The sequence below is a fragment of the Cupriavidus sp. FW305-F7 genome (assembly GCF_058782875.1).
Window position 1 is genome coordinate 52,752 of record NZ_JBYSYC010000030.1, and the last position, 52,221, is coordinate 104,972.

55 protein-coding genes and 2 pseudogenes (1 of these 57 cut by a window edge) are annotated in these 52,221 nt (G+C 66.6%); 29 read left to right on the forward strand and 28 right to left on the reverse strand.

Going from position 1 to position 52,221, the window contains the following annotated elements:
* Positions 1–157, reverse strand: partial view of a hypothetical protein gene (locus AC3WL8_RS25245; RefSeq protein WP_492379062.1) — the 5' portion only. It extends 164 nt beyond the left edge of the window; 157 of the gene's 321 nt are visible here — the first part of the coding sequence; its start codon is at positions 155–157; its stop codon lies beyond the left edge, outside the window.
* Complete coding sequence (locus AC3WL8_RS25250) at positions 154–459, reverse strand: hypothetical protein (protein ID WP_492379063.1); 306 nt, start codon at positions 457–459, stop codon at positions 154–156. Before AC3WL8_RS25250 ends, AC3WL8_RS25245 begins: the two co-directional genes overlap by 4 nt.
* An 83-nt stretch (positions 460–542) precedes the next feature.
* Between AC3WL8_RS25250 and AC3WL8_RS25255 the strand changes: the two genes are divergently transcribed.
* The 16 genes from AC3WL8_RS25255 (at position 543) to AC3WL8_RS25330 (ending at position 9,506) form a co-directional block, all read left to right on the forward strand.
* Positions 543–1,187: a LexA family protein gene (locus AC3WL8_RS25255; RefSeq protein WP_492379064.1), complete on the forward strand. Its 645-nt coding sequence runs from the start codon at positions 543–545 to the stop codon at positions 1,185–1,187.
* A gap of 153 nt (positions 1,188–1,340) precedes the next feature.
* Positions 1,341–1,475, forward strand: a complete 135-nt coding sequence (locus AC3WL8_RS25260) for a hypothetical protein (protein ID WP_492379065.1) — start codon at positions 1,341–1,343, stop codon at positions 1,473–1,475.
* A gap of 10 nt (positions 1,476–1,485) precedes the next feature.
* Complete coding sequence (locus AC3WL8_RS25265) at positions 1,486–2,007, forward strand: hypothetical protein (protein WP_492379066.1); 522 nt, start codon at positions 1,486–1,488, stop codon at positions 2,005–2,007.
* Complete coding sequence (locus AC3WL8_RS25270; RefSeq protein ID WP_371827392.1) at positions 2,004–2,228, forward strand: helix-turn-helix transcriptional regulator; 225 nt, start codon at positions 2,004–2,006, stop codon at positions 2,226–2,228. Before AC3WL8_RS25265 ends, AC3WL8_RS25270 begins: the two co-directional genes overlap by 4 nt.
* Entirely contained in the window at positions 2,225–2,362 is a 138-nt protein-coding gene (locus AC3WL8_RS25275; RefSeq protein ID WP_414214239.1) for a hypothetical protein, read from the forward strand. Before AC3WL8_RS25270 ends, AC3WL8_RS25275 begins: the two co-directional genes overlap by 4 nt.
* 1 nt (position 2,363) lies before the next feature.
* Positions 2,364–2,594 (forward strand): hypothetical protein, encoded by a 231-nt coding sequence (locus AC3WL8_RS25280; RefSeq protein WP_492379067.1) that lies wholly within the window; start codon positions 2,364–2,366, stop codon positions 2,592–2,594.
* A 10-nt stretch (positions 2,595–2,604) separates the two neighbouring features.
* Positions 2,605–2,964: an adenylate kinase family protein gene (locus tag AC3WL8_RS25285; RefSeq protein WP_492379068.1), complete on the forward strand. Its 360-nt coding sequence runs from the start codon at positions 2,605–2,607 to the stop codon at positions 2,962–2,964.
* Positions 2,961–3,314, forward strand: coding sequence for a hypothetical protein (locus AC3WL8_RS25290; RefSeq protein WP_492379069.1), 354 nt, complete (start codon positions 2,961–2,963; stop codon positions 3,312–3,314). The genes AC3WL8_RS25285 and AC3WL8_RS25290 overlap by 4 nt, the downstream gene beginning before the upstream one ends.
* A gap of 22 nt (positions 3,315–3,336) precedes the next feature.
* On the forward strand, positions 3,337–5,385 hold the full coding sequence (locus AC3WL8_RS25295) for an H-NS family nucleoid-associated regulatory protein (protein WP_492379070.1): 2,049 nt from the start codon (positions 3,337–3,339) through the stop codon (positions 5,383–5,385).
* Positions 5,382–5,840: a hypothetical protein gene (locus tag AC3WL8_RS25300; protein ID WP_492379071.1), complete on the forward strand. Its 459-nt coding sequence runs from the start codon at positions 5,382–5,384 to the stop codon at positions 5,838–5,840. The genes AC3WL8_RS25295 and AC3WL8_RS25300 overlap by 4 nt, the downstream gene beginning before the upstream one ends.
* The gene (locus AC3WL8_RS25305; RefSeq protein WP_492379072.1) at positions 5,837–5,974 is read left to right on the forward strand and encodes a hypothetical protein; all 138 of its coding nucleotides are present in this window, start codon (positions 5,837–5,839) and stop codon (positions 5,972–5,974) included. Before AC3WL8_RS25300 ends, AC3WL8_RS25305 begins: the two co-directional genes overlap by 4 nt.
* Positions 5,967–6,659 (forward strand): hypothetical protein, encoded by a 693-nt coding sequence (locus AC3WL8_RS25310; RefSeq protein WP_492379073.1) that lies wholly within the window; start codon positions 5,967–5,969, stop codon positions 6,657–6,659. The genes AC3WL8_RS25305 and AC3WL8_RS25310 overlap by 8 nt, the downstream gene beginning before the upstream one ends.
* The gene (locus AC3WL8_RS25315) at positions 6,656–7,117 is read left to right on the forward strand and encodes a hypothetical protein (RefSeq protein WP_492379074.1); all 462 of its coding nucleotides are present in this window, start codon (positions 6,656–6,658) and stop codon (positions 7,115–7,117) included. Before AC3WL8_RS25310 ends, AC3WL8_RS25315 begins: the two co-directional genes overlap by 4 nt.
* A 473-nt stretch (positions 7,118–7,590) precedes the next feature.
* Positions 7,591–7,887, forward strand: coding sequence for a type II toxin-antitoxin system RelE/ParE family toxin (locus tag AC3WL8_RS25320; protein ID WP_492379075.1), 297 nt, complete (start codon positions 7,591–7,593; stop codon positions 7,885–7,887).
* Between the two features lie 12 nt (positions 7,888–7,899).
* Positions 7,900–9,021, forward strand: a complete 1,122-nt coding sequence (locus AC3WL8_RS25325; protein WP_492379076.1) for a HigA family addiction module antitoxin — start codon at positions 7,900–7,902, stop codon at positions 9,019–9,021.
* A gap of 2 nt (positions 9,022–9,023) precedes the next feature.
* Positions 9,024–9,506 carry a hypothetical protein gene (locus AC3WL8_RS25330; RefSeq protein ID WP_492379077.1) on the forward strand — a complete coding sequence of 161 codons (483 nt, stop codon included), beginning with the start codon at positions 9,024–9,026 and terminating at the stop codon, positions 9,504–9,506.
* Between the two features lie 43 nt (positions 9,507–9,549).
* Here the strand turns inward: AC3WL8_RS25330 and AC3WL8_RS25335 are convergent, their stop codons facing one another.
* Positions 9,550–10,827 carry a tyrosine-type recombinase/integrase gene (locus AC3WL8_RS25335; RefSeq protein WP_492379078.1) on the reverse strand — a complete coding sequence of 426 codons (1,278 nt, stop codon included), beginning with the start codon at positions 10,825–10,827 and terminating at the stop codon, positions 9,550–9,552.
* 244 nt (positions 10,828–11,071) lie between these two features.
* Here AC3WL8_RS25335 and mutS point away from each other — a divergent pair, with 244 nt between their 5' ends.
* Together mutS and AC3WL8_RS25345 are read left to right on the forward strand one after the other, a co-directional pair.
* Positions 11,072–13,702: a DNA mismatch repair protein MutS gene (mutS, locus tag AC3WL8_RS25340; RefSeq protein ID WP_153954419.1), complete on the forward strand. Its 2,631-nt coding sequence runs from the start codon at positions 11,072–11,074 to the stop codon at positions 13,700–13,702.
* A complete protein-coding gene (locus tag AC3WL8_RS25345; RefSeq protein ID WP_211980890.1) occupies positions 13,699–14,748 on the forward strand; it encodes a hypothetical protein in 1,050 nt (349 codons plus the stop codon). The genes mutS and AC3WL8_RS25345 overlap by 4 nt, the downstream gene beginning before the upstream one ends.
* An 81-nt stretch (positions 14,749–14,829) precedes the next feature.
* Here the strand turns inward: AC3WL8_RS25345 and AC3WL8_RS25350 are convergent, their stop codons facing one another.
* On the reverse strand, positions 14,830–15,357 hold the full coding sequence (locus AC3WL8_RS25350; protein WP_041227837.1) for an FKBP-type peptidyl-prolyl cis-trans isomerase: 528 nt from the start codon (positions 15,355–15,357) through the stop codon (positions 14,830–14,832).
* Between the two features lie 11 nt (positions 15,358–15,368).
* On the opposite strand from AC3WL8_RS25350, the gene AC3WL8_RS25355 reads away from it, so the two are divergent.
* Together AC3WL8_RS25355 and AC3WL8_RS25360 are read left to right on the forward strand one after the other, a co-directional pair.
* Positions 15,369–16,574 carry a ribosomal protein uL16 3-hydroxylase gene (locus tag AC3WL8_RS25355; RefSeq protein WP_194946823.1) on the forward strand — a complete coding sequence of 402 codons (1,206 nt, stop codon included), beginning with the start codon at positions 15,369–15,371 and terminating at the stop codon, positions 16,572–16,574.
* A gap of 199 nt (positions 16,575–16,773) precedes the next feature.
* Positions 16,774–17,019: a hypothetical protein gene (locus tag AC3WL8_RS25360; protein ID WP_013956163.1), complete on the forward strand. Its 246-nt coding sequence runs from the start codon at positions 16,774–16,776 to the stop codon at positions 17,017–17,019.
* 93 nt (positions 17,020–17,112) lie between these two features.
* On the opposite strand, the gene AC3WL8_RS25365 is transcribed toward AC3WL8_RS25360, so the two are convergent.
* The 7 genes from AC3WL8_RS25365 to AC3WL8_RS25395 all read right to left on the reverse strand — a co-directional run bounded on the left by AC3WL8_RS25365 (position 17,113) and on the right by AC3WL8_RS25395 (position 23,147).
* Complete coding sequence (locus AC3WL8_RS25365; RefSeq protein WP_153954421.1) at positions 17,113–17,901, reverse strand: MBL fold metallo-hydrolase; 789 nt, start codon at positions 17,899–17,901, stop codon at positions 17,113–17,115.
* Between the two features lie 67 nt (positions 17,902–17,968).
* Complete coding sequence (gene bamC / locus AC3WL8_RS25370; RefSeq protein WP_013956161.1) at positions 17,969–19,201, reverse strand: NlpB/DapX family lipoprotein; 1,233 nt, start codon at positions 19,199–19,201, stop codon at positions 17,969–17,971.
* A 48-nt stretch (positions 19,202–19,249) separates the two neighbouring features.
* On the reverse strand, positions 19,250–20,134 hold the full coding sequence (gene dapA / locus AC3WL8_RS25375; protein ID WP_010808980.1) for a 4-hydroxy-tetrahydrodipicolinate synthase: 885 nt from the start codon (positions 20,132–20,134) through the stop codon (positions 19,250–19,252).
* A 137-nt stretch (positions 20,135–20,271) separates the two neighbouring features.
* A complete protein-coding gene (locus tag AC3WL8_RS25380; protein ID WP_013956159.1) occupies positions 20,272–20,844 on the reverse strand; it encodes a class I SAM-dependent methyltransferase in 573 nt (190 codons plus the stop codon).
* Positions 20,845–20,860: 16 nt separating this feature from the next.
* On the reverse strand, positions 20,861–21,526 hold the full coding sequence (locus tag AC3WL8_RS25385; protein WP_013956158.1) for a site-2 protease family protein: 666 nt from the start codon (positions 21,524–21,526) through the stop codon (positions 20,861–20,863).
* Positions 21,527–21,606: 80 nt separating this feature from the next.
* Positions 21,607–22,230 (reverse strand): L-threonylcarbamoyladenylate synthase, encoded by a 624-nt coding sequence (locus AC3WL8_RS25390; RefSeq protein WP_013956157.1) that lies wholly within the window; start codon positions 22,228–22,230, stop codon positions 21,607–21,609.
* 71 nt (positions 22,231–22,301) lie between these two features.
* Complete coding sequence (locus AC3WL8_RS25395; RefSeq protein ID WP_013956156.1) at positions 22,302–23,147, reverse strand: 3',5'-nucleoside bisphosphate phosphatase; 846 nt, start codon at positions 23,145–23,147, stop codon at positions 22,302–22,304.
* 160 nt (positions 23,148–23,307) lie between these two features.
* Between AC3WL8_RS25395 and AC3WL8_RS25400 the strand changes: the two genes are divergently transcribed.
* A complete protein-coding gene (locus AC3WL8_RS25400) occupies positions 23,308–24,393 on the forward strand; it encodes an NAD(P)/FAD-dependent oxidoreductase (RefSeq protein ID WP_013956155.1) in 1,086 nt (361 codons plus the stop codon).
* A gap of 16 nt (positions 24,394–24,409) precedes the next feature.
* Here AC3WL8_RS25400 and AC3WL8_RS25405 read toward each other — a convergent pair whose 3' ends face one another.
* Entirely contained in the window at positions 24,410–25,309 is a 900-nt protein-coding gene (locus AC3WL8_RS25405) for an alpha/beta fold hydrolase (RefSeq protein ID WP_211980889.1), read from the reverse strand.
* 168 nt (positions 25,310–25,477) lie between these two features.
* Between AC3WL8_RS25405 and AC3WL8_RS25410 the strand changes: the two genes are divergently transcribed.
* Complete coding sequence (locus AC3WL8_RS25410; RefSeq protein WP_013956153.1) at positions 25,478–27,208, forward strand: acetate--CoA ligase; 1,731 nt, start codon at positions 25,478–25,480, stop codon at positions 27,206–27,208.
* A gap of 162 nt (positions 27,209–27,370) precedes the next feature.
* On the opposite strand, the gene AC3WL8_RS25415 is transcribed toward AC3WL8_RS25410, so the two are convergent.
* Positions 27,371–29,458, reverse strand: coding sequence for a hypothetical protein (locus tag AC3WL8_RS25415; protein WP_211980888.1), 2,088 nt, complete (start codon positions 29,456–29,458; stop codon positions 27,371–27,373).
* Between the two features lie 408 nt (positions 29,459–29,866).
* Complete coding sequence (locus tag AC3WL8_RS25420; protein ID WP_013956150.1) at positions 29,867–30,769, reverse strand: LysR family transcriptional regulator; 903 nt, start codon at positions 30,767–30,769, stop codon at positions 29,867–29,869.
* A gap of 115 nt (positions 30,770–30,884) precedes the next feature.
* Between AC3WL8_RS25420 and AC3WL8_RS25425 the strand changes: the two genes are divergently transcribed.
* Positions 30,885–32,081, forward strand: coding sequence for a serine hydrolase domain-containing protein (locus tag AC3WL8_RS25425; protein ID WP_211980887.1), 1,197 nt, complete (start codon positions 30,885–30,887; stop codon positions 32,079–32,081).
* Between the two features lie 39 nt (positions 32,082–32,120).
* Complete coding sequence (locus AC3WL8_RS25430) at positions 32,121–33,326, forward strand: MFS transporter (protein WP_013956148.1); 1,206 nt, start codon at positions 32,121–32,123, stop codon at positions 33,324–33,326.
* A gap of 17 nt (positions 33,327–33,343) precedes the next feature.
* Here AC3WL8_RS25430 and AC3WL8_RS25435 read toward each other — a convergent pair.
* Positions 33,344–34,230, reverse strand: a pseudogene (locus tag AC3WL8_RS25435) (ferritin-like domain-containing protein).
* 137 nt (positions 34,231–34,367) lie between these two features.
* Between AC3WL8_RS25435 and AC3WL8_RS25440 the strand changes: the two are divergent.
* The 3 genes from AC3WL8_RS25440 (at position 34,368) to AC3WL8_RS25450 (ending at position 36,460) form a co-directional block, all read left to right on the forward strand.
* Positions 34,368–34,892 carry a gamma carbonic anhydrase family protein gene (locus AC3WL8_RS25440; RefSeq protein ID WP_010808992.1) on the forward strand — a complete coding sequence of 175 codons (525 nt, stop codon included), beginning with the start codon at positions 34,368–34,370 and terminating at the stop codon, positions 34,890–34,892.
* Positions 34,893–34,931: 39 nt separating this feature from the next.
* Positions 34,932–35,933 (forward strand): Hsp33 family molecular chaperone HslO, encoded by a 1,002-nt coding sequence (gene hslO, locus AC3WL8_RS25445; RefSeq protein WP_013956146.1) that lies wholly within the window; start codon positions 34,932–34,934, stop codon positions 35,931–35,933.
* A gap of 104 nt (positions 35,934–36,037) precedes the next feature.
* Complete coding sequence (locus tag AC3WL8_RS25450) at positions 36,038–36,460, forward strand: hypothetical protein (RefSeq protein WP_211980886.1); 423 nt, start codon at positions 36,038–36,040, stop codon at positions 36,458–36,460.
* Positions 36,461–36,484: 24 nt separating this feature from the next.
* Here AC3WL8_RS25450 and ftsB read toward each other — a convergent pair whose 3' ends face one another.
* From ftsB to edd, 12 genes are all read right to left on the reverse strand, one after another.
* Positions 36,485–36,826 (reverse strand): cell division protein FtsB, encoded by a 342-nt coding sequence (gene ftsB / locus AC3WL8_RS25455; protein ID WP_013956144.1) that lies wholly within the window; start codon positions 36,824–36,826, stop codon positions 36,485–36,487.
* A gap of 168 nt (positions 36,827–36,994) precedes the next feature.
* Positions 36,995–38,284: a phosphopyruvate hydratase gene (gene eno, locus AC3WL8_RS25460; protein WP_013956143.1), complete on the reverse strand. Its 1,290-nt coding sequence runs from the start codon at positions 38,282–38,284 to the stop codon at positions 36,995–36,997.
* A gap of 88 nt (positions 38,285–38,372) precedes the next feature.
* Complete coding sequence (locus AC3WL8_RS25465) at positions 38,373–38,666, reverse strand: DUF1330 domain-containing protein (RefSeq protein ID WP_013956142.1); 294 nt, start codon at positions 38,664–38,666, stop codon at positions 38,373–38,375.
* Between the two features lie 82 nt (positions 38,667–38,748).
* Positions 38,749–39,618, reverse strand: coding sequence for a 3-deoxy-8-phosphooctulonate synthase (gene kdsA, locus AC3WL8_RS25470; protein WP_010808998.1), 870 nt, complete (start codon positions 39,616–39,618; stop codon positions 38,749–38,751).
* 28 nt (positions 39,619–39,646) lie between these two features.
* Positions 39,647–41,299, reverse strand: coding sequence for a CTP synthase (gene pyrG / locus AC3WL8_RS25475; protein ID WP_010808999.1), 1,653 nt, complete (start codon positions 41,297–41,299; stop codon positions 39,647–39,649).
* Between the two features lie 141 nt (positions 41,300–41,440).
* The gene (locus AC3WL8_RS25480; protein ID WP_013956141.1) at positions 41,441–42,247 is read right to left on the reverse strand and encodes an alpha/beta fold hydrolase; all 807 of its coding nucleotides are present in this window, start codon (positions 42,245–42,247) and stop codon (positions 41,441–41,443) included.
* 22 nt (positions 42,248–42,269) lie between these two features.
* Positions 42,270–43,091, reverse strand: coding sequence for a proteasome-type protease (locus tag AC3WL8_RS25485; RefSeq protein WP_114134596.1), 822 nt, complete (start codon positions 43,089–43,091; stop codon positions 42,270–42,272).
* A gap of 115 nt (positions 43,092–43,206) precedes the next feature.
* Positions 43,207–44,046: a transglutaminase family protein gene (locus tag AC3WL8_RS25490; RefSeq protein ID WP_193351049.1), complete on the reverse strand. Its 840-nt coding sequence runs from the start codon at positions 44,044–44,046 to the stop codon at positions 43,207–43,209.
* Between the two features lie 44 nt (positions 44,047–44,090).
* Complete coding sequence (locus AC3WL8_RS25495) at positions 44,091–45,044, reverse strand: alpha-E domain-containing protein (protein WP_013956138.1); 954 nt, start codon at positions 45,042–45,044, stop codon at positions 44,091–44,093.
* A gap of 67 nt (positions 45,045–45,111) precedes the next feature.
* Positions 45,112–46,587, reverse strand: coding sequence for a circularly permuted type 2 ATP-grasp protein (locus tag AC3WL8_RS25500; protein ID WP_153954427.1), 1,476 nt, complete (start codon positions 46,585–46,587; stop codon positions 45,112–45,114).
* Positions 46,588–46,912: 325 nt separating this feature from the next.
* Positions 46,913–47,419, reverse strand: coding sequence for a gluconokinase (locus AC3WL8_RS25505; RefSeq protein ID WP_194946826.1), 507 nt, complete (start codon positions 47,417–47,419; stop codon positions 46,913–46,915).
* A gap of 149 nt (positions 47,420–47,568) precedes the next feature.
* Complete coding sequence (gene edd / locus AC3WL8_RS25510; protein WP_153954429.1) at positions 47,569–49,464, reverse strand: phosphogluconate dehydratase; 1,896 nt, start codon at positions 49,462–49,464, stop codon at positions 47,569–47,571.
* Here edd and AC3WL8_RS25515 point away from each other — a divergent pair.
* Both AC3WL8_RS25515 and AC3WL8_RS25520 read left to right on the forward strand, forming a co-directional pair.
* Positions 49,463–49,675: a hypothetical protein gene (locus AC3WL8_RS25515; RefSeq protein ID WP_211980883.1), complete on the forward strand. Its 213-nt coding sequence runs from the start codon at positions 49,463–49,465 to the stop codon at positions 49,673–49,675. The two genes, edd and AC3WL8_RS25515, sit on opposite strands and share 2 nt — an antisense overlap.
* 43 nt (positions 49,676–49,718) lie before the next feature.
* Positions 49,719–50,657, forward strand: coding sequence for a MurR/RpiR family transcriptional regulator (locus tag AC3WL8_RS25520; RefSeq protein WP_013956134.1), 939 nt, complete (start codon positions 49,719–49,721; stop codon positions 50,655–50,657).
* A 110-nt stretch (positions 50,658–50,767) separates the two neighbouring features.
* On the opposite strand, the pseudogene AC3WL8_RS25525 reads toward AC3WL8_RS25520, so the two are convergent.
* Positions 50,768–52,090: pseudogene (locus tag AC3WL8_RS25525) on the reverse strand (ComEC/Rec2 family competence protein).
* Positions 52,091–52,221: the final 131 nt, after the last annotated feature.

A 52,221-nucleotide genomic window follows, 5' to 3' on the forward strand; every position in this document is an offset into this window, starting at 1 on the left:
CGGCTGCCACCCCGCTCAGTACCTCCACCAACACGATGACGCGGCCGCGGGCATTTGCACCTACGGCAACAGTGACCGCGCCCGATTTATCGCTTTGCACGGTGATGGTTTTGTCGGGCCCAATCATGTTTGGGCGGGCGTCGAGGTGCTCGATCATGGGATTTCTGGCTCCTTCGTTTTGATTGGCTGCGCACAGTTGCACGGGCCTTCCTTCTGGCAGAGTTCGGGCCAGATGAGGTGCCAATCCTCGGGACGCATCGCCTTCCTGGCCACGCGTCCTTCGGTGGCCAGTTCTAACCCCGTGCAATTCTTCGGCGATGGCATGCGACCGGAATAGCGGTGCCGCCACTGTCTGATCTGCGCATCACTTTCGATGGCGTAGCCGAAGGCGTTCATTCGCCGCCGGAGTTCTCCAACGGTCAACGAGTCAGTCGACGAGAGGTATTCATCAAGATGCATGCGCCACATGCTAATAGCATTTGCTACGCAATGCAAGTAGCCAACGCTACCGTAGCGTGCGCTACGCTTTCGGGATGCACAAAATGACCGAAACCCGGACTGCCCGACTGAAGGCAGCTATTGATAAGCTCTGCGCCGGCAACGCAAATGAGTTCGGCCGACGTCTTGGCTACAAAGACGGGGCCTTCATTCGTCAGATGATCGCTGGAAACCGGCCGATTACCGAAAAGACGGTCATCGCTATTGAGGCGCTGCCGGGCCTGCGTGGCTGGTTCTCTGAGGCAGCATTCGACGAGAACGTTTCCCCGGCCCAGATCGGAACCCGCGCTATCCCTCTAATCAACTACGTTCAAGCTGGTCAGCTGACCGATATCGGTGCTGCTTTCACTGGCGAAGCAATGGAATACCTGCTTACAGATTTACGCTTATCAAACCACGCATTTGCACTCGAAATTGAAGGTGACTCGATGCTGCCGGAATTCCGTCCAGGCGATCGCGTCATCATTGACCAGGAGGTCGCCCCGGCTCCCGGGGACTTCGTGGCGGCACGCAATGGTAGCGAACAAGCCACCTTCAAAAAGTACCGGCCGCGCGGCATCAATGAAAACGGAGAAGAGGTTTTTGAACTGGTTCCGCTCAATGACGACTATCCAACCCTGTATAGCAACCGCGAGCGGCTTGGCATCCTTGGAACGATGATCGAGCATCGTCGCTATCGCAGGCGCTAACACTTCACCGCCCTAACCCTATCCGAGCCGCCTTCTAGGCGGCTCTTTTCTTTTGCAGCGCGGCTCAAAAATCCAACGCGTAGCGTTTGCTATTGCATAGTTGCGTAGCGTTTGCTATCTTTCCGCTCATACCAACTCTTCTGGAGTGCGCGGATGCCTCGCAAGCAACTTTCCCTCGGCTGGTTCACTTACCTTGTTCTCCTGGGCAGCGTCATCGTCGCCCACGCCTGCGCGGTCGAATTTGACGAGCAGGCCGCGCCCGCCACCGCCACTGCGCGCCAAGTCTGAGGGGCCGGCCATGCACCTCGAGTACTACGCGCACTACCGCCCGAGCCCGGCCCGCTGGAAGGTCATAGACGACTTCGGCACCGTGCACGACACGCTTTCCCGACATGGAGACTTCGGCGACATATTCGACGCGCCGCATCGCCAGCGTGTGCGCTTCATCGAAAGCCAGCTCGAAGACCCTGACTACTTCCGCCTGGATCAAGCCGAGCCACAATTCCACCGCCTGGACGAGTCGACGGCTTTCGTCACGCCGTTCGGCCTGAGCATCGAGGCCGAGCTGAGCATCGGGTTCCGGCTGATTCCCCACTGGGACGAAGCCCACGGCGAGGCGCACTTCACTCGCGACAAGGGTGCGCGCATTGCCATCGGATGGGCCCGCGTGTACGGCGTGGAGTTCAGCTATGACCCCGTCGCGCTTTCGCAGCCCGAGCTGCTGGAGTACTGCTGGCAATACCTCGATCTGCAGCGTGCGCGGGAGGTGGCCGAGAAAGCTGCTGCCGCAGCAGCACAGATGAGTGGAGCCGCGCAATGATCCGCCCCTTCTATGTCGACCTGCCCACGGTCGCGGCCATTGTGTCGCTCTCCGAGACCAGCGTGCAAAAGCTCGTGCGCGAAGAGCAGTTCCCGAAACCGCGCACCGTTTCGAGCCGTCGGGTTGCCTGGCTCGTTCGCGAGGTAGAGGAATGGGCCGAGGCCCGCCCTGTTTCAGATCTGCTGCCGCCGCCCAACACGTCGAGGAGGAAGCCGCAATGATCGCGTTCCGCATCGTCATCGACGGCCGTCGCGCCTATGTCGGCCTGTTTCGCTGCACCTTCGACGCGATCGAAGACGGGTTCAACCGCGGCGCGCGCACGGTAGCTGCCAAGCGCATCACGCCGCGGGGCTGAAATGGGCCGGCGCCGCGCCCGCTACACCTTTGCCGACCTGGTCGAAGGCTTCCGCTTGATGAACGGCTCCGGCAACGCCGAACAGCGCCTCAGGGACTGGCGCATCGCCATGCAGGTGCGCGCCTTCCTGGAGGCCCGCCGCAAGGCCCAGGTGTCGCGCCACCCTCCCCGCCCCCGCTTCGATCCATCCATCCCAGACCACAAACGCCGCCAGGCAAACGACCTCGACTGAGGAGATACCCATGCTGATCGGACTCACCGGCCGCCCTGGTGTTGGCCAGGACGTTGTCGCCGACTACCTTGCGCGCAGCCACGGATTCACTGTCACCCGACTCATCACCGACAACCTGGTCGACGAGCTGAGCGACCACCACGTTGTGGTAACCCGCATCCGCGATCGCGTCGATGCGGAGCTCCTGTTCGACCGTGGCGGCATCGTGGTGCACCTGCGCGACCCCAACCTGCCCGACTTCGGGCCCGAGAACGGCATCGCGCTGCGTGACATCGATCACCAGGTCACGGTAACCACCGACTTTTTCCGCGCCTTCGACCTGCTCGACCGCGTGATCGGCGAAGCCGAGTTCTCGGGAGCTGCAGCATGAGCAAGCGCACCTACTACGTCGACCTGGTCTGCTTTATCAGCGCACCCAGCGAGACCGGCTACAACCGCCTGATGCGCACGCTGGAGCTGATCACCATCGCCATGGCGGCACAGGGGATCCCGGACTATGACGTGCAACTGAGATCAGCCAAGCGCGCCATGGCTGGCGTTTTCGGGCGCTGGCAGCGCACCGCCCGGATCACCGTGCTGGATCTCGAAGCGCTGACGCTGCGCGCGGCTGCACCCGCCGTCGAGGAAGCGATCGGCCGCACGTGCCTGGACACGTACACCGCCGCGAACACCCTCTCCAAGGCCGCCCTGCAAGCGCAGGGCGAGGCCGTCGAAGTCTGACCCCACCAATCCGGAGCACCACATGAGTACCCCCCAAGCAGGCGATCTTTTGCACGTACGCATCGACCAGCTGGCCATCTCGCCGCGCAACGTCCGCAAGACCCCCTCCTCCACCATCAACGAACTGGCCGCATCGATCCTTGCTCACGGGCTGATGCAGAACCTGACCATCACGGCCACCGCCAGCCGCAAGAAAAGCGCCGCGCCCTATGAGGTCATCGCCGGCGGCCGGCGCCTGCAGGCGCTGCAGCAGCTGGTGGCCGAGCGCAAGCTGCCCAAGGACCACGAGGTGCTTTGCATCCTGCGCGAAGCCTCCGGCGCCGAGGAGGCCAGCATCGCCGAGAACATGCACGAGGCGATGCACCCAGCCGACGAGTTCGAAGCCTTCAAGGGGCTGATCGATGCCGGCAGCTCCATCGACGATGTCGCCGCGCGCTTTGGCGTCACGCCGCTGGTGGTGCGCCGCCGCCTCAAGCTGGCCAACATCTCGCCGCGGCTGATCGGCGAATACCGTGCGGGCAACATCAAGCTGGACCAGCTGACCGCGTTGGCCATTTCCGACAACCACGCCGACCAGGAGCGCGTGTGGGATTCTGCCAAAGGCTGGAATCGCAATCCGCAGGCGCTGCGCGAAGCCCTGGTCGACAAGGCCATCGATGCCTCGCGCGATCGGTTGGCGCGCTTCGTCGGCCTGGATGCCTACGAGGCCGCCGGGGGGCCGGTCACCCGCGACCTGTTCAGCGACGGCGGCGGCTACATCGGCGATGCGCAGTTGCTCAAGCGTCTGGCCATGGAGAAGCTCGAGGCGATCGCCGACCAGGTGCGCGCGGAAAACTGGAGCTGGGTCGAAGCCCGGGAAAAGCTCGACTATAGCGAGGAGCACAGCTTCGGCCGCAGCCAGCCGAAGAAGCGCGACGTCACCGCCGCGGAGGCCGCGCAGCTCGAGCAACTGGAGGCGCGCGCGCGCCAGCTCGACGATCTGCTCCAGGACGATGACTCGACCGAAGAACAGCAAGCCGAGTTCGACCGCGTCGAGGCCGAGATCGCCAATCTCAAGGCAGGCCTGGAAGCCTATAGCGAGCGCCAGAAGTCCCGCGCCGGCGCGATCGTCACCATCGACCACAGCGGCGTCGTCGAGATCCATCGCGGCATGATCAAGCCGGCCAAGGACGGCAAGAAGCCGCGGGATATGCCGGCCGACGACAGCGAAGGCGAGCCGGCAACCCAGACGCCGAAAGAGCCGTCGCTGTCCGCGACGCTAGTGCAAAAGCTCACTGCACACCGCACGGCCGCGCTGCAGGCGCTGGTCGCCGGGTCGCCGGCGGTGGCGCTGGCGGCGCTGCTGTATGCCCTGGTGCCAGACGTTTTCCGGTCGTCGCTGGGCGATCGCTTTCGCTACGACGCCGTGGCGAAGGTGGCGATCACCGATCAGCGCGGCTCGGTTTCCTCGGCCTCGGCCGACATGGAGGCCTCGCCCGCCTGGCAAAGCATGGAAGCCAGCGTCGCCCGCTGGGAAGACCGCATGCCCGGCGAGGAAGAGGATCTGTTCATCTGGTTGCAGGATCTCAGCCAGGCCGATCAGCTCGATCTGCTGGCGGTCTGCGTTGCGCACAGCATCAACACGTTCGAACAGCGAGAGGACTCCGCTGGCCACGTGCGCGCCAATCAGCTCGCCGAGGCAGTGGATCTGGACATGGCCGACTGGTGGCAGCCCACGGCCGGCACCTACCTGGCCAGCGTGGCGGCATCCCGGCGCATCGAAGCCGTGCGCGAGGCCGCCGGCGAGGAAGCTGCCGCAGGCCTGGAAGGCATGAAGAAGGCCGACATGATCGCCGCGGCCGAGGGGCACCTGGACGGCCGCCGCTGGCTGCCCGCGCTGCTGCGCCGCCCGACTCGGCCCACGGCTGCAGCCAAGCCTCCCACCAGGAAGCCTGCCGTGCGCTATCGCGACGAGAAAGGCAACACCTGGACCGGTCGCGGCAAGCGGCCCGGCTGGGTCGAGGCGGCCCTGAAGGACGGCAAGACGCTCGACGAGCTGCTGGCCACGGATGCACAGGAGGTCAACGCGTGAAAGCCAATCGTCAGCCCCGCTCGCCATCACCGAATAGTATCGCGGCGCGGCTCTCGGAAGAGCAAGGCCTGCGCCTGGCCGCAACCTCGCGGCCGGACACCAGCTATCGCGCCCCGCGCCGTGCCACCGCCGGCGACGATCGCGTCGACGAGTTGGCCAGAGCCATGAAGAAGCGCCTGGCCAGCTGCCACCCCAAGAAGGGGGAAGCCTTGGGCAGCCCGCTCGAATTCTCGATCGAGAAGCTCAGCCAGATGCTCGCCGAGGCCGTCTGCAGTGGCGACCCGGTCAGCGTGGCCATCGTCGCCATGTCGCTGCACGTCCGCGGCGGCGATCACCAGGTCATCGCTATGCAAGCCATGCGCGCGCTGCTGCGCGGCAGCCGCGACGATCAGTCGCAACGGATCGCCGAGCTGGAGAAGCAGCTCGCTGCGGCGAAGGAAAGCACCGAACGATGACTGCCTACACCGCCCTACTCATCACGACCACTGCGTGGCTGATCTTTGCCGCGGTCTGCATTTACGCAATGCGCTGCCAGGCCAAGTGGATGGCAGCCCTCCAACCAGATGGCGAGGAGCACCACCATGGCTGACACCATCACCGACTACCCGACACGACGCACCATCCCGGCTGCCGGCGCGCGGGCGCCGCAGGCCTTTCCTGTTGCGAGCGTGTTTCACCTGGGCGCGAGCATGGCCCCGCCGCCCGAGCCCGAGGCCACGCCCGCCGAACCCACGGACGCGCCGGCGCCCGCAGCCCCACCGACGAAGGTCGAGCTCGCCATTGCCTACGTGAAGCAGTACGGCGAGGCCTCGCGCGCCGAGCTGGCCGCCGCCATGGGCTTGGAGTCGGACAGCCACGTGAAGTCGTTCCTCAAGACGCCGCTGGCAGACGGCCGCCTGCACGCCGAGGGGGACCGCTACACAATCGGCACAGGCCAGCCCCAACCTCGCCCGCGCCGCGCACGCAACCCGACCAAGAAGGCCTCGCCGCGGCCGCGCAGCACCGCCAAGCGCCCTGCCCCACCCCTCACCACTGCCGCACAGAAAACCTCACCCTCCCGCTCAGCAGAAGCGACGCCAACGCTAAGCGCCGGCGTGGACATGACGGCAGAAGCCGCGCACATCCTGGTGGGCGGCATCAGCATCAGCGTGCGCAAGGACGGCGGCGTGTCGATCTCCGCCAACGGCGGCACCGTTGATCTGACGCCCGACCAGGCGAACATCATGCGCGCTTTCGAGGCCCTACTCGCCTCCGCACGCGGAGCCGCGGCATGAACGCGCCACGCGAATGGATGGCCGCCATCACCAGCCCGACGCGCGGCGTGATGGACATGGCACCGGGCGCCTGGAGCCACAGCCCAGGCGACATCGAGCGCGTACTTGTGCGCGAGGTAATGGCCGGAGAGCAGCCCGCCGCGATCGCGTCAGCAGCCAGCGGCAGCGTCGACGCGGCCGACGCCATCAATGCCGCCATGACGGATCTCGCGCGCGAGTTGGGCGCCTTCTACAGCGACCTGATCCCGCACAACTCGGGACTTTTCATCCCTGGCGAAGCACGCGCCTGTGCGAACCCGTTCGACGCGATTCGCCGGCTGTTCGCGCACGTGCACGCCGGCGGCCTCATCCACCGGCCCGCGCCGCTGCAGACCGACAAGCCGGCTGCGCGCACCAGCAAGCCCGAGCCCTCCCCTACCGAACATGACCCGCGCCAGGTGGCGCTCTTCGAGGTATGACCATGACCCGCCCCGCTCTCGCTCGCGCCGTAGCCATCCTGTGCAGCAACCCGGACTTCCAGCGGTTTCTCGCCCGCCTCCACCCCGCCCCGTGGAGCCAATACAGCGCCCTTCCCCTTTCCGAGCGCGCGGCAAACGTCGTCCGCGCTGTCTGCGGCATCAAGTCGCGCCGAGAGTTGGACTCCAATGCACAAGCGCGCCACCGGTATGACCGCATGATCGGCCTGCCGTATAGCAGCTGGCGCGCGACTAAAAATCACAGCCGATCTGCTGCGGACACCCAATAAACTCGGCCAACGCCGAACACTTCTGGAGCGCCGTCATGCCTCCGTGACCAGCCCAACGGTTCGGTGCTCTTACCGCACCGCCAGACAACTCCGCAGGCATCACGTGGTCAATGAGGCACATTATCCATCCGATGATCCAGATATGCATCTTTACACCTAGTGTAAAGATGCATATACTCTGTGTGCATGGAAATCGAATTTGACGACCCGACTTACGACAGGCTCGAAACGGACCCAGCGTTCACGGGCGGATTCGCGCTGCCACTAGTCAACCTGTATCGCAGGCGAATCCAGCTCATTCGAGCCGCCACAGACGAACGCGCTTTTTACGCTCTAACGTCGCTGCATTTCGAAAAGCTAAAAGGCACTCGGCAAGGCCAGTATTCAATGCGGCTTAACGCGCAGTGGCGCTTGATCTTGAGACTAGAGCAGCGCAGTAATGGAAAAGTCGTCGCTATCGTCAGCATCGAGGACTACCACTAAATGGAGAGAAGTATGGGCACTCGCATTCCGGCTGAGGTCTTCCCGCCCGGGGAATTCCTAAAGGAAGAGCTCGAGGCTAGGGGATGGACTCAAACAGAGTTCGCAGAAATTATTGATAAGGATACCCGTCTGGTTAGCGAGGTCATCAGCGGTAAGCGTGCTGTGACCCCGGAAACGGCCATTGCGTTCGGTGAAGCCTTTGGAACCGGCCCGGAAATTTGGTTGAATCTTGAGAGTCAGTATCAACTTTCAAAGGTAAGAAATGTCGAGGATGGCATTGCCCGCAAAGCCAAGCTGCATAGCCTCTACCCGATAAGGGAAATGGTAAAACGCGGTTGGCTTGAAGCAACTCGCAACGTCGATGTTCTGCAGCAACAGCTCTTCGGCTTCTTCAATATCTCTGACATCGAAGAGGGCCCGCGCTTCTTGCACTCGGCCAAAAAGACTTCATACGAGCACATAACCACCCATCAACTGGCATGGCTTTTCCGTGCGCGGCGAATTGCTGAAACACAAATCGTGAAGCCATTCTCCGAGGACGCCGTAAAAAAAGCACTTCCCACGCTGCACTCATTCATGACTGCGCCGGAGGAAACTCGCCACGCCGCGCCACTTCTCGCGAACGTGGGAGTTAGGTTAGTGTTCGTTGAAACACTCCCTGGCTCGAAAATCGATGGAGCTTGTTTTTGGCTCGACGCGAAAAAACCTGTCATCGCATTGTCCTTGCGGCATGATCGAATCGACAACTTTTGGTTTGTGCTGCGACACGAGTTGGAGCATGTGCTGCAAGGCCATGGGAAGTCTGACGTTTGCCTAGACCAGGAGATCGATAGCGGAAAGCCTGATGAGCTTCCGGAGGAAGAGCGCATTGCCAATACCGAAGCAGCAAACTTTTGTGTACCGAAGGCGCAACTCGACGATTTCGTTGCTCGAGTAGCACCGTTTTTCTCGGATCAAAAAGTATGTCTTTTTGCGCAGCGAATGCAGGTTCATCCTGGCATTGTCGTGGGTCAATTGCAGCGTCGCATCAATCGATATGACTTGCTAAAAAAACACCAGGTCAAGGTTCGGTCTATCTTAACCGCCTCGGGCGCGGCCGATGGCTGGGGAAATACTTATCCTTTGGAGAATTGAGCATGTCTGCGTATAGCAATCAAGTGAGGGCTTATGTCGAGCGTTATCAAGCAGAAGTCCGACCCGATGGACTTATCGACCCACACGAAGTCGCTGCGTGGGCATACAAGAATGGCCTGCACAAGCCTAACCTCAAAACCGTTATTGACTCCATCGCGACCGATATTGCCCAAGTTTTCCGCGAAGAGTATCGAACTGACCCGTCGGGTCGCCGTTATCGAGCCAAGCATGCGGTCAAGTCCAAAAAGGACAACAAGACCATGGCTCTATGGGCGGATATCGACGATGACAATGCGCCGCGCTCGCACTTTGTCAATTCTTTCGCTCAGCGTCGACAGCAAATCGTCGGCGATTGTTTTCAGCTAAAGACTGACGTTGAAGTGTACAACTCGAAGAGCCCAGATGCGGATCCTATTCAACTCGTACTCGACTTCACGTACGACGTCGAGGAGTTGATGCTGCCCTACAGCCAAAAGGCTGCCTGAACAGACGTCGAGCACTCATGCAAACGGACCCGAGCGCCATGACCTACGGCGTCGCTAAAGCATCCAGCCTCTCGGATAAACGCTGCAGCCATTCTCTCCGCTGACGATCATAGGTATGCCGGTTGTACACACCCTGCACGCCAGGAAGCATATGCCCCAGGATTGACTCAGCCACTTCGTTTGGGCAATCCATGGACGCCAACAGGGTGCGAACCGTCCGACGCAGGTCATGCGGCGCCCAATGCGTGACTGTCAGCCGCGGCCGCTGGTCCTCCGGGCGAGTCTTGGAATACGGCTGATGATAGTGCACAGCCGTTTGAATTACCTTCTGCTCGATGGGCCCGCCCACCCTGGCCGGAAACAAATACCCATCGCCGGCCACCGCCAGACGCCGGCTTACGATCTGCGCGGCCCGGCCAAACAGCGGCACCCGCAGATCCGTCGCGCCCGGCCGGCGGGCATTCTTGGTCTTCTCTTTCGGGATCGTCCACCAAAGGCCATCCTCCTCTTCGGCGATCTCGGCCGCCTCCATGGAAGCAATCTCAGAGCCGCGCGTGCCCGTCCACAGATACATCGCCAGCGCGTCGTCCACGATACGGCTGAAGTTCGGCAACCAGCGAATCAGCTCGCCCACTTCGGCCTCAGAAAGCACACGCTTCGCCTGGCCGACGGCCTTTCCCTCGATCTTCTTCCCATTGCTTCGCAGCCGGCCGCGCATGATCTGGCGCCACCAGTTCGGGGTGTCTTCCCTGAGCCGCCCAGCATCGAGGCCGTAATCCCAGGCGGCCCCCAGTTCAGAACGCAGCCTGCCAGCCTGGACCGGGATGTGCGCGAACGAATTGAGCAGATCGAATGCAATCGCACGGGTGACCGCCTCCGGGAGCATGTCCGCAATTGGCGCAAGCATTGTGTCAAACATACGACGGATCTCTTTCGCCCCCTTGAGTGCGCGATTGCGCTCCACGTGACCCACCAGGTAGTCGGCGCACAGCCGTCGCACCGTGTACGGACCGGCGTGCGGTAAACTTCCGTTTTCGACCGTGCGCGCCTTGGAGCGTGCCTCGCGTTTTTCTGCTGCCACATCGCGTCCACTGTCCCGGGCAGCCCTGAGCTCCTCCCACTGGACAATGGCCGCCGCTGGCGACATCGCCGGCCATGCCCCGATCTTCGTCTGCTTCATGCGGCCGTCGACTGGTGACTTGTAGCGGTAGATCCACGTGCGCCGGGTGGCGGTGCATTCGAGGCGGAGGCCCGGATGGTCTGCGATCGTCATGTGCTCTCCCGACTTGAGGAGCTTGGCAGCGCGCGCGTCGAATTGCATGGCGTAGGATTTCAGTAGCGTAGGTTTTGCCGGAATGGCATGCGCACACCCCGGCGTGGTTTTTTCGGGATGATACGCTAGAAACCTACGCTGACGACAGGAGTGTAGGCGAGTGACGATGAGTGTTGACGAGATGAACGAAAGCCCCCAGATTGGCCTGGAAGCCGCGCCAGCAAAGGGTTCGCGCGGAAAAACCAAAGTAGATCAGGCCACTACGGAATCGCCCGCAGAACGTCACACCCCCATGATGCAACAGTATCTCCGCATCAAGGCAGACCACCCCGACACCCTGCTGTTCTACCGCATGGGTGACTTCTACGAACTCTTCCACGACGATGCCGAAAAAGCCGCGCGCCTGCTCGACATCACGCTGACCGCGCGCGGCGCATCCAACGGAGTGCCGATCCGCATGGCCGGCATCCCCTTCCATTCGGCGGACCAGTACCTGGCGCGCCTGGTGAAGCTGGGCGAATCCGTGGCGATCTGCGAGCAGATCGGCGACCCGGCCACCAGCAAGGGGCCGGTGGAGCGCAAGGTGGTGCGCATCGTCACCCCCGGCACGCTGACCGATGCCGCGCTGCTGCCGGACAAGGCCGATACCTTCCTGATGGCAGTGCACCAGCAGACCACGCGCCGCGGCGTCAGCAAGACCGGGCTGGCGTGGCTGAACCTGGCCAGCGGCGAGCTGCGCCTGATGGAATGCGAAGCGGCGCAACTGGGCCGCGAACTGGAGCGCATCCGCCCGGCCGAGCTGCTGTATGCCGACGGCATCGAGCTGCCCGCGCTGGCGTGCGCGCGTACCCGCCTGCCCGAATGGCATTTCGACCAGGACGCCGGCACGCGCCGGCTGCGCGAGCAGCTGGGCGTGGCCAGCCTGGACCCGTTCGGCTGTGCCGGGCTGGGTGCCGCGCTGGGCGCGGCCGGCGCGCTGCTGAACTACGCCGCCACCACACAGGGCCAGTCGCTGCGCCATGTGCAGGGCGTGAAGGTGGAGCGCGAATCAGAGTACGTCGGCCTGGATTCCGCCACCCGGCGCAACCTGGAGCTGACCGAGACCCTGCGCGGCGGCGAGTCGCCGACGCTGTTCTCGCTGCTGGACACCTGCTGCACGGCCATGGGCAGCCGCGCGCTGCGCCACTGGCTGCACCACCCGCTGCGCGACCCGGCGCTGCCGCAGGCACGCCAGCAGGCCATCGGCGTGCTGATCGACCTGGGCACCGATGCCTTGCGCACGGCGCTGCGCCGGCTGGCGGACGTTGAGCGCATCACCTCGCGGCTGGCGCTGCTCAATGCGCGGCCGCGCGACCTGTCCTCGCTGCGCGACACCTTGCGCGCGCTGCCTGAGGTGCAGGCCTGCATCCGCGACGACCAGGGCAGCACCCTGCTGGCGCAGACCCTGCACGACCTGGCCGTGCCGCAGGACTGCCTGGACCTGCTGGTGCGCGCCGTGGCCGAAGAGCCGGCCACGGTGGTGCGCGACGGCGGCGTGATTGCGCGCGGCTACGATGCCGGCCTGGATGAACTGCGCGACATCTCCGAGAACTGCGGCCAGTTCCTGATCGACCTGGAAACGCGCGAACGCGCCCGCACCGGCATTGCCAACCTGCGCGTCGAGTTCAACCGCGTGCATGGCTTCTATATCGAGGTCACCAACGGCCAGGCCGACAAGGTGCCCGACGACTACCGCCGCCGCCAGACGCTGAAGAATGCCGAGCGCTATATCACGCCTGAGCTGAAGGCCTTCGAAGACAAGGCGCTGTCGGCGCAGGACCGCGCGCTCGCGCGCGAGAAGCAGCTCTACGACGGCCTGCTGCAGGCGCTGCTGCCGCATATCGGCGAGCTCCAGCGGGTGGCGGGCGCGCTGGCGCGCCTGGACGTGCTGACGGCACTGGCCGAGCGCGCGCAGACGCTGGACTGGTCCGCGCCGGAGCGCGTCGCCGAGAACGTGGTCGACATCGTGCAGGGCCGCCATCCGGTGGTCGAAGGCCAGCTCGCGGCGGAGTCGGTGGCGTTCATCGCCAACGACTGCCAGCTCAATGAAGCGCGCAAGCTCTTGCTGATCACCGGCCCGAACATGGGCGGCAAGTCGACCTTCATGCGCCAGACCGCACTGATCGTGCTGCTGGCCTGTGTCGGCGCCTACGTGCCGGCGCGGCGCGCCGTGATCGGGCCGATCGACCGCATCTTTACCCGCATCGGCGCCGCCGATGACCTCGCGGGCGGCCGCTCAACCTTCATGGTGGAGATGACCGAGGCCGCCGGCATCCTGCACCACGCGACCCCGGCTTCGCTGGTGCTGATGGACGAGATCGGACGCGGCACGTCGACCTTCGACGGGCTGGCGCTGGCCTGGGCCATCGCGCGCCACCTGCTGTCGCACAACCGCAGCCATACCCTCTTCGCCACGCATTACTTCGAGCTGACACAGCTGCCGCAAGAGTTCCCGCAGGCAGCCAACGTGCACCTGTCGGCAGTCGAGCATGGCGACGGCATTGTCTTCCTGCACGCGGTGCAGGACGGCCCTGCCAGCCAGAGCTACGGCCTGCAGGTAGCGCAGCTGGCCGGCGTGCCGCAGCCGGTGATCCGCGCCGCGCGCAAGCACCTGGCCTGGCTGGAGCAGCAATCGGCCGACGCCACGCCCACACCGCAGCTGGACCTGTTCGCGGCGCCGCCAACGCCAGAGGACGACGAGGACGACTTCGGCGCCGCCCCGGCGACCGTGTCCGGGCCGCTGGCGCCCGCGCTCGCACCCGAACAGGCCGCGCTGGTCGATGCGCTGGCCGGCCTGGACCCCGACACCCTGACGCCGCGCGCCGCACTGGAGGCGCTGTACCGGCTCAAGGCACTGGCAGGCGAGGCGCTCGACGCCGCATGAACGCTGCGCGCCGTGCCCTGCTTGCCATGCTGCTGCCGCTGCTTTGCACGGCCGGCATGGCATCGGCCGCGCCCGCGGGCCGCAACGCCAAGGCCCCGGCCAGGCCACAGCTGACGCGCATCGCGCTGATCGCCGACCTGCCCCAGTGGCCGGCCGCGGAGGCCAACGCGGCAGCACTGCTCGACTACTTCGGCGAGCGCAAGCTGGACCTGGTCATTCATGCCGGCGGCATCAAGGGCGATACGGAATCGTGCAGCGATGCTGTGCTGGGCAGCCGCCAGCAACTGCTGAACCAGTCGCCGCTACCGCTGGTCTACGTGCCCGGCGAGACCGACTGGTCCGAATGCCGGCTGCCGGTCAACGGCGGCTTTGACGCGGTCGAGCGCCTGAACCGGCTGCGTGAGCTGTTCTTCCCTGAAGACGCCACGCTCGGCCGGCATCCGCGGCCGCTGCTGCGGCAGTCGGACCAGGCGCTGTTCCGCAGTTTCCGCGAGAACATGCGCATGGAGGTGGGCGATATCCTGCTCGTCGGCATGAACCTGCCGGGCGACAACAACCACTACCGCGACGAAGGCGGGCGCAACGGCGAGTTCGAGGACCGGCGCGAGGCCAACCGCCAGTGGCTGGCGCGCGCGTTCTCGGTGGCGCGGCAACGCGACCTGAACGGCATCGTGGTGGTGGTCCACGCCGACCCGCATTTTGCCAACGGCTGGGAGAAGAAAGGCCGCCCGACGCTGCTCGACGGCTTCATGCGCCACCGCACCCGCGATGGCTACCTGGAATTCAAGCGCCAGCTGCGCGAGCTGGCCGGTCGTTTCCGCGGCCAGGTGCTGCTGGTGCATGCTGGCGGAAACGGGGCCAACGGGGCCGACAACGGCTTCGGCATCGACAAGCCGCTGCGCGATGCGGCCGGCAAGGTCATGCAGAACTTCACGCGCGTGTCGCTGCCCACCGACACGGTCGCGCAATGGGCCGAGCTGGTGATCACGCCAGGCGCGGCGTCACCGTTCGCGGTCATGCTCAAGGACGCACCGGTGTTGCACTGAGGCGGCTTGCCGGCCGAAAACGAAAAAGCCGGCTGCGGCCGGCTTTTTCTTGGGGTGCGGAATACGATCCGTGCAGCGCGATCAGTGCAGCGTGCGCGGCGTGTCGTCGTCCTCGTCCTCATCCACGACTTCAACGCCCGAGGCGCCATGGGCGTGGCCGTGCTCGATTTCTTCGGCGGTGGCCTCGCGGACTTCGGAGACCTTCAGCCAGAAGCGCAGCGCCATGCCGGCCAGCGGATGGTTGCCATCCAGCACGACCTTGTCCTCGGCCACGTCGGTCACGGTGTAGATGACGGAGTCCTCTTCGTCGCCGTCCTCGGGCATGCCTTCGAACTGCATGCCGACTTCCAGCGGCTCGGGGAAGCGGTTGCGCGGCTCGACCTTCACCATATCGGCGTCGTAGTCGCCGAACGCGTCTTCCGGCTCCAGCTGCAGCTGGGTCTCGAAGCCCGCGTCATGACCGTCGAGCGCTTCCTCGATCTTGGGGAACGTGCCATCATACCCGCCGTGCAAATAAACCATGGCTTCATCTGACTCCTCGATCAGATTGCCTTGTGTGTCCGATAGCTTGTACATCACGGACACCACAGTATTCTTAGCGATTTTCAATTCTTGACTCCATGAACGATTCCGCATTATACGCGCAGGCCCTGCCCCCTGGCCCCGTCGATCCAGACACTCCGCTCGACCTGCTTGGTGGCATGACGCCTGCTGCATTCATGCGGGATGTCTGGCATCGCAAGCCCCTGGTGATTCGACAGGCAGTACCCGGAATCGTGCCGCCTGTGTCGCGCGAGGCGCTTTTCGACCTGGCCGACAGCGACGACGTCGAATCGCGCCTGGTGACGCACTTCCGCAACCGCTGGAAACTCGCGCATGGCCCATTTGCGCGCGAAAACCTGCCCGGCGTCAAGACCCGCCAGTGGACCCTGCTGGTGCAAGGGGTAAATCTGCACGACGCCGCCGCGGCGGAGCTGATGGGCCGCTTCCGTTTCGTGCCCGATGCGCGCCTAGACGACCTGATGATCAGCTACGCCACCGACGGCGGCGGCGTGGGCCCGCACTTCGATTCCTACGACGTGTTCCTGCTGCAAGTCTCGGGCCGGCGCCGCTGGCGCATTTCGTCGCAGACCAGCCTTGAGCTGATCCCGGACATGCCGCTGAAGATCCTCGCCGACTTCAACGCGGAACAGGAATGGGTGCTCGAACCCGGCGACATGCTCTACCTGCCGCCGCAATATGCGCACGATGGCATTGCCGAGGGCGAATGCATGACCTGCTCGATCGGCTTCCGCGCGCCGGCCTACCGCGAACTGGCCGGGCATTTCCTGGCCTGGCTGTCTGAAACGGTCGAAGACAACGAAGACCTCGGCGGCCGTTATGCCGACGCCGGCGAGCGCGCCGCCACGCGGCCCGCGCAGTTGCCCGCCGGCATGGCCAAGGCAGTTGCCGAGCGGCTCAAGGCGCTGCAATGGAATAGCCAGATGGTGTCTGAATTCCTCGGCAGCCATCTGTCAGAACCCAAGCCTGGCGTGGAATTCGCAGAGATACCTGACATGCCGTTGCGCCGTTATGCGACACTGGCGGCCCGCCATGGCGTCGTCCTGCCATCGGCATCGATTGCGCTTTACGACCGCGCGAATTTCTTCCTCAATGGAGAAGCCTACGAGCCGCCGGCCGAACTGATGCAGTGGCTGAAAAAGTTGGCCGATTATCGGCAACTTAGTGGCGAAGATGTTGCGGCTTGCGCGGATCTACCCGATCTGATGGAAACTTTCCATCACTGGACGCTGGAAGGATGGCTGCAATTGGGACCGCGGCTGTAATAATGCGTAACATTGCGAATCAGTAAATTTCGGCGCTACACAAGCCGGGAAAACGCGGATATAATCGTTGGCTGGCTAGTACTGTGGACCATTGCATTTGTCGGGACCCGGGAGGGCCTCTATTTTGCAGTTCAAGAGCGATAATTACCGGTAATTATTCATCGCCTGTTTTCCGTTATTACAAGTTAAAGGACGAACAATGAAGAAGTCTCTCCTGATCGCATCGCTGCTGGCCGCTGTTGCTCTCGCCGCTTGCGGCAAGAAGGAAGAAGCTGCCGCTCCGGCCGCTGAAACGGCTGCTCCGGCTGCTGCCGCTCCGGCTGCTGAAGCTTCGGCTCCCGCTGCTGCAGCCCCGGCTGCTGCCGCTGCTGACGCTTCGGCTCCCGCTGCTGAAGCCCCGGCTGCTGCCGCTGCTGACGCTTCGGCTCCGGCTGCCAAGCAGTAATCGGTTCCTGACCGATGAAAAAACCGGCCTTCGGGCCGGTTTTTTTATTTGGGCGCCGCTACCGCACTGCGCCCTGCTGCATCCAGGTATCCCTCAGACGCGCACTGCCTGCCAGTCCAGGCCCTCGTCCTGGTCTGCCACCAGCACCTCGGACGGCAGCGCACCCAATGCCACCGCCAGCGCCCCGGTTGCCAGCTCACGCGTATTGTTCTGCTTGCTGAGGTGGGCCGCGACCACGCGGTTCAGGCCGGCATGGGCAACTTGCGCCAGGATGCTGGCCGCCACTTCATTGGCCAGGTGGCCGAAGTCCCCGCCAATGCGCCGCTTCAGCGAAGCCGGATAGACCGAATTGCGCAGCATCTCGCGGTCATGGTTGCATTCCAGCACCAGCGCATCCACGCCTGCCAGGCGCGCCGTCACGTAGGGCGTCTCCATGCCCGCATCGGTCAGCACGCCCAGCCTCGCCTGCCCGTCCGACAAGACGAACTGCACCGGCTCGCGCGCATCGTGCGGCACGGTGTACGGCAGCACCTGCAGTCCGCCGATGGCAAAGGCATGGTCGGCGCAGCAGACGCGCACATCGGCCGCATCGGCGCCACGCAGGTGCGAAGTCGCCAGCCAGGTACCGTGGCTGGTGTAGACCGCCAGGCGATGGCGGGCTGCAAAGGCATAGGCCGAGCCGACGTGGTCGCCATGCTCGTGCGTGACCAGCACGGCGTCGAGCTGGTCCGGCGCGACGCCCAGGCGCTCCAGGCGCCGGGCGGTCTCGCGGATGCCGAAGCCGCAGTCCAGCAGCACGCGCGTGGTGGTGGTGTCTTCGCGGGATTCGATCAGCAGCGAGTTGCCCTCGCTGCCGCTGCCGAGGAAGGCGAAGCGCATCATGGCCGCGCCCTCCCCGCCAGGCACCGGCCAGGAAGGCCGGCTGGCAAGCCAGCAGTCATGCGCCGGCTCAGTGCAGTTGCTCGTCGATCAGCGACAGAATGCGCTTGCCGATTTCGCCGTTCTCAGGCTGGCCGGCATCGTTGAGCACCGTCACCAGCGTGCCGCTGCCCGTGCCCTTGAGCGCCACGCGATACTTCTTGGCGGTCTTGGAATCTTCCGGCTTGGTGAACAGCTTGGAGAAGAAGCCACGGCTGTCGGCAACGGTGCGCGGGTCGACATAGCGCACGTAGTACAGGCCCTGGCCACGGTCGCGGTCTTCCACGGTGAAGTTCACGCGGTCCAGCGACAGGCCGACCGAGCGCCAGGCGCGGTCGAACGGTTCGGGCAGCTGCAGCGCCGGGGCGCCGTTGACCTGGGACAGGTACGACTTGGCCGGCGCGGCGCCATCGGCACCAGCGGCGGCTGCGGTGCCGGCAGCGGCGGCCGTGCCCGCAGCGGCTGCGGCATTGCCCGCCGCCGCCGGGTTCTTGGCCATGCGGTCGGCCTGTTCCTTCTGCACGCCCAGGCGCTGGGCCAGGCGCGACAGGAATTCGGCTTCCAGCTCAGGATCGGCCGGACGCGGGGTCCAGACCGTGCTCGACTTGTCGATGCCGGTCAGCTGCTCCTGCGCGCCGCGGTGGCTGATGAAGACCTCCAGCGTGCCATTCTGCGAGCGCTCGACGCGGGTGCGGAACTTGTCGCGCTCCGAGGTCGAGTACAGGCCGTCGAAGACCTTGCCGATGGTGTTGCGGATGATGTCCTGCGGGATCTTGGCGCGGTTCTCGGCCCAGTCCGTTTCCATGATGCCGGTCTCGGGCGAGTCCTGCACCAGCAGGAATCCGCTTTCCTGCCAGAAGCCGCGCAGCTGCTGCCACAGCTGGTCGCCGCGCATGCCGTTGCTGATCACCAGCCAGCGCTGGTTGCCATCACGCTCCATGCGGATGCCCTGGGCGGAGGGCAGCACGTTCTCGCTCGGGGATTGCTCGCGCACCTTGGTGGCCTGGCTGTACGTCGACAGCGTCGAGGTGCCGTTCGCATCGGGCACCGAATAGCGGCGATCGCCCTCCAGCTTGGTCAGGTCGGGCGGGATATCCAGCGTAGGCGTGCGCTTCGAGGCCGACGACTTGTAGTCGATCTTGTCCGGCTGCATCGCTTCGTTGATGCTGCTGCAGCCGGTGATCACGCCAGCGGCGAGCACGGGCACAACCAGGGCGGCGCGGCGGACTTGCGTCGCGCCGCGGCGGTTAAGCTTCAGTTTCATTGACACGCAATCCTAGTAGGTGAGGCGACAGCAGGACGCCGCGAAAGATCAGGCCAGCAGGCCGGCGGCGGCCAGTGCCTTGCGTACATAGTCGTGGTTGGCCTCGGACAGAGGGGTCAGCGGCAGGCGGATACCGCCTTCCATCCTGCCCATCTGCTGGAGCGCCCACTTGACCGGGATCGGGTTGGCCTCGATGAACATGGCCTTGTTCAGCCCGATCAGTTCCATGTGCAGGCGGCGCGCGGTGACGACGTCGCCCTTGAGCGCCGCGACGCACATCTCGTGCATCTTGCGCGGTGCCACGTTGGCGGTGACCGAGATATTACCGTGGCCGCCCAGCAGGATCAGCGCCACCGCGGTGGGGTCATCGCCGCTGTAGATGGCAAAGCCTTCCGGCGCGTCCTTGATCAGCTGCGCGGCGCGGTCGATATTGCCCGTCGCTTCCTTGACGCCGACGATGCCCGGCACCTGCGCCAGGCGCAGGATGGTCTCGTTGTTCATGTCCGCGACCGTACGGCCCGGCACGTTGTACAGCAGCACCGGCAGCTCCACCGCTTCGGCGATGGTGCGGAAATGCCGGTACATGCCTTCCTGGGTCGGCTTGTTGTAGTACGGCACGACCTGCAGCGACGCATCGGCGCCCACCTTCTTGGCGAAGGCGGTCAGCTCGATGGCCTCCTTGGTGGAGTTGCCGCCGGTGCCCGCGATGATCGGAATGCGCTTGCCGGCCTGTTCCACGGCAACGCGGATCAGTTCGCAGTGCTCCTCGACGGAAACCGTCGGGGACTCGCCGGTGGTGCCCACGATCACGATGCCGTCGGTGCCTTCGGCCACGTGCCAGTCGACCAATGCGCGCAGGGCCGGGAAGTCCAGGCTGCCGTCTTCATGCATCGGGGTAACGATGGCGACGATGCTGCCGGTAATCTGTGTCATAACGTTAAGGAATTCGGGATGCGAATAACGGGATTGTACCGGAACCGCAGGCCGCTTCGACCGCCGCCCGGACAGGGGTTGATACCAACTGTTTCAACGTGTGCAGCGGCATTCTCGCCGACAGCGCCATGGCTGGCTCAGGCGTCGAGCCGGTAGCGTGCCGGCGCGGGCGCATCGGCGCCCGCAGCCGCCTCGCGCACCGCACATATCCGCTGCATGAAGGCTGTTTTCGGCACTTCGACCAGGCCATCCTCATAGGCGACCACGCGCAGGCCATACTGGCGCGCCACTTCGAGCAATTCGCCCGGCCGCAGCAGGAAATCCGGCCGCGACGGCTTGCCGACGGTTTCATTGCCGGCAGCAAAAGTTTCGTAGATCCACACGCCGCCGGGCGCCAGCGCCGCCGCCAAGTGCGGCCACAGCGGCCGGTGCAGGTAATTGGTGACGACGATGGCGTCGAACGGCGCCTCGCCGGCCAGCGGCCAGGCGCCCTGCTCCAGGTCGGCCACCCGGCCGGTCACGCCGGCCGGCAGGCCGGCGATGGCCTCGGCGTCGCGGTCGACGGCCAGCACCGCATGGCCGCGCGCCGCCAGCCAGGCGGCATGGCGGCCGCTGCCGCAGGCCAGGTCCAGCACCCGCGCGCCGGGGCGCAGCAGGTGGGCCCAGCGGGCAACCCAGGGGGACGGGGCAGAAATCCCAGTATGCATCATGGCGTTCCCCGGCACGTCAATGCAGCAGCATCACGATCGGGCGCAGCAGCAGCTCGATCAGCGACATCAGCACATTGACCACCGGCGTCATCCAGACCGTGGTGATCACCCCCGCGGCCACCAGCGCCAGCACCACGAAGATGCCGTACGGCTCGATGCGCGACACCGCGCGGGCAATGCCCTGCGGCAGCAGCGCGGTCAGCACGCGGCCGCCGTCCAGCGGCGGCACCGGAAACAGGTTGAAGGCCGCCACCACCAGGTTGACGCGCACGCCCGCCAGCGCCATCTCGCCGAAAAACGGCTCGCGCACGCCGCCCCAGGTCAGGCCGATGGCCAGCAGCACCCAGACGAAGGCCTGCACCACATTGCTGGCCGGCCCCGCCAGCGCCACCCACATGCCGTGCCAGCGCGGGTTGCGCAGGCGCTCGAACGCCACCGGCACCGGCTTGGCGTAGCCGAACACGAACTGGCCGCTGGTCATGATGTAGAGCAGCAGCGGCACCGCGATGGTGCCGATCGGATCGATATGGCGGATCGGGTTCAGGCTGACGCGCCCGAGCGCATAGGCCGTGTCGTCGCCGAAAAGCTTGGCCACGTAGCCGTGCGAGGCCTCATGCAGCGTGATGGCGAACAGCACCGGCAGGGCATAGACCGCGAAGGTCTGGATAAGGGAGGAATCCATGGTCCCTATTGTAACGGCCCGGCGCCGCCCGGGCGCACGCTTGTGCACCCGCCAGGCGGGGTGGCAGCGCCCGGGGGAACTCAGAGCCCGAAGCGCTCGACGTCGCCGCGGCCCGCGCGGATCAGCTCGGGCTCGCCGCTGGTCAGGTCGATCACCGTGGTCGGCTGCGCCGGCGCCGGGCCGCCGCACACCACCAGGTCAAGCTGCTTCTCCAGCCGCGCGCGGATTTCCGCCGGGTCGTTGAGCGGCGCTTCGTCGCCCGGCATCTGCAGCGTGGCCGAGATCAGCGGCTCGCCGGTTTCGCCCAGCAGCGCCAGCGGAATCGCGTGTTCGGGCACGCGCACGCCGATGGTCTTGCGCGCCGGGTGCGACAGCCGCCGCGGCACTTCCTTGGTCGCCTCCAGGATGAACACGTAGGGGCCCGGCGTGGCGCCCTTGAGCCAGCGGTACTGCCGGTTGTCGACGCGGGCAAAGTTGCCGAGCTCGGACAGGTCGCGGCACATCAGCGTCAGGTGGTGGCGGTCATCGATGCCGCGCAGCCGGCGCAGGCGCTCGACGGCGCCCTTGTCGTCGAGCCGGCAGGCCAGCGCATAGCTGGAATCGGTCGGCAGCGCAATCAGGCCGCCCTTCTGCAGGATCTGGGCGGCCTGCTTGACCAGGCGCGACTGCGGATTGAGCGGATGGATCTCGAAGTACTGTGACATGGACCAGGGAGGCGGATTCGGACGGATCGGAGCGGAATCTGGGGGGTACCCCGGCCAGGCCGGGCTTGCGCCTACCAGTCGTGCCAGACCGGCGTCACCGTCGGCGGCAGCGGCGGCAGCTTGCCCAGCTCGACGCGCCCTTCGCCGGGGCCGTGGAAGTCCGTGCCGCGCGAGGCCAGCAGCCCGTAGTGGCGGGCCACCTCGGCATAGCGGCGGTACTGGTCGGGCGTGTGGCTGCCGGTCACGACCTCGACGGCGCCACCGCCCAGCGCAGTGAACTCATCGAACAGCGCGTCGTGCTGGGTATCGGTGTAATGGTAGCGGCCCGGGTGCGCCATCACCGCGATGCCGCCGGCGGCGCGGATCCAGCCGACTGCGTCGGCCAGGCTGGCCCAGCGGTGGCCGACATAGCCGGGGCGGCCTTCCGACAGGTACTCGCTGAAGACCTCGCCCACGGTGGCGCAACGGCCCTGGTCGACCAGCCAGCGCGCAAAGTGCGTGCGCGAGATCAGGTCCGGGTTGCCCACGTGCTGCAGCGCCCCTTCATAGGCGCCGGTGATGCCCACCTTTGCCAGCGCGTCAGCGATATCGCGCGCGCGGCGCGCGCGGCCCGAGCGGGTATCGGTCAGGCCGTCGATCAGTTCCGGGCAGTGCGGGTCGATCTGCAGCCCGACGATATGCACGGTCTGCCCGGCCCAGGTCACCGAGATCTCCACGCCAGGCACATAGCGCATGCCGAATTCCTCGGCCGCGGCACGCGCCTCGGCCTGCCCGCCCAGTTCGTCGTGGTCGGTCAGCGCCCAGAATGCGACCCCCGCGTCGCGGGCGATCTCGGCGATGGCGCGCGGCGCCAGCGTGCCGTCGGACACGGTGGAATGGCAATGCAGGTCGGCATTGATGGCGTGGGCGTTTTGCATGGAGCCATTCTACTCCCGTCGCCCCCTGCATGCGTGACGCCGGCGCACCCTGGAAAGCCCTGCCGGCAACGCTGGCGTCGGCGGAAACGGGCGATGTGCGGGGTATAGTCGGGCCTTGCACCGTCCTTTTTGCGGGCACCTGGCGTGCCCGCCACGCCCAATGCCCACCGCTACCCCCCTCACACCAGCCCCCGTCACCACCACCGATGTCCTGATCGTGGGCGCCGGCCCGGTCGGGCTCTTTGCCGCGTTCCAGGCCGGCGTGCTCGGCCTCAGATGCGAGCTGATCGATGTGCTCGACCGCGCCGGCGGCCAGTGCACCGAGCTCTACCCCGAAAAACCGATCTACGACATCCCCGCCGTGCCGGGCTGCCTGGCGCAGGACCTGGTCGACCGGCTGCTGGAGCAGTGCGCGCCGTTCGACTTCCCGATGCACTTCGGCCAGCGCGCGGAAAGCTTGTCCGAAATCCCGCGGCAGCCGGCACCTGACGGGCATGCTGCCCATGAGCGCCTGCTGGTCACCACCGACAGCGGCAAGCGCTTCGATGTGGCCGCGGTGCTGGTCTGCTCCGGCGCGGGCGCATTCGCGCCGCAGCGCGTGGCGCTGCCCGAAGCACCGGCGCTGGAAGGCCGCCACGTGCACTACGCCGTGCGCGATGTGTCGCGCTTTGCCGGCAAGCGCGTGGTGGTGGCCGGCGGCGGCGACTCGGCGCTGGACTGGGCGCTGGCGCTGCGCAAGGTGGCCGCGCGCGTGACGCTGGTGCACCGGCGCGAAGGCTTCCGCGCGGCCGACGGCACCGTCGCGGAAATGCGCGAGGCGGCGGCGGCCGGCGAGATGGATTTCGTGGTCGGCATGCTCGGCGCCCTGCGCACCGAAGGCCAGGACGGCCCGCTGACCGAGGTCGAGGTGCGCACCCGCGACGGCAGCACGGTGCTGCCCGCCGATGAACTGGTGGCGCTGTACGGCCTGGTGTCCGAGCCGGGCCCGATCGCGCAGTGGGACATGGACATGCGCGCCGGCCGCATCCTGGTCGATACCACCACCTATGAAAGCTCGCGCCGCGGCATCTTTGCCGCGGGCGATATCGCCTACTACACCAACAAGCAGAAGCTGATCCTGTCAGGCTTCCACGAGGCCGCGCTGGCATTGCGCCGCGCCTACCACTACGCCTTCCCGGAAAAGGCGCTGGTGCATGTGCACACCAGCAACAACGCCGCGCTGAAGGAAAAGCTGACGCACGCCTGAGCGGCGGCGCCGGCGCTCACACCGCGCCGCAGAACGATTCCACCAGCGCCGCCACGGCGGCGGGCTGGTCGTGATGCAGCATGTGGCCGGCATCATCGACCACCGCTTCACGGAAGTCACGGAAGGCGCGGAAGCGCTCCTTGAATTCGTCGATGGCCTGCTTGTGGGCGATATTGCGCAGCGTCTCCGAATCGCGCGCTTCCACATGCAGCACGGGCGAGCTGACCTGCTCCCAGATCGCCATCACCTCATCGAGCCGGTACAGCATCGGGTTGACCAGCTTGTGCGCCGGGTCTCCCAGGATCTCCCAGCGGCCCTCGGCATTGCGGCGCGACCAGTGCTCGGCCAGGAAGGCGGCGCGGTCGTCGGGCAGGCGCGGGTTGGTCTTCTGCAGCCGGGCGGCGACGCCGTCCACGCTGTCATACGTCTTCAGCTCCGAGCCGGTGCGCAGTTCGTCGAGCCAGCGCGCATAGCGCTTCGGCGCATGCACCGGCCGCGTCGCCGTCATGCCGAAGCCCTCCAGGTCCACCACGCGGCGCACGCGCTGCGGGCGGATGCCGGCATACAGGCAGATCACGTTGGCGCCCATGCTGTGGCCGACCAGGTCGACCTGGCCGTCGGGCTCGTAATGGTCGAGCAAGGCCTCCAGGTCGGCGATATAGTCCGCGAACCAGTACGACTGCGTGCCCGGGTAGCGCGTGGGCCAGTCGGTCTCGCCAAACCCGCGCCAGTCGGGCGCAATCACATGCCAGTCGCCGCGCAGGTGATCGACCAGGAACTGGAACGACGCGGCCACATCCATCCAGCCATGCAGCATGAACAGCTTGCGCGCGCCGGGCTTGCCCCAGTGGCGCACGTGGTAGCGCAGCCCGCGCAACGTGATAAATTCAGACCGCGAGGTTTCCTTGATTGTCATTGTCTCCACCCTGGCGCGTGGGTCTTCCTGCCGCCGGGCGCGGCGCCACGGGGGCTGGCGAGGGAAGCCCACACAAAATAGAACGATCGTTCGCTTGAGCGCATTATAGCGGCCGCCGCCATCTCGGGGGCCGCCATTGCCGCGATCCGAACCTACCGGAGACCCTGGATGGCCGCAGCTGCCTTGCCGGCAAGCCGGCGCGACGACTATCGCGCCCTGTATGAATCCTTCCGCTGGGAAATTCCCCCGCATTTCAATATCGCCGAGGCCTGCTGCGGGCGCTGGGCGCGCGACCCGGCCACGATGGACCGCATCGCGGTCTATACCGAGCACGAGGACGGCCGCCGCAACGCGCATGCCTTTGCCCATATCCAGGCCGAAGCCAACCGCCTGTCGGCGGCGCTGCGCGCACTGGGCGTGGCGCGCGGCGACCGCGTGGCAATCGTGATGCCGCAGCGGATCGAGACCGTGATCGCGCATATGGCGATCTACCAGCTCGGCGCCATCGCCATGCCGCTGTCGATGCTGTTCGGGCCCGAGGCGCTGGCCTACCGCATCGCACACAGCGAAGCCAACGTGGCGATCGCCGACGAGACTTCCATCGACAATGTGCTGGCCGCGCGCCCGGAATGCCCGACGCTGGCCACCGTGATTGCCGCCGGCGGCGCGCATGGCCGCGGCGACCACGACTGGGACGTGCTGCTGGCCGCGCAGTTGCCCGTCTTTACCGCCGAGCAGACCAAGGCTGACGAAGCCGCCGTGCTGATCTACACCAGCGGCACCACCGGTCCGCCCAAGGGCGCGCTGATCCCGCACCGCGCGCTGATCGGCAACCTGACCGGCTTTGTCTGCTCGCAGAACTGGTATCCGCGGGACGACGACGTGTTCTGGAGCCCCGCTGACTGGGCCTGGACCGGCGGCCTGTGGGATGCGCTGATGCCGGCGCTGTATTTCGGCAAACCCATCGTCGGCTACCAGGGACGCTTCTCCGCCGAGCGCGCCTTCGAGCTGCTGGAGCGCTACGCCGTCACCAACACCTTCCTGTTCCCGACCGCGCTCAAGCAGATGATGAAGGCCTGCCCCGAGCCGCGGCAGCGCTACGACATCAGGCTGCGTGCGCTGATGAGCGCCGGCGAGGCCGTGGGCGAGACCGTGTTCGGCTGGTGCCGCGATGCGCTGGGCGTGATCGTCAACGAGATGTTCGGCCAGACCGAGATCAACTACATCGTCGGCAACTGCACCGCGCAGAACGACGACAACCAGCTGGGCTGGCCGGCACGGCCGGGCTCGATGGGGCGCCCCTATCCGGGCCACCGCGTGCAGGTGATCGACGACGAAGGCCACCCCTGCCCGCCCGGCGAAGACGGCGAGGTGGCGGTGTGCGCCACCGACAGCGCCGGGCATCCGGACCCGGTGTTCTTCCTCGGCTACTGGAAGAACGAGGCCGCCACCGCGGGCAAGTACACCGAGCGCGACGGCCTGCGCTGGTGTCGCACCGGCGACCTGGCGCGCGTCGATGCCGATGGCTACCTGTGGTACCAGGGGCGTGCCGACGATGTGTTCAAGTCCTCGGGCTACCGCATCGGGCCGAGCGAGATCGAGAACTGCCTGCTCAAGCATCCGGCAGTGTCCAACTGCGCCGTGGTGCCCTCGCCCGACCCCGAGCGCGGCGCCGTGGTCAAGGCCTTCGTGGTGCTGACGCCGTCGGTGGCGCGCTCGTTCGACGGCGACGCAGCGCTGGTCACAGAGCTGCAGGCGCATGTGCGCGGCCAGCTGGCGCCGTATGAATACCCGAAGGCAATTGAGTTCATCGACCAGTTGCCGATGACCACCACCGGCAAGATCCAGCGGCGCGTGCTGCGCCTGCTGGAGGAAGAGCGCGCGGGCAAGCGCGCCTAGCCCCTACCGTTGCGCTTGAAGCGCCAGCCTCACCAATTCCACCGCGCGGCTTCAGTTCATCTTTGTCTTCAGGCTTGCTTCCAAAAAAAAACCCGCCGGCTTTGGGGCTGGCGGGGTCCGGAAATCAGCGATCCTTGCGCAAGGGTCGCTGATAACACCAGGTCAGTTATAGGTGTACACCGCGGTCTTGTTGCTGTTGTTCAGCATCCGGTAGCCGAACAGCACCGCACGAACCGATGTCGGCGTCATGGCTGGAACCGGGGCATCCACTACGAGAGACGTGGAGCCCTTCGGAGCCTGCTGGGACGCGCCATAGGTGCCGTTCGTGTCCACAGTCACCGAAACACCGCCGATCTGCTCGGCAGCAATATTCTGGATCCAGTCGGCCTTGGTCGACGTCTGCGCGCCGGCAAGGCTGCCATTCGGATCCAGGAATGCCAACGTTGCGCTGCCCGGCGTGTTCCACGGCAAGTTGCCAGCCTGGGTGGCGACGATCATGTCGCTCAACAGGGTCTTGTGGTACGTGTAAGTCGCCGTCGTGTTGCTGCCGTAGAACAGCTCGATCTTGTAGCGCTGGCCCTTCGCAGGGAAGGTCGTATCGAGATTGTCGGCATTCTGCGCCCACACCAGCCCCCCCTGATTGTTGGCGAAGGTCGTAGCGGCCGTGCCAGTCAAGCCGGCGGTCCGGCCGATCCAGAAGTTCGGGCAGTTGTAGAACCGCGGGCCAGTGTTCGCGGCATTGTCGCTGCAGCGCGTGGTAGTGCCGACCGTCCCGGTCTTGTTGGTGACATCCATATAGTTCTGGCCGACTTCCTCAGGGACCGGAGCAATATAGACCAGGCCTGCCTTGGGCAGCATCGGGCCGGTAATGCGGGCATAGGCCAGGTTGCCGTTCGCTGTGACACTGCCCGGCCCCTTCGCGTTCACCTGGAATTGCAGGCCGGTCTGGAAGTGGCTGAAGGCCTGGGTATTGGCAGGGTTGAGTTGCTCAACCCTGCGGACCAACGGCCGCACACTGACGTCGACCGGCTGCTGGTTGCCGACCAGCCACCAGGGGCTCGGGTGCGATTGCGTGGCACCGCCGGCGATGTTGCGCGCGACGGTGATCAGGTTGCCGGGATTGCCTCCCGCATCCAGGTACTTGATGTTCAGCACGGCTTCGTCCTTGCCCGACGCGGTGCTGCTTGCGCCGTAGAAAGCCATCACCTCAGGAACGCTGAACTGCGCACCGGTCATCGTATCGCTGGTGAGCGTGTTGTACAGATACTGGCCGGCCTCGTAACCATTGTGCAGGAACTCGACGCCTGCCGCGTTGTCGCTGGCGCCCGCGATATCCTGGCACTGCGGCGCCGCGGACGTCACCGTCGGGCCGCCCTGGGATTGCGGCACGGTGGTGTCGGTGGCCAGCACGCGCTGGGACGTTGGCAGCGCAAAGCAGGCAGTCAGGGATTTGGCGACGAGTTGCGCGGCCTTGGGCAGATCAGCCACGCCGGCGTCCGGCGCGGGCAGCGCCGTGCCGCTGCTGTCTGCGGTGGCCAGGGGCACCGGCGTCGGATTGTCGACGGTGGCGATTGCCGGTTTGCCGCTCGCGGGATCGGTCGTTACCTTGACGATATCCAGAAGCTGGTCAGCGGTGTTGCCCGAGCTGGAAGCCGTGGCCGCGGAAATAGAGGTGCTGAACGGGTTGTAGTCCGCGGGTGCGCCGATCGACGTCAACACGCTCGCAAGCTGCGTCAAGACGTTAGCGGTGACCTTTTGCAACGCGGCCGTATCCACGGTCTTGCTGCTGACCACGGAAAGCGCGTTACCGTCTGAAGCAAGCTGTGCCACGATGGCCGTGGTCAGCGGGGTGGCGTTGACCGTCAGCGCGGCGCCCGCGGCGGGGGTGGTGGTGGCCACGCTCACCAGCGGGGCACTGTTGCCGGTCGGGTCGGTCACCACGACAAAGAAGGGCGCCGTCTCTCCGCTCTTGAGGGTGCACGTGTAGGTGCCCAGGGCTGTCGTCGTGATCGACGATTCCTCGCAAGGCGAGTTGCCACTGCTGTTGGTGATGGTGACGTTGGCATTGGCCAGGGCCGCACCGGTTGCCGCGGTCCCGCTCATCACGGCTTTGGCTGCCGGCGCCGTCGTCGCAGGCGGCGGGGTCGTGGTGTTGCTGCTGGCGCTGTCTCCACCGCCTCCGCAACCGGCAAGCGTTACCAGTGCGGCGCCGGCCATGGCGAGGCCAAGTTTGGAGCGATTGCTCTTCATGCGGTACTTCCTCCCGGTCTTTTATGGGGTTCCTGTGTTGCGCGGGAGTGCCACGAACGGCGTGAAGTTGCAGTTCTCTCTTTGGGCTATGACGACCGCTGACTTCTCATCCGCGCACGTCAATGTATGGGGCCATGCGGGCTGGCGAATACCACCCCAAGGAAGGATGTATCAAATTGCCTCACTAACCAATTCTGGTGATGCGCATCGCTTCGGATTCTGCGGGGCAGTTGGGCGCCAGGCCCTGCGCGGCAATGCGGTAGCGATGGCCGTTGACTTCCCGTTCGAGGATGCGCATCATTTTTTCATGCAGCATCTCCGAGCCAAAGAATCAAGCGAAATCCAGTATCTACGCGGCATTCCGACTCGATGCCGCCGCGGAACAACACCGAGCTTGCGAAGGTAGGGCTAGGAGCGCGCCTCGTCTGCAGGAAAGACCCGCGCGCACAGAAAGTCGACCAACGCCCTCACCTTGGGCGAGGGATGCCTGCTCGCCGGCCAGAGCACGTGAAAGGCCTTGGCCGGCCCCACATGGCCCGACAGCACCTGGCACAGGCTGCCATCGGCCAGTTGCTCGCGGATGGCGAAATCCGGCAGGCAGGCAATGCCCAGGCCGCACAGCGCAAAACACAGGCGCGTCTCGATGTTGTTGCAGATCATCGATGTCGGCAGCGCCAGCTCGGGCTCGCCCGGCGCGCGTTGCAGCGGCCAGGCCTCGAGCTTGCCGGTGTGGGGAAAGCGGTAATGCAGGCAGGCATGGGCGGCCAGGTCGGCAGGCACCTTCGGCGTGCCACGCTGCGCCAGGTAATCGGGCGATGCCACCAGCATCGCCTGGAACGCACCCAGCCTGCGCGCCGACAGGCGCGAGTCGGCGGGCTCGCCGGTGCGGACCACCGCATCGAAGCCCTCCTCGATGACATCGACCAGTTGGTCGGTGAAATCCAGGTCCAGCTCGATGTCCGGATACGCGCGCATGAAATCGCCAAGCACGGGCAAGACCAGTGAGCTGACCAGCGGCAGGCTCACGCGCAGGCGCCCGCGCGGCGCCGCGGTGGCTTCGGCCAGCTCCAGCTCCGCCGCTTCGATCTCGGCGAGCACGCGGCGGCTGCGCTCCAGGAACAGCGTGCCTTCGGCGGTCAGCGTCACGCTGCGCGTGCTGCGGTGGAACAGCCGTACGCCGAGCCTTTCTTCCAGGCGCGCCACGCTCTTGCCGACGGCGGAGGCCGACACCCCCAGCAAGCGTCCCGCCGCGACAAAACTGCGGGTCTCGGCCACCTGCACAAACACTGCGAAGCCACTGAGGCTATCCATGATGCCCCCCCGATTGCGGACACAAAGTTCCGGAGAAAAAGGAACTGTAGCCCACTTTTTCTTTAATGGCCGGGTCCTTATCGTGAGCGGGTACTCATTGAACAAGGATTCCGCTGTGTCCCTCCCCACGATTGCACCGCGTCCAGGTGTGTCCCATGTATCCCCCCTGAATGCGCGCATCGACGTCGTGGTCCGGCAGGCGCTGGAGCAACGGCGGCTGGTCGGCGCCGTCGTGCTGGTCAGCCGTGACGGCGAACCGGTCTACCAGCAGGCGGCAGGCCTGGCCGATCGGGAAAGCGGACAGTCGATGCGCATGGATGCGGTGTTCCGGCTGGCTTCGGTAAGCAAGCCGATCGTCTCCGTGGCTGCACTGGTGCTGGTGGCACAAGGCCATCTCGACCTTGACCAGGGTATCGACCGTTGGCTGCCCGAATTTTGCCCGCGCCTGGCCGACGGCCGACCGGCACGTATCACGGCGCGGCAGCTGCTGAGCCATACCGCGGGGCTGGGCTATCGCTTCTTCGAGTCCGGCGAAGCCGGACCCTATGCCAGCGCCGGTGTCTCCGACGGCATGGACGACACCACCATCAGCCTGGCGGAAAACCTGCGGCGCATCGCGAGCGTGCCCTTGCTGTACGAACCGGGTACCGCGTGGGGCTACTCGCTCGCGACCGACGTGCTGGGCGCGCTGATCGAGCGCGTCCATGGCACGCCGCTCGACACGGCAGTGCGCCAGCTGGTGACGGGCCCGCTGGGCATGGACGACACCGGCTTCGTGGCACGCGATGCGCACCGCGTGCCGACCTCGTATGTGAATGACAGCCCGCACCCGCACCGCCTGCGCGAAGGCGAAACCGTGCCCGTGCTCGAAGGCACGGTTGGCATTCCCTACAGCCCCGCCCGCCTCTTCAACGCGCGGGCCTTCCCGTCCGGCGGCGCCGGCATGGCGGGCACGGCGCAAGACTTCCTGCGCCTGCTGGAAAGCTTGCGCCAGGGCGGCGGCGTGTTGCTGCCATCCGCCCTGGTCGAAGACATGGCGCGCGACCAGACCGGCGGCCTGGACCTGCCCGATGCGCCGGGAACCGGCTTCGGGCTGGGCTTCTCGGTGCTGCGCGATCCGCGCCGGGCGGGCTCCCCGGAATCCACCGGCACCTGGCGCTGGGGCGGCGCCTACGGCCACGCCTGGTTCGTCGACCGCAGCCAGGGGCTGAGCGTGGTGGCGTTCACCAACACGCTGTACGAGGGCATGTCCGGCCGCTTTGTCACCGATCTGCGCGACGCGGTCTACGGTGTCGCCCCCGCTGCCGCGTAACCCTCCACGCAACGCATCACCCCTGATCAAGGCGCCAACATGACCACAGCCACCAACACGCTTGCGAACGATGCACAGCAGGGCACCCAGCCTGCGCGGCTACCGCTTCCGGCACTGCTTGCGCTTGCCGTCGCAGGCTTCATCACCGTCCTGACCGAGGCCTTGCCGGCAGGGCTGCTGCCGCAGATCGGCGCGGGCCTTGCCATCTCCGAGCCGCTTGCCGGCCAGCTCGTCACCATCTACGCCTTCGGTTCTCTGGTAGCCGCCATGCCGCTGACGGCAGCCACGCAAGGGCTGCGGCGACGGCCGCTGCTGCTGCTTGCCATCGCGGGCTTTGCCGTCGCCAACGCCGCGACGGCCTGGTCCGGCAACTATGTCCTGACGATGGCGGCGCGCTTTCTTGCGGGGGTCTCGGCCGGACTGCTGTGGGCGCTGCTGGCTGGCTATGCCGCGCGCATGGTTCCCGATCACCTCAAGGGCCGGGCCATTGCTGTCGCGATGGTTGGCATCCCCCTGGCCTTGTCGCTGGGCGTGCCATCCGGGACCTTCCTCGGTGCGCTCATGGGCTGGCGCGCGTGCTTCGGCATCATCAGCATGCTGACGCTGGGCCTGGTTGCCTGGGTGCTGGCCAGCGTGCCGGATTTTGCCGGCCAGCCCGCCGGCCAGCGGCTGCCGATCGCGCGCGTGTTCACAGTGCCGGGCGTGCGTCCCGTGCTGTTCGTGACGCTCGCCTTCGTGCTGGCGCACAACATCCTCTACACCTATATCGCGCCGTTCCTGCGAGCCGGCAACGCCGGGGCACGGCTTGATCTGGTCCTGTTCGTGTTCGGCGTGGCCTCGCTCGCCGGCATCTGGATCACCGGCGTACTGATCGACCAGTGGCTGCGGGCGCTGACGCTGGCCAGCACCCTGCTGTTCGAGCTTGCGGTGCTGGCGCTTGGGGCCGGGGGCGGGCACCCGGCCGTGGTCTATGCCGCGGCCGCGATCTGGGGCCTGGGCTTCGGCGGCGTTTCCACGCTGTTCCAGACGGCGCTGGCAAAGACCGCCGGAAAGTCCGCGGACGTGGCCCAGTCGATGCTGGTCACGGCCTGGAATATTGCCATCGCCGGCGGCGGCGTCATTGGCGGGCTGCTGCTCGATGGCTTCGGGATCGGCGCATTCCCGCCCGTGCTGGCTGCCCTGCTCGCCGCCACCTGGCTGGCGGTCTGGTCGGCGCGCAGGCATGGCTTTCCGCCGCGCGGCTGAGGTACAGGACGGCAGGCCTAACCGGCCGATGCCTCCAGCCAGGCCAGTTCCTCTTCATCGAAGCCCGCCGCGCGCCGCGCCTCGAGATTGAACGGCCCGCGCAGCTTCGGCGCGCGGTACTGCCCGGCCAGCTGCGCGTAGGTGGCAACGGGGTCCAGGCCGCGCTGCGCGCACAGCCAGCGGTACCAGTGGTTGCCGATGGCGACGTGGCCGACCTCGTCGCGCAGGGCAGGATGATGTCGATGATGGCCGCGGCGGCGTGGTCGCCGGCGCCGGCCAGCCTGGCGCGCACCGGCGGCGAGGCATCGAGCCCGCGCGCCTCCAGCGTGCGCGGCACCAGCGCCATGCGCGCGAGCACGTCGTCGGCGGTCTTGTCGGTCATCTCCCACAGGCTGTTGTGGGCAGGGAAGTCGCCGTAGGCCGCGCCCAGCGTGCCAAGGTGGTCGGCCAGCAGCGTGAAGTGGTACGCCTCTTCATCGGCCACGCGCAGCCAGTCGCGGTAGTAGCCGGGCGGCATGCCGGCGAAGCGCCAGGCCGCGTCCAGCGCCAGGTTGATGGCATTGAACTCGATATGGCACAGCGCATGGATCATCGCCGCGCGCCCGGCCGGGGTATGCAGCGAGCGGCGCCGCTCGACGCCCTGCGGCGCCACCAGCGGCGGCCGCGCGGGGCGGCCGGGAATGGCCTGGCCGGCACCGGCCTGGATCGCCTCGCCGGCGGCAAGCGCCTCGTCCGGCAACGTCGTCACATGGCGGTAAAGTGCCCGCGCCGCCACGGACTTCTGCCGGGGATCCGTCATGCACAGCACCGCCAGCGCCTGGTGGCGCGGCGAAAGTGACGGTTCAGGCAAGGCGGCGGCGGGTGTTTTTTCTGGCATGAGCGTAAAATCCGGGTCTGCCGCCATTGTAGGGCCTGGCCGGTGCCCGACTGCCGGGCAAGCCGCGCAGTCGCCTTGGCGCCGCGCGCCCGCACCCCACCCTGGCCCTTTAAAGTCCGGCGGCAACCCCCACTTCAACAAAAGCCTTTCGTGCAGGAGACCTCATGGCGCTTTACCAGCTCGGCGATGTCAAGCCCAATATCGACAGCGATGCCTACGTGGCCCCCGAAGCCACCGTCATCGGCAACGTGACCCTCAAGTCCCGCGCCAGCGCCTGGCCCGGTGTCGTGATCCGGGGCGACAACGAACCGATCGTGGTGGGCGAGGACACCAACATCCAGGAAGGCTCGGTGCTGCATACCGACCCGGGCTGCCCGCTGACCCTGGGCGACAAGGTCTCGATCGGCCATCAGGCCATGCTGCATGGCTGCACTGTGGGCGAAGGCTCGCTGATTGGGATCCAGGCCGTGGTGCTGAACCGCGCCGTGATCGGCAAGGAATGCCTGGTCGGCGCCGGTGCCGTGGTGACCGAAGGCAAGGTCTTCCCGGACCGCTCGCTGATCCTGGGCGCGCCGGCCAAGGTGGTGCGCCAGCTGACCGACGCCGACGTCGCCAACCTGTACCGCAACGCCGAGACCTACGCCACCCGGCAGGCCATGTACAAGCAACAGCTCAAGCGGATCGGCTGACGACCGCGGCGGCACTTACCGAATCATCGACAGATTATTGTGACCGATACCACCACCCCCGACACCCTGCAGAAATTCCTGTTCGACGCGGCTCCCGTGCGCGGCGAGCTGGTGCGCATGGAAGCCACCTGGCAAGAAGTGCTGGGCCGCCACAGCTACCCCGCACCGGTGCGCCGGCTGCTGGGCGAAATGATGGCCGCCGCGGCGCTGCTGTCGGCCAACCTGAAGTTCAACGGGGCGCTGGTGATGCAGCTGCACGGCGACGGCCCGGTGCGCATGCTGGTGGTGGAATGCCTGTCCGACCTGTCGATGCGCGCCACCGCCAAGCTGGCCGAGGACGCGCACATCGCCGACGACGCCACGCTGGCGCAGATGGTCAACGCCCACGGCCACGGCCGCTTTGCCATCACGCTTGACCCGAAGGACAAGCTGCCGGGCCAGCAGGCGTACCAGGGCATAGTGCCGCTGGCCGACGCGCACGGCCCGCTGGCCTCGATCAGCGCCGTGCTGGAGCACTACATGCAGGCGTCCGAGCAGCTCGACACGCGCCTCTGGCTGGCGGCGGACGACCACGTCGCCGCCGGCATGCTGCTGCAAAAGCTGCCGGCCTACGGCGGCACCGCGGAAGTCGGCGAGACCGGCGCGCCGCTGGCCAGCCATGCCCGCGCGCAGGACCTGGACACCTGGGACCGCGCCGTGCAGCTGGGCGCCACGCTCAAGGCCGACGAACTGCTGGCCGAGACCCCCGACACCCTGCTGCGCCGCCTGTTCTGGGAAGACCTGCAGGCCGCCGGCCTGCGCGTGTTTGAGCCGCTGACGCCGCATTTCCATTGCTCTTGCTCGCGCCCCAAGGTGGCGGGCATGCTGCAGTCGCTGGGCCAGGAAGAGATCGAAGGCATCATCGCCGAGCGCGGCCAGGTCGAGATCCACTGCGACTTCTGCGGCCTGCGCTATGAGTTTGATCCGGTCGACTGCGCCCAGCTGTTCTCGGCCACCCATATCGCCACCGGCGCCGGTGCCGGCGCGCACCAGCACCACTGAGCGGCGGGCGCGGGGCGGCACGGCGGAAACAACCGCCCTGCCGCCCTGTCCAACGGCTGTACGATGGCAGCATCCAACTGCCGCAAGCGAGCCTGAGAACAGCCATGTCCGCCCGAGCCACCTCCTCCCTGCCTGAATCTCCCGCCATCGTGCCGGCCGTGCTGCGCGGCATTGCCGCCTGCGCCGCGACCGGCGCACTGCTGCTGGCCGCCGGCTGCGCAGAGCTGCCGCGCGACGTCAACGGCTCGCCGCCCACGGCGCGGCTCACGCCCAACGCCATCCCGCCAGCGCCGCTGACGGCCGACGACAAGGAGAAGCTCGACACGCTGAACCAGCAGATACTGCGCGAGCAGGCGGCCGCGATCGCGCTCGACCAGCAGGCCGCGGCCGCGCGCGCGGCTTATGGCTATCCGAACACCAGCTGGAACCTGTATTACGGGGGATGGGGTGGCGGCCACTGGGGCGGCGGCGTCAGCGTCGGCATGCCCGGCTGGGGCTGGGGCGGTTATCCGTACGGCTGGTGGTGACGACAGCGAGAAGCAAGGCGCCTCTTAGTGGCCACCTCTGCCGGCGACCGAATTCGGCGGCGGCGGCAACGGCGGCGTGGCGCTGACCTTGGGCGCCGGCGCGACAAACTGCACGAAGACCTCGCCTTCCTTCACCATGCCCAACTCATAGCGGGCACGTTCCTCGATCGCGCCGGTGCCGTCCTGCAGGTCGGCGACTTCGCCTTCCAGCTTGGCGTTGCGCAGCTTGAGCGTCTGGGTGCGGGTGCCCTGCTCGGTCAGCTGCCGGTTCAGGTCCCACACGCGCAGCCATCCGCCCTTGCCCAGCCAGAGTGGGTACTGGATGGCAAGCAGCAGCACGAACAACAGCAGCGAGATCAGGCGCATGAAAGATGGCGGACAGGAAATTCCGCACAATGATCTGCGAACTCAGCCTATAAGGCAATTGCCAGGCAGATTTCGATACAAAAACGGCGGCGGCCAGGGAATCCCGGCCGCCGCCATTCCATCCGCTTGCTGCCGCTCCCGCGCGAGCGGGAACGACGGGGCAAGGTGTCAGCGCAGATTGTAGAACGCGCCCTTGCCCGGGTAGCTGGCGATATCGCCCAGGTCTTCCTCGATGCGCAGCAGCTGGTTGTACTTGGCCATGCGGTCCGAGCGCGACAGCGAGCCGGTCTTGATCTGGCCGGCGTTGGTGCCCACGGCGATGTCGGCGATGGTGCTGTCTTCGGTCTCGCCCGAGCGGTGCGAGATCACGGCGGTGTAGCCGGCGCGCTTGGCCATCTCGATGGCGGCGAAGGTTTCGGTCAGGGTGCCGATCTGGTTGATCTTGATCAGGATCGAGTTGCCGATGCCCTTCTCGATGCCTTCCTTCAGGATTTTGGTGTTGGTGACGAACAGGTCGTCGCCCACCAGCTGCACGCGCGTGCCCAGCTTCTCGGTCAGCGTCTTCCAGCCGTCCCAGTCGCCTTCGGCCATGCCGTCCTCGATCGACACGATCGGGAACTTGTCGCACAGGTTGGCCAGGTAGTCGGCGAACTGCGTCGAGGTCAGCTTCAGGCCTTCGCCCTCCAGCTGGTACACGCCCTCGCCTTCGTGGTAGAACTCGCTGGCGGCGCAGTCCAGTGCCAGCAGCACGTCTTCACCGGCGCGGTAGCCGGCCTTCTCGATGGCCTGCACCACGGTGTTCAGGCATTCCTCGTTGGACGAGAAGTTGGGGGCGAAGCCGCCCTCGTCGCCGACCGCGGTGGACATGCCCTTGTCGGCCAGGATCTTCTTCAGCGCGTGGAAGATCTCCGCGCCGCAGCGCAGGGCTTCGCGGAAGCTGGTCTGCGACACCGGCATGATCATGAATTCCTGGATGTCCAGGCTGTTGTTGGCGTGCGCGCCGCCGTTGACGATGTTCATCATCGGCACCGGCAGTTGCATCGCGCCCGAACCGCCGAAGTAGCGGTACAGCGGCAGGCCGGCTTCTTCAGCGGCGGCCTTGGCCACGGCCATCGACACGGCCAGCATGGCGTTGGCGCCCAGGCGGCCCTTGTTCTCGGTGCCGTCGAGGTCGATCAGGGTGCGGTCCAGGAAGGCCTGCTCGGAGGCATCCAGGCCCATGATGGCTTCGGAGATTTCGGTGTTGATGTGCTCGACGGCCTTCAGCACGCCCTTGCCCAGGTAGCGCGACTTGTCGCCGTCACGCAGTTCGATGGCTTCGCGCGAGCCGGTCGACGCACCCGACGGCACCGCTGCGCGGCCCATCACGCCGGATTCCAGCAGCACGTCGCATTCGACGGTGGGGTTGCCGCGCGAGTCGAGAACCTCGCGACCGATGATATCTACGATTGCACTCATGAATTCCTCTCTGACTGTTGATTCTTGCTGCTGCTGATTACTTCAAGCTGTGCCCGTGTCAGGCGCATGTCAAACTGCCCGACAACCCTCAGGCAGCGCCTTCCACCACGATCATGTTCATCTTTGCCGCGTGCTCGCGCGCCTTGCGGGCGGCGCGATAGGCTTCGCCGTCGTGGAACGACTTGGCGGCTTCATAGCTGGGGAATTTCAGCACCACGACGCGGGTCGGCGCCCACTCGCCCTCCAGCGGCTCGGTCTTGCCGCCGCGCACCAGCACTTCGGCGCCATGGATCTGCATGGCCTTGCTCGAAAGCACTTTGTACTCTTCGTACTGCTGGGGGTCGGTCACGTCGACGTAGGCGATGATATAGCCCGCGGCCATGGAAAATCTCCCGATTTTTTGTATTGTCTTTCGATATGGTTTGTCACCACCGGCATTGCGGTGGTGACAAAACCGGGCCTGCTCAGGCGCAGGCCGGCCAGCCGAAGTTGTCTTCCAGAAAGCCGGCACGCTTGACCAACGTGTCCAGGTCCTTGAGCACGGCCAGCAGTTCCTTCATGCGCGACAGCGGCACCGCGTTGGGGCCATCGGACATGGCCTTGCTCGGGTCCGGGTGCGTTTCCATGAAGAGGCCCGCGACGCCGGTGGCGACGGCGGCGCGCGACAGCACCGGCACGAACTCGCGCTGGCCGCCCGAGCTGGTGCCCTGGCCGCCCGGCAGCTGCACCGAGTGGGTGGCGTCGAACACCACCGGAGCACCGGTCTCGCGCATGATCGCCAGCGAGCGCATGTCGGACACCAGGTTGTTGTAGCCGAACGAGACACCACGCTCGCAGGCCATGAAGACGTCATCGGGCAGACCGGCTTCGCGCGCGGCGTCGCGCGCCTTGTCGATCACGTTCTTCATGTCATGCGGCGCCAGGAACTGGCCCTTCTTGATGTTCACCGGCTTGCCGCTCTGAGCGCAGGCACGAATGAAATCAGTCTGGCGGCACAGGAAGGCCGGCGTTTGCAGCACGTCCACCACGGCGGCGACGGGCTTGATCTCGTCGATCTCGTGGATGTCGGTCAGCACCGGCACGCCGATCTCGCGCTTGACCGTCGCCAGGATCTCCAGGCCCTTTTCCATCCCCAGGCCGCGGAACGACTTGCCCGAAGACCGGTTGGCCTTGTCGAACGACGACTTGTAGATGAACGGGATGCCCAGTTCAGCGGTGATGGCCTTGAGCTCGCCGGCCGTATCCAGCGCCATCTGCTCCGACTCGATCACGCACGGACCTGCGATCAGGAAGAACGGCTTGTCGAGGCCGGCCTCGAATCCACAGAGTTTCATGACTGTCTCTCCTGCTTGCCGCCGGGGCTTACGCGCCCTTGCGCTGCTGGCTGGCCAGCGCGGCTTCGACGTAGGCCTTGAACAGCGGGTGGCCGTCGCGCGGCGTCGAGGTGAATTCCGGGTGGAACTGCACGCCGACGAACCAGGGGTGCATCGACTCGGGCAGCTCCATCATTTCCGGCAGGTTCTCGGTCGGCGTGCGCGCCGAGATCACCATGCCGGCCTTTTCCAGCGTCGGCACGTAGTGATTGTTGACCTCGTAGCGGTGACGGTGGCGTTCATTGACCTCGGCGCCGTAGATCGTCGCTGCCTTGGTGCCTTCCTTGACCGGCACGCGCTGGGCGCCCAGGCGCATGGTGCCGCCCAGGTCGGAATCGGCCGAGCGCTGCTCGACCTTGCCTTCGCGGTCCACCCACTCGGTGATCAGCGCGACCACCGGGTGCTCGGTTTCCAGGTTGAACTCGGTCGAGTTGGCATCGGTCATGCCGGCCAGGTGGCGGGCAAACTCGATCACGGCCAGCTGCATGCCCAGGCAGATGCCCAAGTACGGGATCTTGTTCTCGCGGGCGTACTGGATCGCGCGGATCTTGCCTTCCGTGCCGCGCTTGCCGAAGCCGCCCGGCACCAGGATGGCATCCAGCGGGGCCAGCACTTCGAGGTGGCCCGATTCCAGTTCCTCGGAATCGATGTACTCGATGTTGACGCGCGTGGCGGTGTGCATGCCGGCGTGGCGCAGGGCTTCGATCAGCGACTTGTACGACTCGGTCAGGTCGACGTACTTGCCGACCATGCCGATGGTGATCTCGTGCTCGGGATTTTCCTGGGCGTTGACCAGCTTCTGCCACATCGACAGGTCGGCGGGCTTCGGGTCCAGGCGCAGCTCCTCGCAGATCAGGCGGTCCAGGCCCTGCTCGTTGAGCATCTGCGGGATCTTGTAGATGCTGTCCGCATCCCACACCGAAATCACGGCGTCTTGCGGGATATTGGCGAACAGCGAAATCTTGGCGCGCTCGTCGTCCGGGATCGGGCGGTCGGCGCGGCACAGCAGCGCGGTCGGCGAGATGCCGATTTCACGCAGCTTCTGCACCGAGTGCTGGGTCGGCTTGGTCTTGAGCTCGCCGGCGCTGGCAATGAACGGCACCAGCGTCAGGTGCACGAAGGCGCAGTGGTTGCGGCCCATGCGCAGGCTCATCTGGCGCGCGGCTTCCAGGAACGGCAGCGATTCGATGTCACCCACGGTGCCGCCGATTTCCACCAGCGCCACGTCGGCCTTGCCGTCGTGCGACGCCGCGGCGCCCCTTTCGACGAAGGCCTGGATCTCGTTGGTGATATGCGGGATCACCTGCACGGTCTTGCCCAGGTATTCGCCGCGGCGCTCCTTGCGGATCACCGATTCGTAGATCTGGCCCGTGGTGAAGTTGTTCGACTTGCGCATCTTGGCCGAGACGAAACGCTCGTAGTGGCCGAGATCGAGGTCGGTTTCAGCACCGTCTTCCGTGACAAACACCTCGCCATGCTGGAAAGGGCTCATCGTGCCGGGATCGACGTTGATGTAGGGATCTAGCTTGAGGAGGGTGACTTTGAGGCCGCGCGACTCAAGAATGGCCGCGAGCGAGGCAGCAGCGATGCCCTTGCCGAGAGAAGAGACGACGCCACCGGTGACGAAGACGAATTTGGTCATAAACCGAGCTTGCCGGGGAAATCGGGATTATACATGAGAGCCCGATTCCCGCCGACCCGGAAATTGTGACAGCACCCCTCCTCGGCGGGGCTGCAACAGGGTTTTCCGGTGTGTTGCGGCGCATGCGCCGCAACACCCGCCTCAGCGCCCCTCGCGGCGCATCGCGCCGATCAGGTCGCGCACCAGCTGCGCTGTCTCCTGCGGCCGCTCCATCGGGTACAGATGGCCGCCTTCGATAAAGCGCAGGTTCGGACCGACCAGCTTGCGGGTGGCACCCAGCCCGCACTGGCGCACCTCGCGGGAACGGGTGCCGGCGACAAAGCCGACCGGCACCGGCGCGCCGCGCGCCACCTTGCGCCCCAGGCTGGTCGGCAGCGTGCGGTAGATCCAGTATTCGACCTCGCGGTCAAAGCGCAGCCGCCGCTCGTTGTCCTTGCCGGTCGGCTCGGTGCCGTGGATGGCGTAGTCGCGCAGCACTTCCTGGTCCCATACCGCGAAGTTGGGCTTGGCGCGGAAGTGTTCCCAGACCGCCTCGGCATCCGGCCAGTGGGTGCGCCGGTTTTTGGTCACCGCCGCCGGGCCGGGCTTTTCGTCCATGCCGAACATCTGGGCGGTCTTCAGCAGCGAAGCACGCCAGCCGGCAATGATCGGCGAATCCAGCATCACCACGCCGCGCACGCGCTCCGGGCGCCGCAGCGCCGCCATCAGCGACAGGAAGCCGCCCAGCGAATGGCCCACCAGCCACACCGGCTCGCGGTACTGGCGGTCGATCTCGCCGAGCAGCTCCTCCACCAGGTGCGGCCAGCCGCGCGTCACCGGGAATTCGGGCTTGTGCCCGTAGCGGTCCACGGCGCGGAATTCGAAGTCGCCGTCCAGTTCGCCGAACAGCTTGCGGTAGGTGGTCACCGGAAAGCCGTTGGCATGGGAAAAATGAATGATCTCGCGCATCGCTTGCTTCCTCGCCCGGCCCTCAGTCCTGGGTACGCGACGGATTGCGCTTGGCGCGCACCGGCTGGCCCCAGCGGTCGGCCTCGCCGGGACGCGCCAGCGAGAATTCGGCGGGCGCGGCCGGATCCCACTCCGGGTTGTGGATCTCGCCGAAGACCTGGCGCAGGCGCTGCCCCCAAGTATCGCGGATCATGCGGAAGTAGGCGTTGCGCTCGTCGATGTTGACGAAGCGCGTCACGCACAGCGTATCGGCCTCATAGACCAGCAGGTCCAGCGGCAGGCCGACCGAGATGTTCGACTTGAGCGTCGAATCCATCGAGATCAGCGCGCATTTGGCCCCCTCGGCCAGCGGCAGCGACGGGTGCACCACGCGGTCAACGATGGGCTTGCCGTACTTGGCCTCGCCGATCTGGAAATAGCAGTTCTCGGGCGTGGCCTCGACAAAATTGCCCGCCGCGTAGATGTTGAACAGGCGCACCCGCTCGCCGCGCACCTGGCCGCCGAAGATCAGGCTGACATTGAATTCGATGCCGGCATCGCGCAGCGCATGCGCATCGCGCTTGTGCACCTGGCGCACCGCCTCGCCGACGATGGAAGCGGCCTCGAACATGTCGCGCGCGGTCCACAGCGAGCGCTTCTCGTCATGGTTCTCGGCCAGGATCTGGCGCACCGACTGGCTGATCGCCAGGTTGCCGGCGGTCATCAGCACCATCACGCGGTCGCCGGGTTCTTCGAACACCGTCATCTTGCGCGACGTGGAGATGGCATCTACCCCCGCATTGGTGCGGGAATCGGACAGGAATACCAGGCCGGCATCCAGCCGCATGGCTACACAGTAAGTCATGGTCTTGTTTTGGTGTGCTTCGCGGCGGCCGGAAGTGGCCAGCCGATGGCCTGCATACCCCGGATTCTAGCGCCGGTGCCGCGGCACCGCGCCCTGTCTGGAATCAGGCACCTAATCAGGGAAAAAGCGGCGTTATGCTCACATCGACTTCAAGCGTCTCGCCGGAACCCCCTTCCAGGATGCCCCTTACCGGCGCAGCCGACGCGTAATCGCGCCCCACCGCGAGGCGTATATGACGCTCGTCGGTCAGGCAGCCGTGGGTGATATCGACGCTGCACCACACCTCGCGCGCCGGGTCCAGGCATACGTCGGCCCAGGCATGGCTGGCCATCTCGATCGCGGCCGGATCGTAAAAGTATCCGCTCACATAGCGTGCCGGGATACCCAGCGCCCGGCACGCCGCCACCATCACCTGCGCCTGGTCCTGGCACACGCCGCTGCCCAGGCTGAAGGCCTCGGCCGCCGAGGTGCCGACGTCAGTGGTGTTGGGCTTGTAGCGCACCCGCTCCGCAATCCCCTGGGCCAGCGCCAGCAGCGCCGGAATCTCGTGCCCGGCCGCCAGGAACGGTGCGGCAAACGCCTGCATCTCCGGCGGAGCCGAGGTCAGTGGCGTGCTGCCGAGGAAGTACAGCGGCGACACCCGCGCTTCGCCGGGGGGCGGTGCGTCGCAGAACGCATGGTGGCCGTCCCGGTCGAGGTCGCCATGCGGCTGCAGCACTTCCACCTCCCCGCTGGCTTCGATCGAAATGGTGCTGGTCGGTCCGGCCACCGTGAAGTTGTGCACGATGTTGCCGAAGCCGTCATGCGCCGCTGACGGATTGCCAGGCGCGACCAGTTGCCATCGGTGCACGGTCTGCAGCGGGCCCGAACGCGGCTCGAGCCGCACTTCGTGCACGCTGCGGCGCACCGGCTCGGCGTAGCGGTAAACAGTATGGTGGTGGATCTTGTATTTCACGGTATCAGGGCGCGGCGGCACATGGAGGCTGCCGGCGGCCCATCTCAGGCAGCCAGCAGCGGCACGAGGAAGTCCCGGCTGATGCCATTGCCGAGATCGCCGATGCGCTCCAGGAAGCTGGTCAGGTACGCGTGCAGGCCGACAGCGAAAATGTCGTCGATGCGCGCGTACTTCAGGTCGGCGTGGAGTTTACCAGCCTGGCGCTCGGTTTCCGCCGATTGCTGGTTGCGCACCGTGTGCAGGATGGCCACCACCTCGTCCATGCTCGACACCAGCGAGCGCGGCATGTCGGGCCGCAGGATCAGCAGCTCGGCCACGCGCTGCGGCGTAATGACCGCGCGATAGACCTTGCGGTAGACCTCGAAGCCCGATACCGAGCGCAGCACCGCGGCCCAGTGATAGAAATCGTTCTGGTCGCGGTTGGCATCGCTCTCGTCGCTGCCCGATGCCTGGAACTTGACGTCGAGGATCCGCGCGGTGTTGTCGGCGCGCTCCAGGAACGTGCCCAGCCGCATGAAGTGGAAGGCATCGTCCTTGAGCATGGTGCCGAACTGCACCCCGCGCGCCAGGTGCGAGCGGAACTTGACCCATTCGAAGAAGCGCGACGGGTCTTCCTTCAGCACGCCGTCGGCGATCAGGCGCTGCACCTCCAGCCAGGTGGTGTTGACGGTCTCCCAGACCTCGGTGGTCAGCGACCCGCGCACCGCGCGCGCGTTCTCGCGCGCCGCGCGCAGGCAGCTCATGATGGACGAGGCGTTGGTCATGTCGCGCACCATGAAGTCGATCACATCGTCGCGCGACAGCAGCCCGTACTTGTGGTCGAAGACGTCGGTCAGCTCGGAGATATCGAGCATGGCCCACCAGCCCTGCTCGGCCACCTCGGCCGATTGCGGCAGGAGCGAGGTCTGGTAGTTGACGTCGAGCATGCGCGCGGTGTTCTCCGCGCGCTCGGTGTAGCGGGCCATCCAGAACAGGTGGTCGGCGGTGCGGCTCAGCATGCGGGCTCTCCTGGCATGGCGGCGGTCGCCATGGCGGTCATTGCGGCGGTCATCACGTGGTTCGCGTTCATCGTTCCAGCACCCAGGTGTCCTTGGTGCCGCCCCCTTGCGAGGAATTCACCACCAGCGAGCCTTCGCGCAGCGCCACGCGGGTCAGGCCGCCGGGCACCATGCGCACCTCCTTGCCCGACAGCACGAACGGGCGCAGGTCGATATGGCGCGGCGCGATGCCCGACTCCACATAGGTCGGGCAGGTCGACAGCGCCAGCGTCGGCTGCGCGATGTACTGCTCCGGGCGCGCCCTCACCACTTCGCGGAAGGCATCGATCTCGGCCCGCGTCGCGGCCGGGCCGACCAGCATGCCGTAGCCGCCGGCGCCGTGGGTCTCCTTGACCACCAGTTCTTCCATATGGTCCAGCACGTACTGCAGGTCGTCCGGGCGTCGGCACATATAGGTCGGCACGTTGCTGAGGATCGCCTCTTCGCCCAGGTAGAAGCGGATCATGTCGGGCACGTACGGATAGATCGACTTGTCGTCGGCCACGCCCGTGCCAATGGCATTGCAGATGGTCACGTTGCCGGCGCGGTAGACCGACAGCAGGCCGGCCGCGCCCAGCGAGGAATCGTGGCGGAACACCAGCGGGTCGAGGAAGTCGTCGTCGACGCGGCGGTAGATCACGTCGATGCGCTGCGGGCCCTGCGTGGTGCGCATGAACAGGTGGTCGTCCTCGACGAAGAGATCGCTGCCTTCGACCAGCTCCACGCCCATCTGCTGCGCCAGGAAGGCATGCTCGAAGTACGCCGAGTTGTACATGCCCGGTGTCAGCACCACCACGGTAGGATCGGCAATGGCCTGCGGCGACACCCCGCGCAGCATGTCGAGCAACAGGTCAGGATAGTGGGCCACCGGCGCCACGCGGTTGCGCGCGAACAGATCCGGGAACAACCGCATCATCATCTTGCGGTTTTCCAGCATGTACGACACGCCCGAGGGCACGCGCAGGTTGTCTTCCAGCACGTAGAACTCGCCCTCGCCGGCGCGCACCACATCGATGCCGGCCACGTGCGCATAGATGTCGTGCGGCACGTTGACGCCGAGCATCTCGGGCCGGTACTGGGCGTTGTTGTAGATCTGGTCGGGTGGGATCACGCCGGCGCGGATGATGTCCTGGCCGTGGTAGATATCGTGGACAAAGCGGTTGAGCGCGGCCACGCGCTGGCGCAGGCCCTTTTCCAGCAGCGCCCATTCGCTGGCCGGGAAGATGCGCGGGATCACGTCGAACGGAATGGTGCGTTCAGTGCCGCTGTTGGCCTCATCCTTGTCGCCGTAGACGGCAAAGGTAATGCCCACGCGCCGGAAGATCAGGTCGGCCTCGGCGCGCTTGTTGCCCATCGTGCTTTCAGACTGCCGCGCCAGCCAGTCAGCGAAATGCCGGTAATGCGGGCGCACCGCGCCTTCAGGCAATGCCTGCCCCGCCTGGATGACTAATTGCGCCCCGTCCGTGCGCCAGTCCAGCATCTCGTCGAAATACCGCCCCGCCATGATGGCCGTTCCTCCATGTCGCGGGCTTCCGGTGCTACCGCTTCATTGCGACTTCGTGGTCGCTACCGGCTGCCCTGGTTTTGCCCTGGCTTTCCTGTCCCCAGCCCGCCGCGCCTGCCCGTTCGGGGCGCCCACGGCGATACTGTCGAGTCACTGGCCCTTTCAGCATACCCGTACCGGCGAATCCCGCAAGCTGGCGGGTGCCGGCCGGCACGGAAAGTGAACTAGCAAGATGTCTGCCAGCGCACGCAAAAACGGCCGCCAGCCAGGCTGGCGGCCGCTTGCGGGCTGCGCGGGAACGAGCCGACCGGAACGGCCGGCGCGGTCAGCGCGCCGCGCCGGCGCCCTGCGACACCGTGGCCTGCAGGATGGTGGCGACCAGCGCCTCGGGGGACTGGCGGATGTCGAGCACCAGCGCGTCGCTGGGCTCTTCCAGCGTATCGAACTGGCTTTGCAGCAGGTCGGGGTTGAAGAAGTGTTCCGTGCGCGCGGACAGGCGCGTGCCGATCAGCGATGCGTCGCCCTTCATGAAGACGAAGGTCACGCCGCCGTCGGGCGGAGTCAGCCGGTCGCGGTAGGCCTGGCGCAATGCCGAGCAGGTGAACACATGGGTGCGGCCTTCGGCCCGGGCCGCGTCGATGGCGGCACGCATGGCCGCCAGCCACGGCCAGCGGTCTTCGTCGGTCAGCGGGATGCCCGCGTGCATCTTGGCCTTGTTGGCGTCGCTGTGGAATGCATCGGCGTCATGGAAGCCGCAGCCCAGGCGCTGCGCCAGCAACTGGCCGACCGTGGTCTTGCCGCTGCCGGAAACGCCCATCAGGATATAGATCATGTCTGCTCCGTCGGTCTTGGTATCGGATGGTGTCGCCATCCTTGTCTGTCCTTGTCGGTCCAGCTGGGCGTCCTTGCGGCGGCGCAAGGACGCCCGGGGGCGCTGCCGCCCCGCAGGAAACTTCAGGGGAAAATCGGCCTCAGGCCTGGCTATTGTGCGACGGATTGCGCCGCTGCGGTACGTTGGCGCCGGCCTGCGCCGGCCTCGGCATCCGCCTCAGACAGGTCAAGTGCGCTGCCGCCCTCTTCCGCGATGCGCGCGTGGCGCCGGAACAGGCCGAACAGGCCGCGCCCCAGGCTGAATTGCGCGAAATCGTCGTCCGGCGCCGCGGCCAGTTCGCGCGCCGCGAATTCGCCTTCGTCGCCCAGCCACTGCAGCGTGCCGGCAACGGCATCGACACGGATGCGGTCGCCATCGCGCACGCGCGCCAGCGCGCCGCCGGCCAGCGCCTCGGGGCCGACGTGGATCACCGCCGGCACCTTCCCCGACGCGCCGGACATGCGGCCGTCGGTCACCAGCGCCACCTTGTGGCCGGCGTCCTGCAGCGCGCCCAGCACCGGAGTCAGGCGGTGCAGCTCGGGCATGCCGTTGGCGTTCGGCCCCTGGAAACGCACCACCGCGACCAGGTCGCCGGTCAGCTCGCCCGCATCGAAGGCCGCCTGCAGCGCCTCCTGCGCATCGAACACCCGCACCGGGGCTTCGACCACGCGGTGCTCCGGCGCCACCGCCGAGACCTTGATCACGCCGCGGCCCAGGTTGCCCTGCATCAGCCGCAACCCGCCCTCGGCCGAGAAAGGCTCCGCGACCGTCGCCAGCACCTGCGCGTCGCCGCTGTGCGCCGCGCCGTCGCGCCAGCGCAGCACGCCGTCGGTCATCACCGGCTCCTGCGCATAGCGGGCCAGCCCGGGGCCGGCCACGGTCTGCACGTCCTCGTGCAGCAGACCGGCCTGCAGCAGTTCGCGGATGACGAAGCCGGCGCCGCCCGCGGCATGGAAGTGGTTCACATCGGCCGAGCCATTCGGGTAGACGCGCGCCAGCAGCGGCGTGATGCGTGACAGCAGGTCGAAATCATTCCAGTCGATGACGATGCCCGCGGCGCGCGCCATCGCCACCAGGTGGATGGTGTGGTTGGTGGAGCCGCCGGTCGCCAGCAGGCCGACCATGGCGTTGGCAATGGCGCGTTCGTCAACGATGCGCGCCAGCGGCAGGTATTCGTCGCCGCGCGCGCGCAGGGCGATCGCGCGTTGCGCGGCCGCCGCGGTCAGCGCATCGCGCAGGCCGCTGTCCGGGTGCACGAAGGCCGCGCCCGGCAGGTGCAGGCCCATGATTTCCATCAGGAACTGGTTGCTGTTGGCGGTGCCGTAGAAGGTGCAGGTGCCGGCGCCGTGGTAGGCCTGGCATTCGGCCTCGAGCAGCGCATCGCGCCCGACCTGGCCGGTGGCGTATAGCTGGCGCACGCGCGCCTTCTCCTTGTTGGGCAGCCCGCTGGCCATCGGGCCCGCCGGCACGAACACCATCGGCAGGTGGCCGAACTGCAGCGCGCCCATCAGCAGTCCCGGCACGATCTTGTCGCACACGCCCAGCATCAGGGCCGCATCAAAGGTGTTGTGCGACAGCGCCACCGCGGTGCCCATGGCAATCGCATCGCGCGAGAACAGCGACAGCTCCATGCCCGGGTTGCCCTGCGTGATGCCGTCGCACATCGCCGGCACGCCGCCAGCCACCTGCGCCACCGCACCGACCGCGCGCGCGGCCTCGCGGATCACGGCGGGGTAGCGCTCGTACGGCTGGTGCGCCGACAGCATGTCGTTGTACGCGGTGACGATGCCCAGGTTGGGCGCATGGTCGACGCGCAGCTTCAGCTTGTCGTTGGCCGGCAGTGCGGCAAAGCCGTGCGCCAGGTTGGCGCAGGACATGCCGCGCAGCGGCCCCAGTTCAGCCTGCGCGCGCTCGCAGCGGGCAAGGTAGGCTGCACGGCTGGCGCGGCTGCGCGCAACGATGCGCTCGGTGACGGCAAGAAGCTCGGCATGGACGGCAGAAGGCATGGCGGAGACGTTCCTTGTGGGCTGGGTGGCAGCGCGGCAATGCCGCGCCATCGCATGTAGATTTTCTACAGATCGCTGCCATTATACCGAGCACAAGCGCGCCGTCGACCTGCTCATGCATCACAATTGCGCAGAAATTCCCGGAATCAGGGCAAACCCCGAGGGCGGACGACGCACCATTTCGGGCAAGATGCGGCGCCATCCGATGTAGAATCTCTACATATCCGAACCCCCGACACTGCCACCCCGCCGCCATGCGCGACCGAATCCTAGCCGTCTACGACACGCTCCGCCCTTCTGAACGCCGCCTGGCCGACTATGTCGCCCGGCATGGCGCCGCCGTGATCCGGCTGTCGATGCCCGAACTGGCTGAGCGCGCCGGCGTGTCGCAGCCCACCATCGCGCGCTTCTGCGCGGCGCTGGGCTACGACGGCTTCCGCGAATTCAAGCTGCAGTTCGCGCAGAACGTCGGTGGCGGCACGCCCTTCGTGCACCAGGACGTAGCGGCCGACGACCGCCCCGCGGACATCGCCGGCAAGGTCTTCGACCGCACCATTGCCACGCTGATGAGCGTGCGCAATGCGCTCTCCGCCGACCAGATCGAGCATGGCATCCAGCTGCTCGCCGGCGCGCGGCGCATCGAGTTCTACGGCTGCGGCAACTCCGGCATCGTCGCGCTGGATATCCAGCACAAGTTCTTCCGCCTGGGCATGCCGACCGTTGCGTATTCCGACCCGCATGTGTTCAGCATGTCGGCCGCGCTGCTCGCCCGTGGCGACGTGGCCGTGCTGGTCTCCAACAGCGGCCGCACCTGGGACATGCTGACCGCCGCCACGCTGGCGCGCAGCAGCGGCGCCAGCGTGCTGGCGATCACGCACAGCGGCTCGCCGCTGGCTCGGCTGGCCGACGTGTGTGTGTTTTCCGACGTCGAGGAAGACAGCGAGGTCTACACGCCGATGACGTCGCGCATCAGCCACCTGGTGCTGGGCGACGTCCTGGCCGCCGGCGTGGCGCTGGCGCGCGCGGACACCGTCGCCCCCCGCCTGCAGCGCGCCAAGGCGCATCTGCGCGAACGGCGCATCGCCGGTGCGGAGCCGGCCCGGCCAGTACCGCCGGCACGAAGCCGCGCCAGGCCCGCTGCGGCCGAGCCAGCCACGCCCGCCACCCGCACGCGCCGCCGCAAGGCCAGCTGACTCGCTAACGCGGCGCCGGCGGTCGCGCCCGCCAGTAGCGCGGCTGCGCCTGCCGGAACATTGACAACGCAAAGCCCCCGGGCGCGGTGTCCATGGTCACCGCGCCGGTTTCATCGGTCCGGTAGCGCAGGACACCCGCGCGGCCGCAGCGCTCCCACACTTCGCCAGTCGGGTGGCGAACGCAGCTGCGCGCATTGCTGGCAATGGCGGCCTGCTGCGCCTGCTCCGCGAGCGGATGCAGCACGGTAAAGCGCAAGCGTGCGTTGATCGACAGGTTGCCGGCCGAGGCGCTGCGTGCCGACGTGCTGGTGGTGGCCCACCATGGCAGCGGCACCTCGTCCGGCGCAGCCTGGCTGGAGGCGGTGCGCCCGTCGGCGGCGGTGTTCCAGCTGGGTTATGCCAACCGCTAGCCCGCCGTGCAGGCGCACGCGCGCGGTGGCGACCGGCGCGACCAGCAGCCCGACCCCGAGCGCGGCCAGCACCAGCGCCAACGGCCCCGCGCTGGCCGCTTCCCACATCGCCCATGGCAGCGCGGAAAGCCAGCCCAGCACCGCGGCCAGCGCCACCATGGCCAGGTGGGCCACCGCCAGCACCGGCCCGGCCAGTGCCATCGGCAAGGCCGCGCCGAGCAATGCCAGCGGCGTCACCACCAGGCTGACGAGCGGAATCGCCACCGCATTGACCAACGGCGACACCACCGATACCTGGCCGAACAGCACCAACGTCAGCGGCACCAGCCCGATGGTCACGGCCCACTGCGTGCGCGCCCCGGCGGCGAGCGTGGAACGCATGCGTTGCCAACGCCCTTGCGTCGAAGCATCCCGCCCGGGCCGGGCCGCGAAGAAGATCACCACCACCGCGCCGAAGGACAGCCAGAAGCCGGGCAACATCACCGCCCACGGATCCAGCAGCAATGCCACCAGCGCCGCCCAGGCCAGCGCCACCGAGGCGGGCGGCGCACGCGCACCCCACACCGCAATGGCCGCCACGCAGAGCATGGCCACGGTGCGCAGCGCCGGGATCTGCATGCCGGCCAGCAATCCGTAAGCCAGCGCACTGGCCACGGCCGCCACCAGCGCGGCCTGCCGGGCCGGCAGCCACAGCGGCAACGGCCGGCGCAGCCAGCGGCCGAGTCAGAACGAATGCCGCCACAGCAGCCCGGCAAGCGACGCCGCCATGCCGGCGATCATGGTGATATGCAGCCCGGAGATCGCAACCAGGTGGCTGACGCCGGTGCGCTGGAACAGTTGCCAGTCGTCCGCGTCGATGCCACGCTGGTCGCCAATGACCAGTGCGATCAGCACCGGACCGAAGCGCGCATCGGCCGGCAGTGCCGCGCGCAGGTGATCGCGCACGGCGGCGCGCCAGGCTTCTATTTGCCACGCCAGCCGCTCTCCTGACACATCCTGGAGCGGGCCCTGCGCACTGCGCACATAGCCGGTGGCGCCATAGCCTTGCGCCAGCAGCCAATAGGCGTATTGACATCCCCCCGTCCTCAGCCTTCGGCTGCCGCCTTACGGCGGAAAGGACGAGGATTCCTACGGCGCTACGTGATGCTCTACGT

What these genes read in the sequence shown, in the direction of transcription:
- AC3WL8_RS25345 (WP_211980890.1), top strand. Translation starts at nt 13,699, where the DNA reads ATGAACGCTGCGCGCCGTGCCCTGCTTGCCATGCTGCTGCCGCTGCTT.
- eno (WP_013956143.1), bottom strand. Translation starts at nt 38,284, where the DNA reads ATGAGTGCAATCGTAGATATCATCGGTCGCGAGGTTCTCGACTCGCGC.
- AC3WL8_RS25400 (WP_013956155.1), top strand. Translation starts at nt 23,308, where the DNA reads ATGCCCACCGCTACCCCCCTCACACCAGCCCCCGTCACCACCACCGAT.
- AC3WL8_RS25465 (WP_013956142.1), bottom strand. Translation starts at nt 38,666, where the DNA reads ATGGCCGCGGGCTATATCATCGCCTACGTCGACGTGACCGACCCCCAG.
- AC3WL8_RS25420 (WP_013956150.1), bottom strand. Translation starts at nt 30,769, where the DNA reads ATGGATAGCCTCAGTGGCTTCGCAGTGTTTGTGCAGGTGGCCGAGACC.
- AC3WL8_RS25415 (WP_211980888.1), bottom strand. Translation starts at nt 29,458, where the DNA reads ATGAAGAGCAATCGCTCCAAACTTGGCCTCGCCATGGCCGGCGCCGCA.
- AC3WL8_RS25500 (WP_153954427.1), bottom strand. Translation starts at nt 46,587, where the DNA reads ATGGCGGGGCGGTATTTCGACGAGATGCTGGACTGGCGCACGGACGGG.
- AC3WL8_RS25515 (WP_211980883.1), top strand. Translation starts at nt 49,463, where the DNA reads ATGGCGGAGACGTTCCTTGTGGGCTGGGTGGCAGCGCGGCAATGCCGC.
- AC3WL8_RS25390 (WP_013956157.1), bottom strand. Translation starts at nt 22,230, where the DNA reads ATGTCACAGTACTTCGAGATCCATCCGCTCAATCCGCAGTCGCGCCTG.
- pyrG (WP_010808999.1), bottom strand. Translation starts at nt 41,299, where the DNA reads ATGACCAAATTCGTCTTCGTCACCGGTGGCGTCGTCTCTTCTCTCGGC.
- AC3WL8_RS25320 (WP_492379075.1), top strand. Translation starts at nt 7,591, where the DNA reads ATGGAAATCGAATTTGACGACCCGACTTACGACAGGCTCGAAACGGAC.
- AC3WL8_RS25285 (WP_492379068.1), top strand. Translation starts at nt 2,605, where the DNA reads ATGCTGATCGGACTCACCGGCCGCCCTGGTGTTGGCCAGGACGTTGTC.
- AC3WL8_RS25280 (WP_492379067.1), top strand. Translation starts at nt 2,364, where the DNA reads ATGGGCCGGCGCCGCGCCCGCTACACCTTTGCCGACCTGGTCGAAGGC.
- AC3WL8_RS25485 (WP_114134596.1), bottom strand. Translation starts at nt 43,091, where the DNA reads ATGACTTACTGTGTAGCCATGCGGCTGGATGCCGGCCTGGTATTCCTG.
- mutS (WP_153954419.1), top strand. Translation starts at nt 11,072, where the DNA reads ATGATGCAACAGTATCTCCGCATCAAGGCAGACCACCCCGACACCCTG.
- AC3WL8_RS25265 (WP_492379066.1), top strand. Translation starts at nt 1,486, where the DNA reads ATGCACCTCGAGTACTACGCGCACTACCGCCCGAGCCCGGCCCGCTGG.
- AC3WL8_RS25360 (WP_013956163.1), top strand. Translation starts at nt 16,774, where the DNA reads ATGAAGAAGTCTCTCCTGATCGCATCGCTGCTGGCCGCTGTTGCTCTC.
- AC3WL8_RS25355 (WP_194946823.1), top strand. Translation starts at nt 15,369, where the DNA reads ATGAACGATTCCGCATTATACGCGCAGGCCCTGCCCCCTGGCCCCGTC.
- AC3WL8_RS25290 (WP_492379069.1), top strand. Translation starts at nt 2,961, where the DNA reads ATGAGCAAGCGCACCTACTACGTCGACCTGGTCTGCTTTATCAGCGCA.
- AC3WL8_RS25480 (WP_013956141.1), bottom strand. Translation starts at nt 42,247, where the DNA reads ATGCGCGAGATCATTCATTTTTCCCATGCCAACGGCTTTCCGGTGACC.
- AC3WL8_RS25250 (WP_492379063.1), bottom strand. Translation starts at nt 459, where the DNA reads ATGCATCTTGATGAATACCTCTCGTCGACTGACTCGTTGACCGTTGGA.
- AC3WL8_RS25450 (WP_211980886.1), top strand. Translation starts at nt 36,038, where the DNA reads ATGTCCGCCCGAGCCACCTCCTCCCTGCCTGAATCTCCCGCCATCGTG.
- AC3WL8_RS25330 (WP_492379077.1), top strand. Translation starts at nt 9,024, where the DNA reads ATGTCTGCGTATAGCAATCAAGTGAGGGCTTATGTCGAGCGTTATCAA.
- AC3WL8_RS25295 (WP_492379070.1), top strand. Translation starts at nt 3,337, where the DNA reads ATGAGTACCCCCCAAGCAGGCGATCTTTTGCACGTACGCATCGACCAG.
- bamC (WP_013956161.1), bottom strand. Translation starts at nt 19,201, where the DNA reads ATGAAACTGAAGCTTAACCGCCGCGGCGCGACGCAAGTCCGCCGCGCC.
- AC3WL8_RS25505 (WP_194946826.1), bottom strand. Translation starts at nt 47,419, where the DNA reads ATGATCTATATCCTGATGGGCGTTTCCGGCAGCGGCAAGACCACGGTC.
- AC3WL8_RS25385 (WP_013956158.1), bottom strand. Translation starts at nt 21,526, where the DNA reads ATGGATTCCTCCCTTATCCAGACCTTCGCGGTCTATGCCCTGCCGGTG.
- AC3WL8_RS25275 (WP_414214239.1), top strand. Translation starts at nt 2,225, where the DNA reads ATGATCGCGTTCCGCATCGTCATCGACGGCCGTCGCGCCTATGTCGGC.
- AC3WL8_RS25305 (WP_492379072.1), top strand. Translation starts at nt 5,837, where the DNA reads ATGACTGCCTACACCGCCCTACTCATCACGACCACTGCGTGGCTGATC.
- AC3WL8_RS25520 (WP_013956134.1), top strand. Translation starts at nt 49,719, where the DNA reads ATGCGCGACCGAATCCTAGCCGTCTACGACACGCTCCGCCCTTCTGAA.
- AC3WL8_RS25380 (WP_013956159.1), bottom strand. Translation starts at nt 20,844, where the DNA reads ATGATGCATACTGGGATTTCTGCCCCGTCCCCCTGGGTTGCCCGCTGG.
- AC3WL8_RS25440 (WP_010808992.1), top strand. Translation starts at nt 34,368, where the DNA reads ATGGCGCTTTACCAGCTCGGCGATGTCAAGCCCAATATCGACAGCGAT.
- AC3WL8_RS25260 (WP_492379065.1), top strand. Translation starts at nt 1,341, where the DNA reads ATGCCTCGCAAGCAACTTTCCCTCGGCTGGTTCACTTACCTTGTTCTC.
- edd (WP_153954429.1), bottom strand. Translation starts at nt 49,464, where the DNA reads ATGCCTTCTGCCGTCCATGCCGAGCTTCTTGCCGTCACCGAGCGCATC.
- AC3WL8_RS25315 (WP_492379074.1), top strand. Translation starts at nt 6,656, where the DNA reads ATGAACGCGCCACGCGAATGGATGGCCGCCATCACCAGCCCGACGCGC.
- kdsA (WP_010808998.1), bottom strand. Translation starts at nt 39,618, where the DNA reads ATGAAACTCTGTGGATTCGAGGCCGGCCTCGACAAGCCGTTCTTCCTG.
- dapA (WP_010808980.1), bottom strand. Translation starts at nt 20,134, where the DNA reads ATGACACAGATTACCGGCAGCATCGTCGCCATCGTTACCCCGATGCAT.
- ftsB (WP_013956144.1), bottom strand. Translation starts at nt 36,826, where the DNA reads ATGCGCCTGATCTCGCTGCTGTTGTTCGTGCTGCTGCTTGCCATCCAG.
- AC3WL8_RS25255 (WP_492379064.1), top strand. Translation starts at nt 543, where the DNA reads ATGACCGAAACCCGGACTGCCCGACTGAAGGCAGCTATTGATAAGCTC.
- AC3WL8_RS25325 (WP_492379076.1), top strand. Translation starts at nt 7,900, where the DNA reads ATGGGCACTCGCATTCCGGCTGAGGTCTTCCCGCCCGGGGAATTCCTA.
- AC3WL8_RS25270 (WP_371827392.1), top strand. Translation starts at nt 2,004, where the DNA reads ATGATCCGCCCCTTCTATGTCGACCTGCCCACGGTCGCGGCCATTGTG.
- AC3WL8_RS25310 (WP_492379073.1), top strand. Translation starts at nt 5,967, where the DNA reads ATGGCTGACACCATCACCGACTACCCGACACGACGCACCATCCCGGCT.
- AC3WL8_RS25405 (WP_211980889.1), bottom strand. Translation starts at nt 25,309, where the DNA reads ATGACAATCAAGGAAACCTCGCGGTCTGAATTTATCACGTTGCGCGGG.
- AC3WL8_RS25430 (WP_013956148.1), top strand. Translation starts at nt 32,121, where the DNA reads ATGACCACAGCCACCAACACGCTTGCGAACGATGCACAGCAGGGCACC.
- AC3WL8_RS25410 (WP_013956153.1), top strand. Translation starts at nt 25,478, where the DNA reads ATGGCCGCAGCTGCCTTGCCGGCAAGCCGGCGCGACGACTATCGCGCC.
- AC3WL8_RS25495 (WP_013956138.1), bottom strand. Translation starts at nt 45,044, where the DNA reads ATGCTGAGCCGCACCGCCGACCACCTGTTCTGGATGGCCCGCTACACC.
- AC3WL8_RS25365 (WP_153954421.1), bottom strand. Translation starts at nt 17,901, where the DNA reads ATGATGCGCTTCGCCTTCCTCGGCAGCGGCAGCGAGGGCAACTCGCTG.
- AC3WL8_RS25335 (WP_492379078.1), bottom strand. Translation starts at nt 10,827, where the DNA reads ATGCAATTCGACGCGCGCGCTGCCAAGCTCCTCAAGTCGGGAGAGCAC.
- AC3WL8_RS25395 (WP_013956156.1), bottom strand. Translation starts at nt 23,147, where the DNA reads ATGCAAAACGCCCACGCCATCAATGCCGACCTGCATTGCCATTCCACC.